Origin of the sequence: Endozoicomonas gorgoniicola (genome assembly GCF_025562715.2) — a bacterium.
In the GTDB taxonomy this organism is placed as follows: domain Bacteria; phylum Pseudomonadota; class Gammaproteobacteria; order Pseudomonadales; family Endozoicomonadaceae; genus Endozoicomonas_A; species Endozoicomonas_A gorgoniicola.
Window position 1 is genome coordinate 576,167 of sequence record NZ_JAPFCC010000001.1, and the last position, 57,671, is coordinate 633,837.

The 57,671-nt window shown below is 46.0% G+C and carries 53 protein-coding genes and 2 pseudogenes (2 of these 55 running past the window's edge); 30 read left to right on the top strand and 25 right to left on the bottom strand.

Annotated features, from left to right (window positions below; translation table 11 throughout):
- Positions 1–60: the end of an ABC transporter permease gene (locus tag NX722_RS02645; protein ID WP_262566605.1), read on the top strand. Its footprint begins 885 nt before the window's first position; 60 of the gene's 945 nt are visible here — the last part of the coding sequence; its start codon lies beyond the left edge, outside the window; it ends in the stop codon at positions 58–60.
- A 21-nt stretch (positions 61–81) separates the two neighbouring features.
- On the opposite strand, the gene NX722_RS02650 is transcribed toward NX722_RS02645, so the two are convergent.
- Positions 82–1,293: a glycosyltransferase family 87 protein gene (locus NX722_RS02650; RefSeq protein WP_262566606.1), complete on the bottom strand. Its 1,212-nt coding sequence runs from the start codon at positions 1,291–1,293 to the stop codon at positions 82–84.
- A gap of 79 nt (positions 1,294–1,372) precedes the next feature.
- Complete coding sequence (locus NX722_RS02655; protein WP_262566607.1) at positions 1,373–2,170, bottom strand: VOC family protein; 798 nt, start codon at positions 2,168–2,170, stop codon at positions 1,373–1,375.
- A 123-nt stretch (positions 2,171–2,293) separates the two neighbouring features.
- Here NX722_RS02655 and hemG point away from each other — a divergent pair, with 123 nt between their 5' ends.
- Positions 2,294–2,872 carry a menaquinone-dependent protoporphyrinogen IX dehydrogenase gene (hemG, locus tag NX722_RS02660; protein ID WP_262566608.1) on the top strand — a complete coding sequence of 193 codons (579 nt, stop codon included), beginning with the start codon at positions 2,294–2,296 and terminating at the stop codon, positions 2,870–2,872.
- A gap of 313 nt (positions 2,873–3,185) precedes the next feature.
- On the opposite strand, the gene NX722_RS02665 is transcribed toward hemG, so the two are convergent.
- Positions 3,186–4,511 carry a TolC family outer membrane protein gene (locus NX722_RS02665; protein ID WP_262566609.1) on the bottom strand — a complete coding sequence of 442 codons (1,326 nt, stop codon included), beginning with the start codon at positions 4,509–4,511 and terminating at the stop codon, positions 3,186–3,188.
- A 295-nt stretch (positions 4,512–4,806) separates the two neighbouring features.
- On the opposite strand from NX722_RS02665, the gene NX722_RS02670 reads away from it, so the two are divergent.
- Positions 4,807–5,613, top strand: coding sequence for a M23 family metallopeptidase (locus NX722_RS02670; RefSeq protein WP_262566610.1), 807 nt, complete (start codon positions 4,807–4,809; stop codon positions 5,611–5,613).
- Between the two features lie 33 nt (positions 5,614–5,646).
- Positions 5,647–6,312, top strand: coding sequence for a peptide-methionine (S)-S-oxide reductase MsrA (gene msrA / locus NX722_RS02675; protein WP_262566611.1), 666 nt, complete (start codon positions 5,647–5,649; stop codon positions 6,310–6,312).
- Here the strand turns inward: msrA and mnmC are convergent.
- Positions 6,280–8,358 carry a bifunctional tRNA (5-methylaminomethyl-2-thiouridine)(34)-methyltransferase MnmD/FAD-dependent 5-carboxymethylaminomethyl-2-thiouridine(34) oxidoreductase MnmC gene (gene mnmC, locus NX722_RS02680; RefSeq protein WP_262566612.1) on the bottom strand — a complete coding sequence of 693 codons (2,079 nt, stop codon included), beginning with the start codon at positions 8,356–8,358 and terminating at the stop codon, positions 6,280–6,282. The two genes, msrA and mnmC, sit on opposite strands and share 33 nt — an antisense overlap.
- 26 nt (positions 8,359–8,384) lie before the next feature.
- Complete coding sequence (locus NX722_RS02685; RefSeq protein ID WP_262566613.1) at positions 8,385–9,389, bottom strand: tRNA-dihydrouridine synthase; 1,005 nt, start codon at positions 9,387–9,389, stop codon at positions 8,385–8,387.
- Between the two features lie 270 nt (positions 9,390–9,659).
- Between NX722_RS02685 and NX722_RS02690 the strand changes: the two genes are divergently transcribed.
- From NX722_RS02690 to NX722_RS02700, 3 genes are all read left to right on the top strand, one after another.
- Entirely contained in the window at positions 9,660–9,911 is a 252-nt protein-coding gene (locus tag NX722_RS02690; RefSeq protein ID WP_262566614.1) for an OadG family protein, read from the top strand.
- 80 nt (positions 9,912–9,991) lie between these two features.
- Positions 9,992–11,800 (top strand): sodium-extruding oxaloacetate decarboxylase subunit alpha, encoded by a 1,809-nt coding sequence (oadA, locus tag NX722_RS02695; protein WP_262566615.1) that lies wholly within the window; start codon positions 9,992–9,994, stop codon positions 11,798–11,800.
- A 20-nt stretch (positions 11,801–11,820) separates the two neighbouring features.
- Positions 11,821–13,131 carry a sodium ion-translocating decarboxylase subunit beta gene (locus NX722_RS02700; protein WP_262566616.1) on the top strand — a complete coding sequence of 437 codons (1,311 nt, stop codon included), beginning with the start codon at positions 11,821–11,823 and terminating at the stop codon, positions 13,129–13,131.
- A 78-nt stretch (positions 13,132–13,209) separates the two neighbouring features.
- Here the strand turns inward: NX722_RS02700 and NX722_RS02705 are convergent, their stop codons facing one another.
- Positions 13,210–13,524, bottom strand: a complete 315-nt coding sequence (locus tag NX722_RS02705) for a hypothetical protein (RefSeq protein ID WP_262566617.1) — start codon at positions 13,522–13,524, stop codon at positions 13,210–13,212.
- A gap of 78 nt (positions 13,525–13,602) precedes the next feature.
- On the opposite strand from NX722_RS02705, the gene NX722_RS02710 reads away from it, so the two are divergent.
- The gene (locus tag NX722_RS02710) at positions 13,603–15,120 is read left to right on the top strand and encodes an IS1182 family transposase (RefSeq protein WP_262563985.1); all 1,518 of its coding nucleotides are present in this window, start codon (positions 13,603–13,605) and stop codon (positions 15,118–15,120) included.
- Positions 15,121–15,237: 117 nt separating this feature from the next.
- Here NX722_RS02710 and NX722_RS02715 read toward each other — a convergent pair whose 3' ends face one another.
- On the bottom strand, positions 15,238–15,789 hold the full coding sequence (locus NX722_RS02715) for a hypothetical protein (protein ID WP_262566618.1): 552 nt from the start codon (positions 15,787–15,789) through the stop codon (positions 15,238–15,240).
- A gap of 409 nt (positions 15,790–16,198) precedes the next feature.
- Between NX722_RS02715 and NX722_RS02720 the strand changes: the two genes are divergently transcribed.
- Positions 16,199–16,657, top strand: coding sequence for a methylglyoxal synthase (locus NX722_RS02720; RefSeq protein WP_262566619.1), 459 nt, complete (start codon positions 16,199–16,201; stop codon positions 16,655–16,657).
- A gap of 165 nt (positions 16,658–16,822) precedes the next feature.
- Here NX722_RS02720 and NX722_RS02725 read toward each other — a convergent pair whose 3' ends face one another.
- The gene (locus tag NX722_RS02725; protein ID WP_262566620.1) at positions 16,823–17,290 is read right to left on the bottom strand and encodes a hypothetical protein; all 468 of its coding nucleotides are present in this window, start codon (positions 17,288–17,290) and stop codon (positions 16,823–16,825) included.
- Positions 17,291–18,034: 744 nt separating this feature from the next.
- On the opposite strand from NX722_RS02725, the gene pflB reads away from it, so the two are divergent.
- Together pflB and pflA are read left to right on the top strand one after the other, a co-directional pair.
- On the top strand, positions 18,035–20,320 hold the full coding sequence (pflB, locus tag NX722_RS02730) for a formate C-acetyltransferase (RefSeq protein WP_262566621.1): 2,286 nt from the start codon (positions 18,035–18,037) through the stop codon (positions 20,318–20,320).
- Between the two features lie 158 nt (positions 20,321–20,478).
- Entirely contained in the window at positions 20,479–21,210 is a 732-nt protein-coding gene (pflA, locus tag NX722_RS02735; RefSeq protein ID WP_262566622.1) for a pyruvate formate-lyase-activating protein, read from the top strand.
- Positions 21,211–21,377: 167 nt separating this feature from the next.
- On the opposite strand, the gene NX722_RS02740 is transcribed toward pflA, so the two are convergent.
- From NX722_RS02740 to yciA, 5 genes are all read right to left on the bottom strand, one after another.
- A complete protein-coding gene (locus NX722_RS02740; protein WP_262566623.1) occupies positions 21,378–24,377 on the bottom strand; it encodes a hypothetical protein in 3,000 nt (999 codons plus the stop codon).
- A 133-nt stretch (positions 24,378–24,510) separates the two neighbouring features.
- Complete coding sequence (locus NX722_RS02745) at positions 24,511–27,417, bottom strand: hypothetical protein (protein WP_262566624.1); 2,907 nt, start codon at positions 27,415–27,417, stop codon at positions 24,511–24,513.
- 416 nt (positions 27,418–27,833) lie between these two features.
- Entirely contained in the window at positions 27,834–28,871 is a 1,038-nt protein-coding gene (locus NX722_RS02750; protein WP_262566625.1) for a GMP reductase, read from the bottom strand.
- A gap of 321 nt (positions 28,872–29,192) precedes the next feature.
- Positions 29,193–29,813, bottom strand: a complete 621-nt coding sequence (udk, locus tag NX722_RS02755; protein WP_262566626.1) for a uridine kinase — start codon at positions 29,811–29,813, stop codon at positions 29,193–29,195.
- A 98-nt stretch (positions 29,814–29,911) separates the two neighbouring features.
- Positions 29,912–30,298 (bottom strand): acyl-CoA thioester hydrolase YciA, encoded by a 387-nt coding sequence (gene yciA / locus NX722_RS02760; protein ID WP_262566627.1) that lies wholly within the window; start codon positions 30,296–30,298, stop codon positions 29,912–29,914.
- A gap of 161 nt (positions 30,299–30,459) precedes the next feature.
- Between yciA and NX722_RS02765 the strand changes: the two genes are divergently transcribed.
- Positions 30,460–31,521, top strand: a complete 1,062-nt coding sequence (locus NX722_RS02765; protein ID WP_262566628.1) for a class I SAM-dependent methyltransferase — start codon at positions 30,460–30,462, stop codon at positions 31,519–31,521.
- A 169-nt stretch (positions 31,522–31,690) separates the two neighbouring features.
- On the top strand, positions 31,691–32,914 hold the full coding sequence (locus NX722_RS02770) for a hypothetical protein (protein ID WP_262566629.1): 1,224 nt from the start codon (positions 31,691–31,693) through the stop codon (positions 32,912–32,914).
- 86 nt (positions 32,915–33,000) lie between these two features.
- On the opposite strand, the gene NX722_RS02775 is transcribed toward NX722_RS02770, so the two are convergent.
- The 3 genes from NX722_RS02775 to NX722_RS28660 all read right to left on the bottom strand — a co-directional run bounded on the left by NX722_RS02775 (position 33,001) and on the right by NX722_RS28660 (position 35,580).
- The gene (locus NX722_RS02775) at positions 33,001–33,738 is read right to left on the bottom strand and encodes a tRNA1(Val) (adenine(37)-N6)-methyltransferase (RefSeq protein ID WP_262566630.1); all 738 of its coding nucleotides are present in this window, start codon (positions 33,736–33,738) and stop codon (positions 33,001–33,003) included.
- Positions 33,739–33,742: 4 nt separating this feature from the next.
- A complete protein-coding gene (locus tag NX722_RS02780; RefSeq protein WP_262566631.1) occupies positions 33,743–34,762 on the bottom strand; it encodes a DMT family transporter in 1,020 nt (339 codons plus the stop codon).
- Between the two features lie 110 nt (positions 34,763–34,872).
- On the bottom strand, positions 34,873–35,580 hold the full coding sequence (locus NX722_RS28660) for an OmpA family protein (protein ID WP_322740907.1): 708 nt from the start codon (positions 35,578–35,580) through the stop codon (positions 34,873–34,875).
- Positions 35,581–35,969: 389 nt separating this feature from the next.
- On the opposite strand from NX722_RS28660, the gene tnpA (NX722_RS02795) reads away from it, so the two are divergent.
- Together tnpA (NX722_RS02795) and tnpA (NX722_RS02800) are read left to right on the top strand one after the other, a co-directional pair.
- Positions 35,970–36,401 (top strand): IS200/IS605 family transposase, encoded by a 432-nt coding sequence (tnpA, locus tag NX722_RS02795; protein WP_262566632.1) that lies wholly within the window; start codon positions 35,970–35,972, stop codon positions 36,399–36,401.
- A gap of 236 nt (positions 36,402–36,637) precedes the next feature.
- Positions 36,638–37,069: an IS200/IS605 family transposase gene (gene tnpA, locus NX722_RS02800; RefSeq protein WP_262566632.1), complete on the top strand. Its 432-nt coding sequence runs from the start codon at positions 36,638–36,640 to the stop codon at positions 37,067–37,069.
- A 328-nt stretch (positions 37,070–37,397) separates the two neighbouring features.
- Here the strand turns inward: tnpA (NX722_RS02800) and NX722_RS02805 are convergent, their stop codons facing one another.
- Entirely contained in the window at positions 37,398–38,354 is a 957-nt protein-coding gene (locus NX722_RS02805) for an integron integrase (protein WP_262566633.1), read from the bottom strand.
- Between the two features lie 305 nt (positions 38,355–38,659).
- Here NX722_RS02805 and NX722_RS02810 point away from each other — a divergent pair, with 305 nt between their 5' ends.
- The 5 genes from NX722_RS02810 to NX722_RS02830 all read left to right on the top strand — a co-directional run bounded on the left by NX722_RS02810 (position 38,660) and on the right by NX722_RS02830 (position 41,451).
- A complete protein-coding gene (locus NX722_RS02810; protein WP_262566634.1) occupies positions 38,660–39,406 on the top strand; it encodes a metallophosphoesterase family protein in 747 nt (248 codons plus the stop codon).
- Between the two features lie 167 nt (positions 39,407–39,573).
- On the top strand, positions 39,574–40,041 hold the full coding sequence (locus tag NX722_RS02815) for a hypothetical protein (RefSeq protein ID WP_262566635.1): 468 nt from the start codon (positions 39,574–39,576) through the stop codon (positions 40,039–40,041).
- 98 nt (positions 40,042–40,139) lie between these two features.
- A complete protein-coding gene (locus NX722_RS02820) occupies positions 40,140–40,694 on the top strand; it encodes a hypothetical protein (protein ID WP_262566636.1) in 555 nt (184 codons plus the stop codon).
- Positions 40,695–40,763: 69 nt separating this feature from the next.
- Positions 40,764–41,138 (top strand): hypothetical protein, encoded by a 375-nt coding sequence (locus tag NX722_RS02825; protein WP_262566637.1) that lies wholly within the window; start codon positions 40,764–40,766, stop codon positions 41,136–41,138.
- Positions 41,139–41,220: 82 nt separating this feature from the next.
- Positions 41,221–41,451 carry a DUF6429 family protein gene (locus tag NX722_RS02830; protein WP_262566638.1) on the top strand — a complete coding sequence of 77 codons (231 nt, stop codon included), beginning with the start codon at positions 41,221–41,223 and terminating at the stop codon, positions 41,449–41,451.
- 80 nt (positions 41,452–41,531) lie between these two features.
- Here NX722_RS02830 and NX722_RS02835 read toward each other — a convergent pair whose 3' ends face one another.
- From NX722_RS02835 to ltrA (NX722_RS02845), 3 genes and pseudogenes are all read right to left on the bottom strand, one after another.
- Entirely contained in the window at positions 41,532–41,708 is a 177-nt protein-coding gene (locus tag NX722_RS02835; protein WP_262568759.1) for a hypothetical protein, read from the bottom strand.
- A gap of 51 nt (positions 41,709–41,759) precedes the next feature.
- A pseudogene (locus NX722_RS02840) lies at positions 41,760–41,876 on the bottom strand (group II intron maturase-specific domain-containing protein); the annotation flags it as partial.
- 61 nt (positions 41,877–41,937) lie between these two features.
- Positions 41,938–42,795: pseudogene (gene ltrA, locus NX722_RS02845) on the bottom strand (group II intron reverse transcriptase/maturase); the annotation flags it as partial.
- Positions 42,796–43,487: 692 nt separating this feature from the next.
- Between ltrA (NX722_RS02845) and NX722_RS02850 the strand changes: the two are divergent.
- Positions 43,488–44,042, top strand: coding sequence for a hypothetical protein (locus NX722_RS02850; protein ID WP_262566639.1), 555 nt, complete (start codon positions 43,488–43,490; stop codon positions 44,040–44,042).
- Between the two features lie 70 nt (positions 44,043–44,112).
- Here the strand turns inward: NX722_RS02850 and ltrA (NX722_RS02855) are convergent, their stop codons facing one another.
- Positions 44,113–45,375, bottom strand: a complete 1,263-nt coding sequence (gene ltrA / locus NX722_RS02855; RefSeq protein ID WP_262565434.1) for a group II intron reverse transcriptase/maturase — start codon at positions 45,373–45,375, stop codon at positions 44,113–44,115.
- Between the two features lie 764 nt (positions 45,376–46,139).
- Here ltrA (NX722_RS02855) and NX722_RS02860 point away from each other — a divergent pair.
- From NX722_RS02860 to NX722_RS02875, 4 genes are all read left to right on the top strand, one after another.
- Entirely contained in the window at positions 46,140–47,522 is a 1,383-nt protein-coding gene (locus tag NX722_RS02860; protein ID WP_262566640.1) for a Fic family protein, read from the top strand.
- Positions 47,523–47,578: 56 nt separating this feature from the next.
- Positions 47,579–48,037 carry a hypothetical protein gene (locus tag NX722_RS02865; protein WP_262566641.1) on the top strand — a complete coding sequence of 153 codons (459 nt, stop codon included), beginning with the start codon at positions 47,579–47,581 and terminating at the stop codon, positions 48,035–48,037.
- 137 nt (positions 48,038–48,174) lie between these two features.
- On the top strand, positions 48,175–48,495 hold the full coding sequence (gene maoP, locus NX722_RS02870; protein WP_262566642.1) for a DUF413 domain-containing protein: 321 nt from the start codon (positions 48,175–48,177) through the stop codon (positions 48,493–48,495).
- Positions 48,496–48,593: 98 nt separating this feature from the next.
- Positions 48,594–48,893, top strand: a complete 300-nt coding sequence (locus tag NX722_RS02875) for a hypothetical protein (protein ID WP_262566643.1) — start codon at positions 48,594–48,596, stop codon at positions 48,891–48,893.
- Positions 48,894–49,022: 129 nt separating this feature from the next.
- Here the strand turns inward: NX722_RS02875 and NX722_RS02880 are convergent, their stop codons facing one another.
- A complete protein-coding gene (locus NX722_RS02880) occupies positions 49,023–50,015 on the bottom strand; it encodes an IS30 family transposase (RefSeq protein WP_262563592.1) in 993 nt (330 codons plus the stop codon).
- Positions 50,016–50,479: 464 nt separating this feature from the next.
- On the opposite strand from NX722_RS02880, the gene NX722_RS02885 reads away from it, so the two are divergent.
- Positions 50,480–51,064, top strand: a complete 585-nt coding sequence (locus NX722_RS02885; RefSeq protein ID WP_262566644.1) for a hypothetical protein — start codon at positions 50,480–50,482, stop codon at positions 51,062–51,064.
- Between the two features lie 266 nt (positions 51,065–51,330).
- Here NX722_RS02885 and NX722_RS02890 read toward each other — a convergent pair whose 3' ends face one another.
- The gene (locus NX722_RS02890) at positions 51,331–51,459 is read right to left on the bottom strand and encodes a hypothetical protein (RefSeq protein WP_262566645.1); all 129 of its coding nucleotides are present in this window, start codon (positions 51,457–51,459) and stop codon (positions 51,331–51,333) included.
- A gap of 384 nt (positions 51,460–51,843) precedes the next feature.
- Here NX722_RS02890 and NX722_RS02895 point away from each other — a divergent pair, with 384 nt between their 5' ends.
- Positions 51,844–52,434, top strand: coding sequence for an ankyrin repeat domain-containing protein (locus NX722_RS02895; RefSeq protein WP_262566646.1), 591 nt, complete (start codon positions 51,844–51,846; stop codon positions 52,432–52,434).
- A 73-nt stretch (positions 52,435–52,507) separates the two neighbouring features.
- Here the strand turns inward: NX722_RS02895 and NX722_RS02900 are convergent, their stop codons facing one another.
- The gene (locus NX722_RS02900) at positions 52,508–52,822 is read right to left on the bottom strand and encodes a hypothetical protein (RefSeq protein ID WP_262566647.1); all 315 of its coding nucleotides are present in this window, start codon (positions 52,820–52,822) and stop codon (positions 52,508–52,510) included.
- 1,812 nt (positions 52,823–54,634) lie between these two features.
- Here NX722_RS02900 and NX722_RS02905 point away from each other — a divergent pair.
- The 3 genes from NX722_RS02905 to NX722_RS02915 are packed head-to-tail and all read left to right on the top strand — an operon-like array spanning position 54,635 to position 56,311.
- A complete protein-coding gene (locus NX722_RS02905; protein WP_262566648.1) occupies positions 54,635–55,252 on the top strand; it encodes a dual OB domain-containing protein in 618 nt (205 codons plus the stop codon).
- An 11-nt stretch (positions 55,253–55,263) separates the two neighbouring features.
- Positions 55,264–55,704: a DUF488 domain-containing protein gene (locus NX722_RS02910; RefSeq protein WP_262566649.1), complete on the top strand. Its 441-nt coding sequence runs from the start codon at positions 55,264–55,266 to the stop codon at positions 55,702–55,704.
- Between the two features lies 1 nt (position 55,705).
- Positions 55,706–56,311: a DUF4326 domain-containing protein gene (locus NX722_RS02915; RefSeq protein ID WP_262566650.1), complete on the top strand. Its 606-nt coding sequence runs from the start codon at positions 55,706–55,708 to the stop codon at positions 56,309–56,311.
- Between the two features lie 521 nt (positions 56,312–56,832).
- Here NX722_RS02915 and NX722_RS02920 read toward each other — a convergent pair.
- Positions 56,833–57,671, bottom strand: partial view of an ISL3 family transposase gene (locus NX722_RS02920; RefSeq protein WP_262564907.1) — the 3' portion only. Its footprint extends 397 nt past the window's final position; the window shows 839 of its 1,236 coding nt (coding positions 398–1,236); its start codon lies off the right edge, out of view — the gene reads right to left on this strand; it ends in the stop codon at positions 56,833–56,835.

A 57,671-nucleotide genomic window follows, 5' to 3' on the forward strand; every position in this document is an offset into this window, starting at 1 on the left:
ATCAATCTGTTGGGTGACTGGTTGAGAGATGTGCTTAATCCCAAGTTGTATAAAGGGTAACTCCACTACAGGAACTCAATTCTATTCACCGTGTTGGGTGTTACCCTGAGGGGCATAAACGCTTTGTTCTGTCCAACCAACTAGCTGCCGTTTATTGAAGAGTTGCCAGACCACCATAATGGTAAAGGTTAAAGCCATTAGCGGATTAACCCAGCTGGTGCTGCCTGGCACCAGCCATCTTGACAGGTCAAAGGCTTCCAGCACGCACAGCGAAATAAGCCCGACCCCTAAAGCCAGATATTTGTTCTGCCAGAGGTGGTTGGCACAGGTAAACCATAGTGCCAGAACGGTTCCGAGAATAATGTAGTCGGTATTGACACTTCTGGGGTTAAACATGAGGTGGTAGCAGGAAGCCAGTGTTAGCAGGTAGATCAGGGCTGTTTTTATATCAAACTGACGAATGGCAAACCAGCATAGCAACCAGGTGATACCTGCCAGTATGACTTTAATCAGGTACTGCCAGTGATCAGAGATAAAGAGACCGAATACCTGAAATACATTGAACAGGCAGGCAAAATTCTTGCTGTGAACACCGTGGTACATGGCAGATTGAGCCATGTCCACAAAGTTGATGTATTGCTGCCAGCCGTATTGCCAGCCGCCAAAGAGCATGGGCAGGGACAGAAATAACAGCATTAGTGGGGGAACCCTGAACCATAGAGGTCGAAACAGTGTTGTTGTCAGCAGAAAAAAGACAATAAAGGTAGGTTTCAGGCTCATGACCAGTGCCAGCAATAGTGCGGCGCTGTTCCAGCGTTTTTCAGCGATCTGGCAAATGACCAGGACCATGACGGACGTCAGGATAACATTCACCTGTCCATTTCGGAAACCAGAGAATGCAATAGGTACGGCAATGATACTCATCATGCCAAGCCACTTGCCCAGGGTGCCGGGGGAACGATTATTAACCATATTAATCAGGCAGGTCAGGGCGTAGAGATAAAGAATGATAATAAATAACCGCCAGATCAGGTCAGTCATTGCTTCAGAAATGTGAAGAAACGGAGTAAAGAGTAAAGCAAAAAGGGGGGTATAAATAAAACCTCCAGGGCCGGAATAGAGAGTGACTCTGTCTGCCCAGCGTTGCCCACCCAGCAGGTAATTGTCGACAACGGAGTGGATTCCTGGCTCTAGAACGACCTTGGCAAAAATCAGTACAAAAGCCAGCAACCAGAGGAAGAGTCCCAGCTTTTCAAATGCGGTGGTGTTTTTCAGTATGTTGTTGAAATGCATGAGTTTTTTATCGTTTACAGAGCGAAGCCATTCTTTAAGCGTCAGTGTTTTATAGTTGCAGTGGAATTAATATAGACGGCTAATCGGCTTTGGCACGGGAAAACGTGTCGGAAAAGAATTTTTTATACAGCTTTCCGGATGGGCTCTTGAAACGCAGGGTGAAATGGTAACAACCGGTTGATACCCTGACTTTTTCCTCAGGACTGAAACTGATCTCTATCTGGTCTGGCAGGCTCACCACCTGCTTGATCATCTGATGCGCTGACTCTCTGATCAGGCCGGAACGATTATCGAGAGCGAAGCCTTCTTCCATCAGCAGTTTGACCAGTTTGAGCATATCGTTCTGTCGATCAAGGTGGTTGACGCTGACAGAAAAATAGTGGGCTGATGTACCAAAAAGACTGAACCATGCGGCCATTTCATTGTCGGACTGCAAGGTCTCAAACTGCTGCAGGGTTGGTTTTTTGGGAGGAATATGATTCAGGCTCCATAGCGGTGGGGTGTCGTTCTCACTGGTTATCTCTTTCAGCAATGACTGGAGCGGTTGACTTAAGCAATGTACATCCAGTTCAGTAATTAAGATGGCTGGCACTTCCGGAGCCGGGTGGTGAAGCCAGTAAAGCTCAAGATTTTCTTCAGGGCGGCTGGCACTGTCCCGCAGGCAATAGCCGAATTGCCCCAGCTTCTCTGTCAGCACAGAGCCAGATGTCCAGGGTAAATTCACGGTCCGGAAACTGATATGATCGTGAACCACCCGCTTGTTGTGTTCTTCCAGTAAGTGATGAATCTTCAGAACCTGGGGGACTCTCTGGCAATAAGTCACCCATAGCGGGTTGATCAAATCGGATAAGATGGTTTTATAGTTTGTCGGGTTCAAAACAGCCGCCTGTTTTCAAAAACGCCGCCTCATTATGAGACAGTTTTACGGATGCTGCCCTGTAATGCGCTGCTTTTTTACTGGTACAATCGTCGCAGGGAAAATGTAACGAGTATATTGCGCATGTTAAAAGTTGCCTTGTTGTATCAAACTCGTGAAGGGCAGACTGGCAGGATCCTGAATGTTATAAAAACACAGATGGAACAGAGCGGTTTTCAAGCGACAGTGTTTGATGTCGGGGAGTCGTCCGGCAGTATTGATCTGGATAGCTTTGATGCCTTTATTTTAGGTTGCTCCGTCCGGTATGGACATCATCATAAGAAATTTTGTCAGTTTGTTGAGAGCAACTATCAAACCCTGAACGCCAGACCCAGCTTTTTCTTTTCTGTTAATCTCACGGCCAGGAAACCGCAACGCAGTCGCCCCGATAATAATCGCTATCTGCAAAAGTATCTCGCCAGAACCCCCTGGAAACCCGATCTGGTTGATGTGTTTGCTGGCGCCCTGTTGTATTCCCGTTATGATCTGTTTAGCAAGCTGGCGATTCAGTTGATTATGAAACTGACCGGGGGTAGTACGGATACGTCAAAGGATATTGAGTATACCGACTGGGAGCGGGTCGATAAGTTTTGCCGTACTGTTGCAGACCGTCTTAATAACAGTGTCAGGCAGAAGTCTGAACCGGTTGGTACCATTGTTTAAGCTTCTGCCTGAGAGTAGATTAATCTTTGCAAAGTGGCAGGAGCAGGGCAAAGCCATAGAGTGCGGGGATAATCAGGGAAGCGGCAAGAATGATCTGGTCCATAACTGAATCCTTTTTTATTGTTGTAATTGGTCAGGGGGCTGAAGCTTGGAATACACCGTTTTTGGCTGTATGAGCAGCTAACAGCTAACAGCTAACAGCTAACAGCCAATAGCCCGGTATGTTTCTGATTGCTGTCGCCCTTACTTAAGATATCAGCAAAAAAACTTGGTTGAAAAGAGGCTGGGACGTCCATGTCAGAGATATGGGAAATCAGCTGTCTACGATTCGCCAGTTGGAAGGCAGACCAATATTCAACTGCTGCATCAGATGTCCAAGACCATTAAGTACCCGGTAGCGGGCGTACAGGCCACGGTGTACAGCTGTCGTGTATGAGCGTTGCGCCTGAAAGTTTTCGTTCTCGCTGTCGAGGAGGTCAAGCAGTGTGCGCTTACCCAGTTCAAACTGTTTCTGATAAGCCTTTACAGTCTGGGCGCTGGCGTCCATGTGCTTTTTAAGATATGGCTCCTCAGCACTCAGGTTTTCCATTGCAGCCCAGGCCATTCTAAGGGTTTCCTTGACCAAACGCTGAGTGTCCTGCTGAATGGCGTGGCTCTCTTCAACGCGATAGGCAGCTTCCTGACGACGGGCGCTGTCGGAACCACCACGGAACAGATTGTACTTCATGGTCAGCATCGCCCTGGTATCTTCATGTCGCCCTTTGAGACCGTCGATGTCTTTGTCCCAGCGCTGGCTCAGCGACAGGTCGAGGGAGGGCAGAAAAGCACTCCGGGTCTGGTCATAACCGTATTGGGAGGCGCTCAGGTCAAAGTTACTGGCGTGAATAGCAGGGTTGTCCTGCAGGGCAATAGCCAGTGCCTGTTCCAGATCAGTTGGCAGAACCTGGTCGTCAATACGAGGCATGGTCAGGTTATCAGCCGCCTGATTGACCAGACGCAGATATTGAGTTTCGGAGTCTTCAAGGTTGTTGCGGGTGCTGATCATGTTGGCACGAGCCCTCGCCAGACGGCCTTCAATCTGGTACAGGTCGGACTGGTTGGCAACGCCCTGATCTGTACGTTGCTGAATCAGCTTGTAGATGCGTTCATGGGCAGCCAGATTGTTCTTAGCCAGTGTCATTTGCCGGCGGTTCTCCAGCAACTTCAGGTAAATGTCAGCGACTTCCAGAGCCAGGCTTTCTGCTTTGGTGCGCAACTGTTCCTTACGGCCGTGCTGAAGCTCCCGGGTTTTACGGTATTCGTTGGTGGTAGACAGGCCGTCGAACAGGTTCTGGTTCAGGATCAGGGCATTTTCCCTGGGCCTGAAATCTTTCTCGCTGGTTCCCGCCTTTTCAGTTCTGGGGTTATCAAGCCGCTCATGCCCAATACCGGCTTTCCAGTCTAATGTAGGCAGGTAGCCACCACGGGCTGCCCTGACGCTTTCCTGACTGGCCTGGTAGCGATTGTAGGATGCCTGCGCCTGTGGGTTGCTTACCAGGGTTTGTGTAATCGCTTCCTCCAGTGATACCGCATGGACAACTGAGCCCTGAAGGGCAGCAGCAACCAACAAGGCAGGGGCTGAAGAACGAAGTATTTTCATGGAGGCATGTTCCTCTGAGTCATCAAAGCTTGATAAAAATTGTTCTGAGTCTCTTTGCCATAAACTGGATCTGTTCTTCGGGTTAGAGGGCAGAAGCCGGATCTCTTTATTTATGACCTTTTATTGCGAAAACCGGGTTTTCGTCAGGGTTGAGGCAACTGTACAACTGCCTCAGCCACCTGTCTGACCGGATTGAAACTAGCATAGTTTTTGAAAATTGCAGGGAATTGATATTCACATCAGTTTTTTTATATTGTCTGAGGGTGAGCTGTTGATTTATAAAAAAAGGAAAATAATGTTGATCATCAGAAAGCTTGCTGTACTGCTCTTGTTTTGCTCATTTCACGTTTTGGCGAGTGGCACTGATACGCTCAGTTCACGATTAAAACCGGGGGGCTTTTATGTTGGAGCTGTCAAACCTGAAACAAAAGTACAATATAAGGATCGGCTAATTCGGGTCTCCGGAAACGGGCAGTTTATTATTGGTTTCGGGCGGGATGCTGATTTACAGCAGACTTTCAGCCTTATCCATAAAGATGGCAGGTCAGAGCAGATCAGTCTGACATTAAAGCCCCGTGAATACGATATCCAGCGTATCAACGGGGTCAAAAACAAATATGTTCAGCCTGCCCCGGAGGTATTGCAGCGTATTCGTACGGAGGCTAGAGCGGTAAGCCAGTCCCGGCAGTTTGATACAGCAGGAAAGGACTTTTTCTCCGGCTTTAGCCAGCCAGCCAGGGGGCGTATTACCGGGGTTTATGGCAGTCAGCGTTTTTTTAATGGTGAGCCCAGAAGGCCGCACTATGGTCTGGACTTTGCCGCACCGACAGGAAAGCCTGTTATTGCTGCGGCAGATGGTATTGTCAGGCTGGCGGATAAGGATCTTTATTTTTCAGGTGGCACCATTGTGATTGATCACGGGTTTGGGATTTCCAGCAGCTACCTGCATTTAAGTGCTATAAGTGTTGAAAAAGGCGATACCGTTGAGCGCGGTCAGCTGATTGGTGAAATAGGGGCAACGGGGCGTGTAACGGGACCGCACCTTGACTGGCGGGTAAACTGGTTTGAGGTTCGTCTTGACCCTGCCCTGATGATGCAGTGAACTTTGTTCGAGATAGCTTTTCCGGAGTGATTTATGGCGATTTACAGTAAACAGACTATCCCTTCAGACGCTGAGGCATTGCCCGGGCGGGAACAGCCAGTCTCTCTGACTGGGCGACACTTTGTGCATGGACGTTCACTTATGGCTCCGTTTCCTGAGTCCTGTGAAGTGATTTATTTTGGGATGGGTTGCTTCTGGGGGGCTGAGCGACTGTTCTGGCAGCAGTCCGGGGTCTGGACGACAGCTGTTGGTTATGCCGGCGGGTACACACCAAACCCTTCTTATCAGGAAGTCTGTTCAGGTGGGACAGGTCATGCCGAGGTGGTGATGGTGGTGTTTGACTCCGGAGTGATTACCATAGAGGCACTAATGAAGCTGTTCTGGGAATCACACGACCCTGCTCAGGGAATGCGTCAAGGCAATGATGTTGGCACTCAGTATCGTTCAGTTATTTTCACAACGACCAGAAGGCAGCAGCGTGTGGCTGAAGCGTCTAAAGAGGCTTACCAAGTGGCGATGACCCGTCATGGTAAAGGCGATGTAACGACAGAGATTCGGCAGGCTCCCTCTTTCTATTATGCAGAGGAGTATCATCAGCAGTATCTGGCAAAGAATGTTAATGGCTACTGTGCTTTGGGGGGAACAGGGATTTGCCTGCCGCCTGTCTCAAATAGTGTTCTTAATCAAGTTTCTGATTAAAAAACGTGTTGGATTGAGAGCTTTCAGCAATGAATGTTCAACAACATTGCTGTCACCTGAAATCATGGATGCAATGATTTCCCCTGACAGAGGGCAGGTGACCAGCCCTCTCGAACCGTGTCCGGTATTTACATACAGCCCTTCAAAGTAGTCAGCCTTACCATCAATCAGGGCTTTCGCGTCTTTCCGCAAAAGGGCAAACTGTTTAATAAATGAATCCTTGTTGACAACTGGCCCAACCAAAGGCAGGTAATCAGGGGTTGTGCAACGAAAACCGGTACGTCCTCCTGTCACGTCAGGGCTATAGTTTGAGCCAGAGTTTGAGCCAGAGTTTGAGCCAGAGTTTGAGCCAGAGTTTGAGCCAGAGTTTGAGCTGTTTTTCCCCAGAGCCGCATAGACTTCAGGCATCTGGCTCAAGAGCATGTCAAGGTTGCGCTGATGGTCTTCTTTTCGTACTGAAAGGCAGTCGTCGTTAAAGTCAAACGTGGCACCCAATGTGTGTTCATGATCACAGGCTGGTGCTATATACCCTTCACTGCACAGGCAGACTGACAACCTGCTACTGCTGGCTGTTTCAGCCAACTGGCTGAGCTGCCCCCGGATGGGTTTTATCGGTAAGTGTTCCAGCTCCGGGAACTGATGGCTGTGAACCCCTCCTGCCACCACAACGACTTCTGACCGTATGATTTCTTCCTGCTGTTTATTGAGCAGAACCCATTCTGACCCTTCTTTTTTAAGGGCTGCAACCCTGTGTCCGGTTTTTGTCTGAATGGCTGGATGATCAGCCAGTGACTGGCAGAAGTGTGCGGGCTTTACCCAGCCAGCTTTGGGGAATACCAGCCCGCTGCGGTTAAGTCTGAATCCGGTTAACGTTGCCAGCTGTTCAGAGTCAGCCATAAACAGCAGATCTTCGGGGAATTGCTCTGCCAAAGCTTTATAGCGTTTGTACTCTTTGTCTGTGACAGGCATTTGAACGACGCTGGTTTGATACCAGTAGGGCGAATGTCTGTCCTGTAACTGGTTCAGCAGGTTGATGCTGTACAGATATCCCTGCAGGATAAACCGGCTTAGTGGCGTGTGGTGGGGAGACAGCTTGGCATAAAGGATGCCTTGCGGATTGCCTGAAGCTTCTTTTGCCAGTTGCCCATGCTGATCCAGCAAAGTAACCTGCCAACCTCGTTCAGCCAGAGAACGGGCGGTGCTGGTACCGGCGAGCCCCCCGCCAATGACAATGGCTTGTTGCTGCTTTGTGACGGGGGCATCAGGCAGTTGCCACTCGGGGCGGACAGAGCTTGCCGGTGTGGAGTGCAGGAACTGTCCCCGCAGCATATCCCGTTTTTTGCCAAAGGCAGGTACTTTCTCCACACTGTAACCCGAGCGGATAAGATGGTCACGCACACTACGGGCAGCCGTAAAGGTGGCATAAGTTGTTTGGCTATGGCTTTTACGAGCCATGATGTCGAAGAGTTCAGAGCGCCACATGTCAGGGTTCTTCGAAGGGGCAAACCCGTCCAGAAACCAGGCATCCACCTTGCCCGGGAAGTCTGACAAGGTGTCAAGAACATCACCAGTCAGCAAAGTGAGGCGCACACGCCCGTTGGCAAAGACAAAGTGTTGTTGTCCCTGACAGGCAGGCAGGTACAGGCCCGCCAGTTCCGAAGCCTGTTGCTTCAGCTGCGGCCAGAGTGCCAGCGCCCGTTGAAAGTCTTCCTGCTTCAATGGGTGTTTTTCGGTGCTAATAAAATGCAGTCGGGCCCCGTCAACCGCCAGCTCATCAAATCGCTGCCAGACACACAGAAAATTCAGTCCGGTACCAAAGCCGGTTTCAGCAATGCTGATACATTCACCGGCATTCAGACTGATGAAACGCTCAGGCAGCCGGTTTGGCTTAATAAAGGTATGGAACGTTTCTTCCGGTCCGGATTCGGTGGAAAAATAAATATCATTGTACTGACTGGAAACAGGCTGGCCATCGTCCCGCCACTCGAGCTTTGCATGGCTCAGGGCGGGTACATCGCTCAGGGCTGTGTTTTCTGGATCGCTCATTTTATTGCTGACTGCTTTATTGTTGACTATGTCGCTTCGTAAACTTTTTCAGACATTCCCCGGATGCAGGTTTCCCTTTTGATCTGTTCAAACAACTGGTGTGCCTGTTCAGAGGTTTTGCTCATCATGCTTAACCATTGTTTAAGACGCCCGTCCAGATAGCGCTTAGGGTTGTTGATGCCATAAGGGTGATCCGCTTCCGGGCGTTCGGCTACCTGCATCACTTTCCGGGTAAAGCGCTGTAGTATATCCAGTGATTGAGGCCAGTGCTGCTCGTCACTGTAACTTTTTTTGTGTGGACTTTTGCAGTGCTGACTGGCAATGGCTATTGGCAAACCGGGATTCCGTAGCACACCTCGTCCAACCATAATGCGGTTGCAGCCGGTAATTTCCCGACATCGGTGGGCGTCTTCAACACTGAAGATATCGCCATTGGCAACCACCGGGATGTCCACAGCTTCGCGAATCGCCACAATATCTTCCCAGTAGGCAGGAGGCTTGTAGCCTTGCAGCTTGGTACGGGCGTGTACAGCCAGACCGTTTGCACCAGCGTCTTCTATGGCTCTGGCGTTATCAATGGCAAGGTCTCCATCCAGATAGCCCAAGCGTATTTTTGCCGTTACCGGGACCTCGTCTGGTACTGCCAGGCGAACGGCTTTTACGATGTCATGAATCAGCTCTGGTTCCTGTAGCAGGATGGCGCCGCCTTTGTGGCGACAGACAGTTTTTGCCGGACAGCCAAAGTTCAAATCGATTCCCCGGGCACCAAGCTTTGCGGCTTTGGCGGCATTCAGTGCCAGTAACTGCGGATTGTTGCCAAGAAACTGGATATGAACCGGTGTTCCGGCTCTGGTCTGGCAACCGTGTTTAAGTTCCGGGCAGATGCGATGGAAAACGGATGTCGGCAAACGAGTATCGGTCACACGAATAAACTCGGTGACACACAGGTCGATGCCCCCGATCTCACTGAGCAGTTCCCGTAATAAATAGTCAACAACGCCCTCCATTGGGGCGAGAGTGATGTGGTTCATGAGTGTGGCATGCTTATTTGATGGTATGAATGGTTTGTATGAATAGTCAGCAGTTGGTGGAATTTATCAGAATTATCCAGTGCAACAAACCGTGTCTGTCACTCAGAATTTTTTAAAAGTATGTAGTTCTATTGACTTGGGTTCGTGCAAATACGGTGCTGTTGTTGCAGATTGTTACCTGCAAAGCTGCGACGTATGTCGTTAGTGCCATCACAACAATAATGGCAGAGACTATCTCTGCTCACTTATCAGGCAAAGGATTAGAGCCGTATGGTTTCATCGGATTTGTTACTGGAAGGTGTGAATCTCATGTTGTTTGGAATGGGGTTTGTATTCCTGTTCCTGACGGTGCTGGTGGGGATGACATCAACCTTGTCGAAAGTGGTTACCCGCTTTTTTCCAGACCCTTTACCGGCAGCACCAGCACCAAAGGCTGCCGCACCGGCTGCGACGGCCTCTGATGATACTGAGCTGGTTGCTGTGATCACCGCTGCTATCAAAATGCATCGGGATAAACGGTGAGCTGAAAGCGCCCGGCGCGAGAGTCATAAAAATAAATTCTGTGTAATTAAAACTTGTCATTCAGGGGGAATCCTTCACCAATGGCCAACGTAAAAAAACCACTGGGTATCACCGACGTTGTATTGCGTGACGCACATCAGTCACTGTTTGCGACCCGGCTGCGTCTTGAAGATATGCTGCCAATTGCTGAAAAACTGGACGACATTGGCTTCTGGTCTCTGGAAACCTGGGGCGGTGCGACCTTTGATTCATGCATCCGTTTTCTGGGGGAAGACCCGTGGGAACGTCTGCGTGCGCTGAAGAAGGCGATGCCAAAAACCAAACAGCAGATGCTGCTGCGTGGTCAGAACCTGTTGGGTTACCGTCACTACGCTGATGACGTGGTTGATAAGTTCGTAGAGCGTGCCTGTGTGAATGGCATGGATGTATTCCGTGTCTTCGACGCCATGAACGATCCACGTAACCTGAAGCAGGCGATGCAGGCGGTGAAGCGTCATGGCGGTCATGCCCAGGGTACTCTGTCTTATACGACCAGCGAAGTACACACGACGGATATGTGGCTGAGCCTGGCGAAGCAGATTGAGGATATGGGGGCTGACTCCCTGTGCATCAAGGATATGTCTGGCATCATTACGCCTGCCGACGTTTTCGATCTGGTGACGCGCCTGAAGAAAGAAACTGATCTGGAGTTGCAGCTGCACTGCCACGCGACTTCCGGTCTGTCGTCTATGTCCATCCTGAAGGCGGTGGAAGCAGGTATCGACCGTGTTGATACGGCGATCTCCTCCATGTCCATGACTTACGGCCACTCTCCAACCGAGTCTATTGTTGCGGCCTTGCAGGGCACTGAACGTGATGCGGGTCTGGATCTGGGTAAGCTGGAAGAAATTGCTTCCTACTTCCGGGAAGTGCGTAAGAAATACGCTAAATTCGAAGGCGCCCTGCGCGGTGTTGACTCCCGCATTCTGGTTGCTCAGGTGCCGGGTGGCATGCTGACTAATATGGAAAATCAGCTGCGCGAGCAGGGCGCTTCTGACAAGTTTGACGAAGTGCTGAAAGAGATTCCTCGTGTTCGTAAAGATCTGGGGATGATCGCACTGGTCACTCCAACCTCTCAGATTGTTGGTACTCAGGCAGTGCTGAACATTCTGACCGGCGAGCGTTACAAGTCTATCTCCAAGGAAACTCAGGGTATTCTGAAAGGCGAGTACGGTGCTGCACCCGCTCCATTTAATAAAGAGCTGCAAGAGCGTGTGCTGGATGGTGCAAAAGCCATCACCTGTCGTCCAGCGGATTTGCTGGAAGCAGAGATGGACAAGCTGACCGCTGAACTGAAAGAGGTGGCTGGTGAAAAAGGTATCAAGCTGGCTTCTGATGCAGTAGACGATGTTCTGACTTATGCCCTGTTCCCACAGGTTGGCCTGAAGTTCCTGCAGAATCGTGGTAATGCGGACGCCTTTGAACCTGCTCCGGGTACTGAGAAGGTTGAAGAAAAAGCACCTGCTGCAACAGTAGCGAAGAAAGCGGCTGCTTCCGATACCGGTGTCTACAGCGTGAAGGTAAACGGCAATAGCTATGTAGTCGAAGTGAGTGAAGGTGGCGATGTTTCCAGTGTTGAGCCGGTTGCGGCAACGCCTGCTGCTGAACCTGCCGGATCGGCTGGCTCTGCTGGAGGAGGCGAGCCAATGCCTGCCCCTCTTGCGGGTAATATCTGGAAAGTTAATGTGGCTGCCGGTGATGCGGTGAATGAAGGTGACGTACTGTTGATTCTGGAAGCCATGAAGATGGAAACCGAAGTGCGGGCTCCGCGCAGTGGTAAGGTCACTTCCGTGGGTGTTCGTGAAGGCGACAGTGTTGTCGTCGGCGACACTTTGCTGGCCATTGCCTGACTCAGGGGGCGAGAGCAATAATGGATAAGATGCTTAACCTCTGGTACGGCTCCGGTCTGTACAATATGAGCCCTGGTCAGTTCGTTATGATTGTTGTAGGTTTTGTCCTGCTGTATCTGGCGATTCGCAAGCAGTTCGAGCCTCTGTTGCTGGTGCCGATTGGCTTTGGTGGCATTATGGCCAATATTCCTGCGGCTGGTCTGGCACTTCCTGCCATAGAACAGGCTCTGTCTATCGCTCATCCTCAGGTGGTTGCTGCTGTTGCAGCCGTCCTTGGGGTTGAAGTGACAGGCGTGAGCCCTTATGAGTTGGTGAGTCTTTATAACGATGCGGGTGTGGCTGTGCAGCAGGCTGTCAATGCTGTGGTGGCTGACTTTGGTTACTCTAACGGTGTCTTGTATACCTTCTATGAAGTAGCGATTGCATCAGGTGTTGCGCCGCTGGTGATTTTTATGGGTGTCGGTGCCATGACCGACTTTGGTCCACTGCTGGCTAACCCGAAAACGCTGTTTCTGGGTGCTGCTGCGCAGTTTGGTATTTTTGCCACTGTGCTGGGCGCTGTGGGTTTGAGTGCTATGGGGCTGATGGACTTCAGTCTGGCGGATGCAGCGGCGATTGGTATTATCGGTGGTGCCGATGGCCCGACGGCGATCTATGTGTCCAGTGTGCTGGCTCCGGAGCTGTTGGGTGCGATTGCTGTAGCCGCGTACTCTTACATGGCCCTGGTGCCTCTGATTCAGCCGCCGATTATGAAGGCGCTGACCACTGAGGAAGAACGCAGGATTGTTATGGTGCAGCTGCGTTCTGTCAGTAAGACCGAGCGTATTGTGTTCCCGCTGTTGTTGCTGGTGCTGGTGGCTTTGATGCTGCCCGATGCGGCACCGCTTCTGGGTATGTTCTGCTTCGGTAATCTGATGAAAGAGTGTGGTGTGGTGGAGCGTCTGTCTGACACCGTTCAGAATGCGCTGATCAACATTGTCACTATTTTCCTGGGGCTTGCGGTGGGTTCCAAGCTGGTGGCCGATAAGTTCCTGCAACCTGAAACCCTGGGTATTCTGTCTCTGGGTATTGTTGCCTTCTGTATCGGTACAGCGTCTGGCCTGCTGATGGCGAAACTGATGAACAAGCTCAGCAAACACAAAGTGAACCCTCTGATTGGCTCTGCCGGTGTGTCTGCTGTGCCTATGGCGGCGCGGGTTTCCAACAAGCTGGGCCTGGAAGCGAATCCGCAGAATTTCCTGCTGATGCACGCTATGGGGCCCAACGTTGCAGGGGTTATCGGCTCTGCGGTAGCGGCTGGTGTGATGATTAAGTACCTGTCCGGTATGTGATAGTTCACCGCTGACGATTGACAGTAAAAAAATCCGGCATTCATTGTGATGCCGGATTTTTTTTACGCCTGACAGACATTATGAGAAATGAAAACTGACGGATGATATAAACTGATCGTGAATTTTAACCGGGTTACTCATTCCCGGAAGATGATCTATTTTCGACACTTGTCCAACATGCTGAAGTTTAGGTACGACCTTGCCTACAGAAGAAACCGGATCGCCGGCGATAAGTATATGGTTAATTTCGGAAATCGCATTAGCAACGCTCAGTTCGTCACGGTTATCATTAATCGCATTTACCGCAGCTTTGCCAAGTTCGGCCGAACAATACCCGGTTGCCGCAATTTTGCAATCGCTGGTACTCAGGCTGGCCGCAGCATAAGTTGCCATACCGCCACCTAGGAGCCTGACCGAGAATAGGATTTATCTGATATAATAGCGTTCAAAACGCAGCCCTGATGAAGCCTGATGTCGCCACCACCAAAATTCAAGGATAGCCCTGTTGAGTTCGACCAGCACCTGCTGTTTCCAACCAACATCTTTGATCTTCTTCCCAAAGATCATGACTGCTACATCTATGAGACCATCTTCCAGAACATTGATACCTCGGAAGTTGAAAAGCAGTACCATCACCTTGGACAGCATGCCTACCCACCCAAGCTGATCGTAGGTATCCTGATCTACGCCTACAGTCATGGTGTATTCAGCTCCCGTGAAATAGAAAAACGGTGTCGGCAGGACTTGGCATTCATGTACATCTCTCAGATGAATTGCCCAAACTTTCGGGTCCTGGGGGACTTCCGCAAAAACAACCTGTCGTTTTTTCATGACTGTTTCAAACAGTCCGTCAAGCTGGCGATGGAGCTGAAACTGGCATCGCTTGGGCATATCAGCCTGGATGGTTCGAAATTCAAAGCCAACAGTTCAAAGCATAAGGCCATGAGCTACGGCCGGCTTAAAGCCAAAGAGGCAGAACTCAGCGCTGAGGTTGATGAACTGATCAAAAAAGCCAGCCAGTGCGATCAGGAAGAAGACGACGCCTACAAAGAAACCAATGGCTACAGTATTCCTGAAGACCTCCTGTTTAAAGAAGAACGGCTGAAGAAAATTAAGGCTGCTAAAAAAGCACTGGAAGAGCGTGAGAAAGCCCTCAATCCGGACGAGCCAATAGACGACAAGAAACAGATTAGCTTTGCAGACCATGATGCCCGGATGATGAGCAAGAAGGGGTACTGCGAATACAGCTACAATGCTCAAATTAATGTAGATGCGGATCACCAGATCATTGTCGGCCAACACATCAGTCAACGCGCCAACGACGTACAGGAAGTAGAGCCTGCTCTTCAGGCTTTGTCAGAATCTACCGATGGCGCGGCTGTGGATAAATGGAGTATGGACAACGGCTATTTTTCAGGGCCAAATCTGCACACCTTGGATAAACATGGAATAGACGGTTATATCGCTACTGACAAGGAAGAAAAACCGGCTGTTACGGACCTTGAAAATACTGATCGAAAATTTGTCAAAGCGGATTTTACATACAATATTGAAGCTGACGTCTTCATCTGTCCGGCTGGGGAAAAATTGGTTACCAATCCAGCCAGTAAAGCTAAGAGGAAAGGCTACCGGGCAAACAAGGAAGTATGCCGAGAGTGCGCTTACCGCTCCAGATGCAGTGGCTCCAAGAAAAGTGCAGGCAAGGTAATTCGCACAGACAAGTTTGAAACTGCACGACAAGCCATGAATAAAAAAATGGAAACAAGCGAAGCGAAAGCGGTATACGAACGTCGCAAAGTAATAGCGGAACCGCCGTTTGGTCAGATAAAAAACTCTGGATTCAGGAGTTTCAGTCTGCGCGGGAAAGAGAAAGTGGAAGCAGAGTTTTCACTGGTATGCACAGTGCATAATTTCAAAAAAATTGTGAAGAAAGCTTTAACGGGGTCACTCCGTCTTGAGGATTTAAAAAAGGTTGAAAAAGCGGCATAAAGGTAAAGAAAAGCTGTAAATTGGCAAAAATGAGCAAATCAACCTCAAAAAGTGGTTGTTTTTTGCTCATTTTGAATTTTGCGAAACCTTTAGGAGGACTGCCTAAGCTATTCTCGGTCAGGCTCCTAGTGAGTGACCATAAACAGCAACGTTAAAGCCGGCGTGTTTGATCAATGCTGCGAGCAGAAGCTGTGCTTCAACGTAACATTGTGGCAATCCTCCTAAGCCATTTTTTAAGTTTGCTGCCCACTGAGACAAGGTTTGGCTAAGGTTAGCCTTACTCCTTTGGGTCAGGTTGCCAGCCGTTGCCCCCGATGTTGTGCCACCAAAAACGAGATTGTAAGTACCTTTCCCCAGTATGACATAGGCCACCAATCCGGATTTAGAGGTTATGATATTGAGGGGCTTGCTCGTACTGGTGCTCGCGCCTGCACTGGAGCTGGCATCTGCGTAGGCACTGGTATTCACAAGTGTTAAGTCTTGACCGCCAGGCAGTTGTTGTGCAGATTTCGTGATTTTGAATGCTATAGCTGGCTCTACCAGGTACCCCGGTGGTAATTTGCTTTCATCCTGATGGTAGGGAAAGCTTGCCATTTGTGCATTGGCCAGCGCAGGGTCAATGGTTGCACGACGCCTGACGGCAGCTCTTGAAAAACCAGATCTACGCATACCCTCTCTCTTCTACAGGGGTGTCTGGCAAATGCTTTTTCGTCTTATTAATCGTCCAGACATGAATACTTTCGAGACAGTGGAAAATCAACTGTCCGTTAGCGTCTGTGCCGGTTTCTTCTTTACCCGGGAATGTTCGGCTTTACCTTTTCAGTTCAAAGTTGGGTTGATGTTAGCAGCATAGACCATCAGGCAGAGTGTCATCACTCTTCATCGGCAGGATTTACGTATGTTCTGGTTTATAGTCTTGCTTCAGCTTTCAGACGAAGTTGTGTAACGGCTGTGCAGTAACCCGCCACAGGATAATAGAAAATTCAATTTATATTGATTTGATGCAGTTCTGTTGATTGACAGTACGAGTTCTTAACCGTACAACATAACTTTTTTCAACGAGTATTCAGGTTGGTTGATGGAATATAAAAGTCATACGGTCCCCGTGAAAAAAAGCATTGCGCTGGTGGCACACGATAATAAAAAAGATGAGCTGGTGGGCTGGGCAATGCGTCACAGAGACGAGCTGGTTAATCATGAGCTATATGCGACAGGCACAACAGGGGGGTTGCTTGAGCGCCATCTTGAGCTTCCGATTCATAAGTTTATCAGTGGTCCGCTGGGTGGGGATCAGCAGATCGGTGCGCTGATTTCTGATAGTAAGCTGGACTTGCTGGTGTTTTTCTGGGACCCGTTTGAGTCGCAGCCACACGATCCGGATGTCAAGGCTCTGCTGAGGATTGCAGCGGTATGGAATATTCCGGTGGCCTGTAACGAGAGTTCGGCAGACTTTGTCTTCTCATCCCCTATGATGAAGACGGGTCACGAGAGGAGAATACCTGACTATGACAACTACCTTCGTTCCAGGTCGTTCTGACTGAACACTTACATGCCCACTTGTTTTTAAGTGGGCATGTATAAGCCATAGCAAGCTATTCAGGCGACAACCTGAGAAACGAGCTGATAGATTATCCAACCAGTGTTGAATGATCTGGAAAGAATTCTGATTCAGCTTTAGAGCTGAAATGCGAGATGTCAGTCTTCAGACGTCTGTTATGCTATCGTTCTGTCCAACAAAGTGACGGCGCTTTTTATAGGTCACTTTGGGTGTTCGGGCTGGTTTGTCTTCTGATGGATTCTGGAGCGTTGCGTTATTCGTAAAAATCGATTTGCCTGACCGGTTATAGTTTCTGTTTCTCACCCTGTCGGATCGGGGTTTCATGCTGGTTTCGGAATGAATTCCGGTGTTAGCTGAAGTGATGTCAAACGAGTCATTAAATCTGGGGTTATCGAATTTGTGATCAATCGTATGAATTGAATCACCGGCTTCCAGAGAGCCACCTTCTTCATCGTTGTTTATTTCCTGCGTATCCTGTTCCTCCTGCATATTCAGCCGCATTCGGTATGGGTGACCGTATCCGCGTCTGCGTCTTGGTTTGTGTGATTTCGGTTCTGGCGGTTTAAGGCCAGTAAATTGCTCGTAGACAGTGGCATAAATGTATTTGCTCATTATTGCCTCCAGTTAAGATTCATCCCAGATTATTAAGTTAATGTCTTTATTTGTTGTACGATGGTATTAAATACCCAAAAGAGCATGTATAGGTAGCAATACCTAAATAAAATCAACATTACCTAGGCAGAAAATTTCATGGTTGAATTTTGATTCAATCGAATCATAGCAGGTCGATTATTTCTGACGTTATTTGTTTCATAATATTTTTGAATGTAAGAGGGTTGTTAATAACCAATCCGTTAATTTATTTTTTTGTATGTGCAAAATAAAAACAGTGCAAGTAGCTGCTGAGTGTATTTGATTATATTGATTACGCTTTTAGAAAAATTCAGCAATTAACTGCATGAGTGGTGAGAGTAGGGTGAATGTGTTAGCCGAAGACTGGCACGTGCGTAGGTATTAGCCCCGATAGTGGAAAAGCCCTACATAAGGTATGTTTGCAGGAGCAATTTTAAGCGGCTGCAGAGAGCGGGATTAACCAGAAGAAACTGTTCATGCAGGACTTCTATTATCAGCTATAACTATTGTCAGCAAGTTTGGTAGAGAGTGTTTTGAAAACCTTCTGTATGGCACTTTATGTTGAGTAATTTACTATACAGGCAGATGTCGAGTTTTGATCTAGCTCAACTCTCGCTCTAATGATGGTTCAACCTTATTCGACCATAGTCTTCGCAACAGACGATTTTTATCAGATATCTCCGCAGCACTTTGACTGACTCCAAAACACGAGGAGCTTGCTAAATGAGCACTCAAGTCAATGAAATTCCCACAGCATGGGAAGGTTTTGTTCAGGGCGACTGGGCAAACAGCGTAAACGTTCGCGACTTTATCCAGAAGAACTACACCCCTTATGAGGGTGGTGACGACTTCCTGGTTGGCTCCACCAAGGCTACAGATACCCTGTGGGCTGACGTAATGGAAGGCATTAAGCAGGAAAACCGCACTCACGCGCCGGTTGATTTCGATACTGACCTGCCTTCTACTATCACTTCCCACGACGCTGGTTACATCCGTAAGGATCTGGAAACCATCGTTGGTCTGCAGACTGACAAGCCTCTGAAGCGTGCCATTATTGCTAATGGCGGCATTCGTATGGTTGAGACTTCCTGTCAGGTGTACGGTAAAGAACTGGACCCAATGGTCAAGAAGATCTTTACCGAGTATCGCAAGACTCACAACGCCGGTGTATTTGATGCTTACACTCCGGATGTCCGCGCTTGCCGTAAGTCTGGTGTTATCACTGGTCTGCCGGATGCTTACGGCCGTGGTCGTATTATCGGCGACTACCGTCGTGTTGCTCTGTACGGTATTGATTTCCTGATCAATGACAAGAAAGCCCAGCACAAGAGCCTGGACGCTGTTCTGGAAAGCGGTGAGAAGCTGGAGCGTACCATCCAGCTGCGTGAAGAGATCATGGAGCAAATCCGTGCTCTGATGCAGATTAAGGAAATGGCTGCCAAGTACGAGTGCGACATTTCTGTACCTGCTAAGAATGCTCAGGAAGCGGTTCAGTGGACTTACTTCGGCTATCTGGCTGCGGTTAAGTCTCAGAATGGTGCTGCTATGTCTCTGGGTCGTGTAGCTTCCTTCCTGGACGTTTACATTGAACGTGACATGAAAGCCGGCCTGATTACTGAAGAGCAGGCTCAGGAAATGATCGACCACTTCGTTATGAAGCTGCGTATGGTTCGCTTCCTGCGTACTCCTGAGTACGACGATCTGTTCTCTGGCGATCCGATCTGGGCGACTGAGTCTATCGGTGGTATGAGTCTGGATGGCCGTACACTGGTTACCAAGAACAGCTTCCGTTTCCTGAATACTCTGTACACCATGGGTCCATCTCCGGAGCCAAACATCACTGTACTGTGGTCTGAACAACTGCCTGAGGGCTTCAAAGAGTACTGCGCTAAAGTGTCCATCGACACCAGCTCTATCCAGTACGAAAACGATGACCTGATGCGTCCGGACATGGAAAGTGATGACTACGCCATTGCCTGCTGTGTATCCCCAATGGTTCTGGGTAAGCAGATGCAGTTCTTCGGCGCTCGTGCCAATCTGGCCAAGACCCTGCTGCTGGCTATCAACGGTGGTGTTGATGAGAAGACCGGCCTGCAGGTAGGTCCTAAAGAAGCTCCGGTAACCAGTGAAATTCTGGATTACGAAGAGGTTGACGCCCGTCTGGATCACTTCATGGACTGGCTGGCGACTCAGTACGTGGTTGCTCTGAACAGCATTCACTACATGCACGACAAGTACTCCTACGAAGCTTCCCTGATGGCTCTGCACGACCGTGACGTGGTACGCACCATGGCTTGTGGTATTGCGGGTCTGTCCGTTGCGGCTGATTCTCTGGCGGCGATTAAGTTCGCCAGGGTCAAGGCGGTTCGTGACGAAAACGGTATTGCGACTGATTTCGAAATCGAAGGTGATTATCCGAAGTTTGGTAACAACGATGAGCGTGTAGACACCATTGCCTGCGATCTGGTTGAGCGCTTCATGAAGAAGGTGGCTTCTCACACCATGTACCGTGAAGCCATTCCTACTCAGTCTATCCTGACCATCACTTCCAACGTTGTGTACGGTAAGAAGACGGGTAACACGCCAGACGGTCGTCGTGCAGGTCAGCCATTTGGTCCGGGTGCTAACCCAATGCACGGTCGTGACACCAGTGGTGCGATCGCATCCCTGAGTTCTGTTGCCAAACTGCCGTTTGCTTACGCGAAAGACGGTATTTCCTACACCTTCTCCATCGTGCCAAAAGCACTGGGTAAGGATGAGGGCAGTCGTCGTCGTAATCTGGTAGGCCTGATGGATGGTTACTTCCACAACGAAGGTCAGGAAGTTGAAGGTGGTCAGCACCTGAATGTTAACGTACTGAACCGTGAAATGCTGGAAGACGCTGTCGAGAATCCGGAGAAGTATCCTTCTCTGACTATTCGTGTATCCGGCTACGCAGTGCGCTTTAACTCTCTGACCCCAGAGCAGCAGCGCGATGTTATCACTCGTACCTTTACTGCTACCATGTAAAGAAAAGCGTTTGACGCTTAACGATGTGATTTGAAAAAAAGGCCGGCTTTTAAGTCGGCCTTTTTCGTTTTAAGGGAAGAGGCTGACAAGAATATACCGTTCTTCCGGTCATTTCTGTTATGCCGTTCCCCTAAGTGCAAACAAGTGAATAAAGTATTATGTCTTTAGGTCGTGTTCATTCTCAGGATTCGTTTGGTACCGTCGACGGGCCGGGCATTCGATATGTGGTGTTTATGCAGGGATGCCATATGCGCTGTCGTTACTGTCATAACCGGGATACCTGGGACCTGCGCGAAGGTGGTGAAATCAAAAGCCACGAAGCCGTGTTTCAGGATATCTATAAGGTCAGGAACTTTCTTTCAGGCGGGGTAACGGTGACCGGGGGAGAGCCGCTGATCCAGGCTGAGTTTGTGGCTGATTTGTTTGCCGAGTGTCGTAAAGCGGGAATACACACCTGCCTGGATACCAATGGTTTTACCAAAACCATTACCGAACCGGTTGAGCGACTGCTGGCGAGTACTGATCTGGTGTTGCTGGATCTGAAGCAGATTGATGAAGATATGCATCAGAAGCTGACTTATGTGACCAATCGGCATCCGCTGAATTTTGCCCGTTATCTGCATGAAATTAACAAGCCCGTCTGGATTCGTTATGTAGTGGTAGAAGGGTATACGGTTGATCCTCAGTATGCGGCAAGGATGGCTGAATTTATTGCGCCAATGAAGAACGTTGAGAAGGTTGAAATTCTGCCTTACCACTCGCTGGGCGTGCATAAGTGGGATTTGCTCAAGGATACTTATGAGCTGGAGTCTGTGGCGCCGCCGACGACTGAGCAGCTTGAGGCTATTAAGGCGGAGTTTGCTAAATGTGGAGTGGTTGCGGCTTATTGAAGGTGGCTCTATCCGGAATCCAGACTGCTCTACAATAAAATCTCGCTCTTGACCATGACAAACAAGACTTTAGCGAAGATGTTGAAGAGTAGCTGTAAAGCCTTGTGATATAAGGCTTGTCGCTTGATTCATTCACACAGCAGTCTGGAGAACCATAAGAGCCTTTATTATTTCACATCCAGCTTGACCTGCTCGGCCTCCCCGAGTCCTGTCTGACCAGGTTTCGTTCTGTATTTTAAATAGGCACCAACACCGGAGATAATAGCGACGGCAGGTACAACTACAGCAACTGCAATGCCCCAGGCTGGAAACCCACTTGAGCTATGCGGTGGGTTATTAAGGGCTATTTTCATAATGTTAACAATATGATTTGATCCCATTTCATCCAACTGCTTATAGGGCAGGTATATTGTACGGTCAGTCACTGTGACCCCGTTGTAAAGCACATCAGGGTGCTCAAGGCTTTTGCTTGTGCGATATACTTCCTCCAGATCATCATAGGTAACCGTGAAAAAATTCCCTTTTTTATCGTATTTAACGGCGTGGAGATATTGTCCGTCAGGGCAAAGCTTTATCCCTGCAGGTGCATCAGAGTCACTTAAATATTTGGGCAAGCTTTCATCAATAATAAAAGTGCCATCTACTTGACCATTATCTGGATTAAACCTGCGAATTGCCAGCTGGTCTCCCTTGCGGGTAATGGTAGCAATGTAAACCCACCCTCTGTGTACTGCTGACACTGCCTCATAACTGGGAAAAGTGTCAGGGCTCATGGCTGTCACCTCCCCATCAACACCAAAAGACTTATTACGGGAAAGAGCCAGACTCTCGTACTGTTGCAAAAATGCTGTTTTTGTCGTGTTTACAACGTTTGTAATATAAAGCAGCTTGCCATCTGGTGATAAGGACATGCTGCTTATATTATCCTGTTTCTGCAATGGGTCAGACAGTGTTCTGTAATGTTCTTTTTCAGAAAAGCGACTGATGAAAAAATCCAAAGGGGACTTACCCGCAAAGTATATTATCCCGTTCCTGCCAGTCATGACGCTTACTTCAGAACCCCTTTCTGGCAGGTAGTCAATTATATAGCCTGATTTATCATTATTTTTTTGGGGCAATGGCAGGCGCAGCAGCAAAGGTTTTTTATCCGGTTTATTTGCAACTAAATGGAGGTAGCGATTGTTGTTGCTGCTCATCAGAAAGCTGTCGCCGGCAAAAGACCAATCCGTCATGTCGGGCAGGTAGTGCGTTATTTTGCCGCAAGTCCCGAATTGCTTATCAAGCTCTGTGCCTGTGTATCGTGCCAGAACCAGAGCGCTGGAATCCAAAGAAGGGCGGATAACCACATATAATTGTTTGTTTATCACATCATAGGCCTGAGCCACGGGGGTTCCTTCCGGTGCAGGGCAGTCCTGACCCAAAGTGGGTTCTGTGGGCAAAGCTATTACTTCCGGAGTGCAGGCAAAGCCACCCTGCTCGCAATTAATTCCGGAACGGGAAATATGTTGTTGCAAGAATCCTTTTAAAAACGGAAGGAATTCACTACGAACACTCCATACCGACAAGTCCAGTAAAGAGTCTTCAGCCGGACCTCCCGGAGTTGCAAACTGACTCAGGATGGCAGGAAAAATAATGGTACCATTTAGAGTGTTATTGAGACGCAGGAGATCCTGGTAATTGTCATTAATGCTTTTAAGCATTGGAAATGCTTTTTCCGGCTCAACGTTCCAGATTTTTTGGTCAAGCCCTTGCGGCACGACCTGTGTTTTATTTTGTGTCACCTCTGCCAAGTCAAGAGGAAGGCTACTGTTGGCATTCCTATTAAGGAACACCCGGCCTGCTTGTATGTTGTGGCGCTGTCTGATACCAACGCCTTGTACTAGTACATTCTTTGTATCATTATAATTACCTGTAATGACATTGCCCGTGTTCAGGTTATTCTCTACCGCCAGTCTTGTTGCCCGGGCACCTATAACGCCCAAGCCATGGCCGCCTATATGTTCGTGTGAGTAAAGGTGGTGGGTAATGTCTCCGGTATTCATATTTTCCCTGACGGAGGATTGCCACGCTTCCCCAAAAATTCCTCCAATAAGAGCGCCTCCATCTATGTCGCGGAGTTTTGCCGTGTTTATATTTCTTTCAACAGAAGGAGTGTATTCAACCAGGCTGACTATTCCGCCTATAGAAGAATACAATATCTTTGGCTCCTTTATTGCTCCACTATTTAGATTGGAGTTAATAGTCGATGCGTCAGTAGCCCTTGCCACTATCCCGCCATAAAGCGTTCCATTAGCTTGAAGTGTTGATTCCATCAAGCCAATATGAAGATTGTTATTCGAGGAAGAACCACTGGTTATCCTCCCTGCAATGCCTCCGACCTCGCAATATGTACATCCGGTCACTATTTTTCCCGTATATTGGTTACTCCTGATCATTGAATGCTCATCAGCATAACCGACTATTCCTCCGCTTTTGCCATGCTTACCACTTACTGTTTCTGTTCCGGTAGCAAGGTTATTAGACAGGGTAGAGTTGCTGGCTTTTCCCACAATGCCGCCAACGTTGAAGAAGCTTCCGGAACTCCTTATCTTTCCAGAATGATTGATAACCTCTGTGATTGTTGTACTTTCAACCTTGCCTGCAACAGCTCCCGTCGAAACGCGTGAACCTGTCGCTTCGATAGCAGGTTTGTCAATAAACAACCGTTCAACCCAACTATTAACCAGGTAACCGAACAGCCCTAAGTAGGCATTATCCGATTTGCTCGTAATGTTTAGCCCATTGACTGCTTTATAATTGCCATATAATTTTACTGAAAATGGAGCTGATTCATTTCCTACGGGTTTCCATTGGTTAAATTTGCTCAGGTCGATGGGTTCTGTCAGCCAGTAAGAGCCATTGACTGGATGATCCGCATCCATGTATTGAACGAAATTGGTATTGTTCAGCAGGGTTATATCTTCGGCTTGTAACAACGGACTTATCATGCTTACAGACATCAGCCCAAAAGAGAAAACAAGCCTTAACCAGATGAAATGGAATTTCGTGATGGTTCTTAAAAAATTTATTTTTATCAGCTTTATTTTTTTCTTGACGCTTTTCAAACGAAAAAAATGTTCATAAAAATGCTGATAACGAATATAAACAAAGTGGATCGTCGAAATCATTGTGGCTTACTCTGTAAAGCTGCGTTTGATCTGGCAATCAAATATTCATAAAAGCTTATGCCACACTGTATAATTCATTCTATTTTTTTGTTATGAGATTTTGGGAATCAATAATCTAAAGGTTGTTTTAGCCTTATAACTCCATATTCAGCCTGGTCTGCCTGAGCTGCCTGAGCCTTACCGGATAAGATGCTGTTCTGCGTTTGTAATAGATGCTAGTGACGATAAGAGCAATTGTAGCGACTGTAGTGACTGTAGCGACTGCAGCAGCTACATAGCCCCAGACTGGAAACCCACTTGAGCTACGCAGTTGTTGTGGGTCATCAAGGGCTATTTTCATGACTTCAACAATATGGTTTGATCCCGGCTCGTCTAAATGCTTATAAGGCAGGTACATTTTACTGTCGGTCACTGTCAGCCCGTTGAAAAGCGCATCAGGGTGTTCAAGACTTTTGCTCGTGCGATAAACTTCTTCCAGATCATCATAGGTAACCGTAAAAATATTTCCCTTTTTATCGTATTTAACGGCATGGAGATATTGTCCGTCAGGGCAAAGCTTTATCCCTGCGGGTGAATCAGAGTCACTTAAATAATTGGGCAAGCTTTCATCAACAATAAAAGTGCCATCTACTTGCCCATTACCCGGATCAAACCTGCGAATTGACAGCAGGGCTCCATTGCGGGTAATGCTGGCAATATAGACCCACCCTCTGTGCACCGCTGAAACAGCCTCATAACTTGGAAAATAGTCAGGGGTGATCGCCATTACCTCTCCATCAACACCAAAAGACTTTTTACGGGAAAGGGTCAGACTGTCGTACTGTTGCAAAAATGCTGTCTTTGTCGTGTTTACAACGCTCGCAATATAAAGCAGCTTGCCATCTGGTGATAAGGACAGGCTGCTTATACGCTCCTGGTTGTTTATATCAGCCTGCTTGTGCAATGGGTCAGAAAGTGTCCTGTAATGTTCTTTTTCAGAAAAACGGCTGATGAAAAAATCCGAAGAGGATTTACCCGCAAAGTATATTGTCCCATTACTGCCAGCCATGACGCTAACCTCAGAGTCTCTTTCTGGCAGGTAGTCAATTGTATAGCCGGATTTGTCATTATTTTTTTCAGGTGTATTTTCTTCGGGCAATGGCAGACGAAGCAACAAAGGGCTTTTATCCGGTTTGTTTGCAACTAAATGGAGGTAACTATTGTTGCTGTTGCTGTTGCTGTTGCTCGTCAGCAAGCTATCGCCGATAAAAGACCAATCCGTCATGTCGGGCAGGTGGTGCGTTATTTTGCCGCAAGCCCCAAATTGCTTATCAAGCTCAGTCCCTGTGTATCGTGCCAGAACCAGAGCATTGGAATCCAGAGCATTGGAATCCAGGGGAGGGCGGATAGCCACATATAATTGATCGCTTATCACATCATAAGCCTGAGCCACGGGAGTTCCTTCCGGTGCAGGGCAGTCCTCACTCAAAGAGGGTTCTGTTGGCAAAGTCCTCATTTTCGGAGAGCAGGCAAAACCGCCCTGCCCACAATTAATGTCAAAACGGGCAATTTCCTGCTGCAAGAACCCCTTTAAAAACGGAAGGAACCCACTACGAACAGTCCATACCGCTAAATCCAGCAGAGTGGTTTCAGCCGATCCTCCCGGAGTTGCAAACTGACTCAGGATGGCAGGAAAAATATTTGTACCATTTTGGGTGTTATTGAGACGCAGGAGCTCCTGGTAATTGCCATTAATGTTTTTAAGCATCGGAAATGCTTTTTCCGGCTCACTGCTCCAGATTGTTTTGTTAAGCCCCTGCGGTACGGGCTGTGTTTTATTTTGTGTTATCTCTACCAGGTCAAGTGGAATGCTATGGTTGGTATTCATATTGACGAACACACCGCCTGTTTGTAAGTTGTGACGCTGCTCAATATTATTGCCTTTTATTATTCCATGGTGTGAATCAACAAGATGACCTGTAATGATTCTGGCTGTGTTCAGGTTATTATCTATGGCAAGATCTGTCCCCCAGGCACCTATCCCCCCCACACCTCCGACGCCTATAGGTTTTTGTGAGAAAAGGTTGTAGGTAATTTCTCCGTTATTCATATTTTGCCTGATGGGGGTTTCTCTCGCTTGCCCAGCAATGCCTCCAATAAAAGAGCCTCCATCTTTTTGGTGGAGTGCTCCCGCATTGACGTTTCTGTCAACGGAAGTGCTGCTTTCTACAAGTCCGACTATTCCGCCTAAAGTGCTTAACCATGCCGTTGAGAGACTTAGTGACCCGCTATTAAGATTGGAGGTGATAGTCGATGCACCGGCAGCCTTTCCCACTATCCCGCCATAATCCGATTCACTGGTTTGAAATGTTGATGCTATCAATCCGGTATGAAGATTGTTATTCGAGGAAGAATGTTCGGATAGCTCCCCTACAATGCCTCCGGTGCTGGACAATGAACTTGCGGTCACTATTTTTCCTGCATATTGGTTACTCCTGATAATTGAGCGCCCCCGAACAGAACCGGCTATTCCACCACTTTTACCATTGTACCCACTTGTTATTTCAATTATTCCGGTAGCAAGGTTATTGGACAGAATTGAGCCATGGCTGGCTATTCCCACAATGCCACCGGCATTGAAACTTTTTCCGGAAGTCTTTATCTTACCTGCATGGTTAATAACCTCTGTGATTGTTGTACTTTCAACCCCGCCTGCAACAGTTCCCACCGAAGTGGGTGAGCCTGCCCCTTCGATAACAGGTTTGTTAATAAACAATCGTTCGACCCGGCTATCAACCAGGTAACCGAACAGCCCTAAATAGGAATCATCCAATTTGTTCGCAATGTTTAGTCCATTGATTACTTGATAATTGCCGTATAATTTTACTGAAAATGGAACTGATTCATTTCCTACGGGTTTCCAGTGGTTGAATTTGTTCAGGTCGATGGGTTCTGTCAGTAAGTAAGAGCCATTAACTGGATGATCCGCATTAATGTATTTAACGAAGCTGCTATTGTTCAGCAGGATTACTTCTTTGGCCTGTAACAACGGACTTATCATGCTTACAGATGTCAGTACAAAAGAGGAGGTAAACCTAAACCAGATGAAATAAAGTTTCGTGATGGCTCTTAATAGTATTTCTTTTATCAGCTTTATTTTGACGATGTTTAATCTGAAACAATGGTCATTAAAAGACTGATAACGAATAAATACAAATGGGATCATCAATATCATTGTGGCTGCTCTGTAAAACTGCATTTGATCAGGCAATCGAACATCCATCAAAGTTTATGCCAAATTACATAATTCATTCTATTTTTTTGTTATGAGATTTTGGGAATCAATAATCTAAAGGTTGTTTTAGCCTTATCTCTCGCTGAATGGTTTAAATTCAGCTTGGAGCGCAAGAGCGCAACATTCGTTATCATACATAATAATGTTGCGCTCTTGCCACTGAACAGCAGGTGTCGTGTGTATCAGTTGAAGATACGGTTTTCCTGCTCCTGAACCCGAATAAACGTAGTACGCTTAGTCAGTTCTTTCAGCTTTGCAGCACCAACGTAGGTGCAGGTGGAGCGAACGCCGCCCAGGATGTCCTGTACGGTTTCAACCACTGGACCGCGGTAAGGTACTTTAACGGTTTTGCCTTCGGAAGCACGATACTTGGCAACACCGCCAGAGTGCTTGTCCATCGCCGTGTCGGAACTCATGCCGTAGAACAGGCGGAATTTTTTGCCGTCTTCTTCTACCAGCTCGCCGCCGGACTCGTCGTGGCCGGCAAACATTCCGCCGATCATTACGAAGTCAGCACCGCCACCAAAGGCTTTGGATACGTCGCCAGCGCAAGTGCAGCCGCCGTCAGAGATGATCTGGCCACTAACACCGTGAGCTGCATCAGCACACTCAACAGTGGCAGACAGTTGAGGGTAGCCAACGCCGGTTTTAACGCGAGTAGTACATACGGAGCCCGGGCCGATGCCAACTTTTACAATGTCAGCGCCTTTCAGGATCAGTTCTTCAACCATCTCACCGGTCACTACGTTACCAGCGATGATGACCTTGTCAGGGTGAGCCTTACGTACGCGGGTTACGTAAGATACAAAGTGTTCAGAGTAGCCGTTGGCTACGTCGATGCAGATGAAACGCAGCTTGCTGTCCAGAGCCAGGATTTCGTTCACTTTTTCGAAATCACTGTCAGAGGTGCCAGAGCTGACCATGATGTGTTCCTGAATGCCTTCAGGAGCATCAGCCAGGAACGCTTTCCATTCTTCAACGGTGTAGTGCTTATGCACTGCAGTCAGCATTTTGTGCTCGGCCAGAGCCAGAGCCATATTGAAGGTACCAACGGTGTCCATGTTGGCAGCGATGACAGGAACACCAGTCCATTCTGTATCGGTGTGTACAAAGCGGAAGGTTCGCTCCAGGCTTACCTGGGAACGGCTCTTCAGAGTGGAACGCTTAGGCTTGAACAGTACATCTTTAAAGCCCAGCTTGATATCAGCTTCAACGCGCATAATCTTCCCGTTAAGGCATTAGCCTGTCTAAAATAATTTTGCCACTGTCATTGAGTGATAAAATTACGCGACTCATGCCTGTTTTTACAGGTTAATACAGAGGGTGATGTACAAGCGGCGGGTGCCTGATAGGTAGTTTCCGTTTTTACTGAACACAGTATCGGAAAGGGATGCAGAGTTTTGACGCTTATACCAGCCGAGTATACAAAATCATTGTCAAAGATCAAAGGGTTGATTGTTAATTCAATTTCTTCGAATGATGGGTCAAGTTCAGGCAATGCAGCTTCAGTTTTTTTAACAGTAAGCTGCATTGGCTGTACGTTAGTCGATCAAATCCCGGATTTTGGTTTTGATCAGATCAATGGCAATACGGTTTTTGCCGCCGTGTGGAATGATCAGGTGAGCGTGCTGCCGGGCGGGTTCAATAAACTGCAGGAACATTGGGCGTACGGTTTCCAGGTACTGTTTGATCACGGAATCAACATCGCGCCCACGTTCGACAATATCGCGTTTCATGCGACGAATCAGGCAGATGTCCAGGGGGGTGTCCATATAAAAGCGCAAATCGAATGCTTCACGAATGTCTGGACGGGTAAACAACAGAATACCTTCAATAATCACCACGCGGGCTGGCAATACACGACGGCACTCGTCTTTACGATTGTGGACTGAATAGTCGTAAATGGGAACGTCGACTGCCTTGCCTGTTTTAAGCTGGTTCATGTGATCCAGCATCAGTTCATGATCCATGGAGTCCGGGTGGTCATAATTGGTACGAACACGTTCTTCCATGGTCAGGTGAGTCTGATCTTTGTAGTAGGAATCTTCAGAGATAATACACAGATGCTCAGACTGCAACTCTTCGATCAGGGTGTTCGCCAGCAGACTTTTACCTGATGCAGAAGCACCAGCAACACCGACAAGGATGGTTTTCTGTTTCATAAATAATCCACCATTGGGAATTGTGGATGAATAAAGGCTTCAGATGACTGGCAGTGGTTGCGGTAAGGGTTACCGAAACCAACTACAGCAAGCGTTACTCAGGTCTTGTGACGATCGACAGGGTGTGGTTTTCCATCGTCGTCTATAGCAACATAGGTGAAAATGCCTTCTGTGACTTTGACCCGTTGCTGGTTGAATGGCATCTTCATGCTCCATACTTCCAGTTTGATACGCATTGACGTTGTGCCAATATGCATGAACTCGGCGTAACAGCAGATAACATCACCCACTTTGACCGCCTGGTGAAACGACATGGATTCTATGGCTACGGTTGATATACGACTGTGAGCGCGCTGCTTGGCAGCCATGCCGCCAGCCAGGTCCATCTGCGACAGTATCCAACCACCGAAAATGTCACCATTGGCGTTAGTGTCGGCAGGCATTGCCAGAGTACGAAGAACCAGTTCACCTCGGGGCTCGTGCATCAGAGCATCTCCAAATCTATCCGGTTTGATCGGCGAATCCTAAGGGGCTGGGAGGCTGTTGTAAATTGGTAGATGTCAGTTTGTGATTTTTCCGCAGTTTCGGTATAAGAGCGCGTTTCAAAAGCCACATTCTTTATCCGGTAGAAAGGTTAGACAGATTTATGGGATCCGATTCTCTCGCCAATACCAGCCAGCTGGTCATGCGCAACGCTCAGTGGCTGGAAAGCAACAATATGCTGCTGGTAGGCATGCCAGCCGATAATCTGGCCCGTTTGTTGCTGGAAGAAAAGGTGGCAACCAGGGTGTCGGGTTTGACCAGAGACTATGCCGTTTATCGGCGGCTGAAGCCTTCATGGGAACGAAATGATCGCCTGAGACTGGAGTTCGCACCGGTAGTCTCTGAGACAAAACAGCGTTTTGATGGTGTCATTATTTTTCTTCAGAAAAGTAAGCCCCTGATGGATTACTGGCTGGAGATGCTGTTGCCACTTCTGACGGAGGATGGCTGTGTCTGGCTGGTGGGTGAAAATGGCGAAGGCATCAAGTCCTGGCGCAAACGTCTGAAAAACACCTTCGAGTCGGTTAAAAACCTTGATAATGCGCGACACTGTGGACTGCTGGAAGGCGCTTCGCCGCAACAGACAAAAGAATTTGACTGGCAAAAAGCGTTTACTGAGTTTGAAGTTCCTGTGGCAGGCAGGCATCTGACCATTCAGTCGCTGCCTGGTGTGTTCAGTCACGGTCGACTGGATGTGGGTACCGAAGTTTTACTGGATACCTTTGATAAAGTGCCTGCTGGTGAAGTGCTGGATTTTGGTTGCGGAGCGGGTGTTATTTCTGCAGCTCTGGCAGGTCTGGGTGCTGATAATGATTTGACGCTGATAGATTGCGACGCTCTGGCTCTGGCAAGTTCGGAACGCACTCTGAAGCAGCTGGGCGTTAAGCGATTCAAAACCGTTGCCAGTGATGGGCTGTCTGAGGTTCAGGGCTCGTTTGACTTGATTGTGTCGAACCCGCCTTTTCATCAGGGAGTAAAAACTCACTATGCCGTGACCGAGCAGTTTCTGGCAGAAGCCGCCCGGCGGTTGAATAAAGGAGGGGAGTTGAGAATTGTTGCAAACAGTTTCCTGCGTTATGAACCCATTATTGTTAAAGCCTTTGGTCATTGTAAAACGTTGGTGACTCGAAATGGCTTCAGTGTTTATCAGGCCATCAGGCATTAATATCATCCTAAATGTTCAGGTGTCGTGTTTTCGTCACCTGAACGATGCGTTGTCTGCTTTATTAAAAATTGCATATTTATTCTGACTCTCTATCAAACGCCATTTTTTAAGAATTATTTTTTCCTATACTAACCAGAAGTTGTGATTCCTAAGATCAGGGAGTGGTCGGATGTCCAGTATTTTTCAGAAAATAAATGCCTTTGTCCCCAGGCTTCAAAGGCCACTTAAAGCCGTAAAAACCAAACTAGCTGGTTTTGCACCGGTTGTTGCCACCAAGAAATTTCTATTTAAAAAAGCAGCAGCTATCGCTAAGCCTTTTGTACGGCTCTATGTCGGTGCAAGTAAAAGGTACCGAAATTTGCGCCTGCCAACATTCAGCCGTCGAAATGCGCTGGAAAGAGAGGTTGGTAAGCAGATTTTCAAAAGGGATGTTAAGGCCGCTGACGTTGAAAAGGCAATGACTGACCTCGGCAAGGCAAGAGGTACAAAAGAGCAGGCTGAAGAAGCTCGTCGATTGATGGACTCAATGCTGGTTGTTCAGAAAGAACTCGAAAAATATGCCGTAGCTGCTGAAGCCAGCGAGGAAGCTCTGGACAAACATCTTGGTATTGTTGATGAGATGCTGGCTGATAAGTTGGTTAATCTCAAAAACACGCGCTGGAAGGATTACCAGTCTCGTATCCGTGGCAAGTCCAATAGCCGGATTATTCATTTTCAGAGTCTGCACCAGCTGGTATTTGGAACCGATCATTTACCTGTTCGTGACAGAACCACAGCCCGCTTAGAAGGGTTGAGGCATTATGTAAGAGAAGCGCAGGTTGAGCGGCATCATGGCAATCGTCAGGATACGGATACTGATCTCGAATACGCAATGAAAAAAATGCGTGAAGACTGGAAGCTTCACAGAGCGCCGATTGATGGAGAAATACAGAACATTATTGGAAGCAAAGACAGAAGCAAAACCCGCCGGTTGCAGCATTTGATGGCTTACAGGGCGACCATAAAGATGCTGGATGAAGTTCTGGACGCTCCAGATACGAATATTGCCCGTCAGGCACGAGAAAATCTGGTCAGTGAAATGGGTGATATGCTGGGACTGAAAGAAACACTGTCTTCTGTCGATACGTTGCTGCGTGAAGAGTTTCCCGATACAGAGCTGCCTTCCGGATACTCTGAGAGGGTAGAGTCAGCCGCAGAGGAGACTGAGACAAAGCCTCCCGTTTCGCCTGAAAAGAAGAGAAAAAGGCCTGCGCAGAAACGAAGGTCAAGGCAGCGCCTGGGAGTAAGGCTTGATCCTGGCTTGCAAAAGTCAACCAATGACTGGTTTGCCGACGAAGCCTGGAAACGCTGGGATGACGAAACTTATGATCCTGGTAAGCCCCGGAAAAAATAGCCGTAATCAACACAGGGCTGCGTGTGAATCACTTGAGGCGTTGCCCTGTATTTTTTGTTGTGTTCCACATCCTTGTGAACAGTACTTTATATCAGAAGATTAAGGTAATACCCGGAAAGAAGCTCTTTCACCCTGTCTGAATATCCGCCTGTTTCTGTGTGAATCAAGATATTAGCCGGAGTCCTGTCCCCCGGTACTCCAACTCTGTTTTTTGTGATGGTCAAAACATGTCGGTGATCCTGGCGCTCTGGTTTGGAACGGATAGAAATTATCTGGTCAGACTTCAGTTCAGAGTAGGATTCAATGGCTTTTAAAAATGATGAGGTTGATAGCACTGGCAGCAAAACCCACGCTTTTCCCGAATGCGTTAAATGATGATTAATCGCTTCTGCCAGCTCATCGAAGCCAAGGTTGCAGGTATGGCGAGCCATATTGCGTTGCTTATCGGGTGCCTTCAGCGAGTTCTCAAAAAAAGGCGGATTGCAGATGATGGTGTCATAGCCATCAGGTGTGCCGGAGAAGCGTTGAATAGCCGACTGAATAACGGTTATTTGGTCAGACCATGGGCTTTGCGCAACATTCAGTCTTGCCTGACGGGCAGCATTGTCATCCAGCTCAATGGCATCAATGTGAGCCAGACTGCGCTGTGCCGCCATCAGGCTTAACAGTCCTGTTCCCGTGCCAATATCCAGAATACGCCGGCTCTCTTCGACATTCACTAATGCGCCAAACAGACAGGCATCCATGGTCACCTTCATGGCACACTGGCCCTGATCTACCCGAAACTGTTTGAACTGGAAATAGGTGTTCGATTTTCTTGCCATTTAATTAACCCTGCCCAACTGGCAGCTCTTTCTGAGTTGAAGGTTCTTTCTGAGCTGAAGGTTCTTTCTGAGCTGAAGGTTCTTTCTGAGCTGAAGGCTCTTTCTGAGCTGAAGGCTCTGGGCGTTTCGGTATTGAGAGCTTTTTGGCAGAGGGTTTGTGCTGTTGCAGAACAACGGCAAAAACAATCATCACCAGTCCGACGTAAGTGGTTGGATGAATGCTCTCCTGCACAATATTTGCGATGAAGAATAGAGAAAGGAAAGGACTCAGATAACTGATGTTACTTACGGCCGCCGTGTTCTCAGCCAGTTTAAGCGCTTTAAGCCAGAGGATATAGGCAAACCCCATTTCAACCAGACCAATGTAAGCAGCTCCCAGTAATCCTTCAATACCTGCGGGACGGAAATCAGAAGCAATAGCTGTTGCGACGATAATCCATGGCATGCCAAACAGGAAGCAGATCAGCAGGCCAACCAGTGGATCACCTTTCAGACGGGTATTGAAAATCCAGTACACTGCCCAGGCCAGTGTACTGGCAAGGGCGAGAACAACACCGACGGGGCTGCCAAAGTCAAGGTTCTGCAGCTGACCACGGGTGCTGATAATCAGTACGCCCAGATAGGCAACCAGACAACAAAAGACGTCTTTACGGCTAAGGGTTTTTCCCAGAAATGGAACAGCAAGGAGACTTAGCGCAACAGGCCAGCTGTAGTTAAGCGCCTGCGCCTGTTGGGCAGGCAGGAGTTCGTAAGCTCCGAACAGAAATATATGATAAAGAAAGGGGTTGAGTATACCGAGAAAGGCGTAGAGCCAGAATGATTCCCGGGCTTGACGGATTAACAGTTTACCTTTGTTTTGCAACAGGACAATGCTTCCAAGCAGCAGGGTAGATGTCAGAACTGACCAGAAAACCAGTTGCCAGGGGTCAAGATAATCAAGAGTCAGTTTGAACGCTGTTGCGATGGTCGACCATAACAGCGCAGTGACCAGAGCGTAACCGCATGCCTTGGATTGAGATGTCATTGCTTGCCTGTTTATTTATACACGTTTTCAAGATAGGGGCGCTTGTATAGCATATTCATAAACAGGCTGTCAGCTAATAGTTGGCAGCCTTCCATGGCTACAGCTGCGGGTTATTCTTCTTCACCGGTGACAAGACTTGCCTTGCGATTGGAAGCCCTGCCTGCGGGGGTATTGTTGTGTTCAAGTATGACTCCGCCTGCCATTGGCTTAATCCGGTCGCCGGAAATGCCCTGTTTGACAAGGTAATCCCTGACTGTATCGGCCCGGCGCTGAGACAAGTCAACGTTGTAAGCGGGTTCACCACTGTTGTCAGTGTAACCATATACCCGTAGTTTCAAATCCGGATTGTCTTTCATCTTCTGGCTAACGTTATCGAGTAATTGCCGGGAAGCATCATCAAGGTTTTCTTTGTCAAAGATAAAATAGATCTCACCCAGGTTTTCAGACACTTCCAGATAACACCCCTGTGCATCAACCGGCGCACCCTTCATGGTATTCGGGCATTTGTCCAGACCATCAGGCACACCATCGCCGTCTGAATCTATTGGGCAGCCGTGTTCGTTAACGGTCATGCCAGCAGGTGTGTCTGGACACAGATCCTGATGGTCAGGTACGCCGTCATTGTCTGAATCCACCGGGCAGCCGGACTCTCCAACTTCTACTCCCGGAGGCGTATCTTTACAAAGGTCGTAGCGATCGGAGACACCGTCGGCATCACTGTCTTTGTCAGTAAGTGCGCAAAGCAGGCCGCCAAGCAATGCCCCTACGGCGGTGCCTCCGGCAAAAGCGGCAGCACTGCCTTCTACTGCGGCACCCATAATACCACCCGAGCCACCCCCAATGAGCGCGCATTGCCCCCACCGCTTAAGACTGCCGTCAGTCGCACATCCCGATATCATGACGCTGAACAGGACTGGAATCAGAACTCCTGAATATGAGCGGGGGCTGGACATAAATAGAACTCCGGACGGATAGAAGGGACATTGCCAGATAGAGGCTGTACTCACGGAAACTGAAAAACTGTTTCTGGCACAAAATGCAACGACGACTATCTGTTTGCGTCACGGCAGAAGCAGGTTTTTAGTGCATCGTGAAAACCCACGTCCTATGGACGTGGTCATGAATGGTTGGCTCCGCCTGCCATGAACTACCCATGCTACTCCTTATCTCTGAGTTGTCCCCACAACTACTAGAGATAGGAAGTAACATGAGTAGATTTGAGAAGTTAACGCATGTCATTTGGCATTGCCAATATCATATAGTTTGGGTGCCAAAATACAGGTTTCGAGTCCTCACCGGAGCTGTAAAAGCTGAGGTTTATAACTGCATCCAGGTATTTTGTAGTCAACTTGGATGTACGGTTGTGGAACTTAATGTCCAGAATGACCATGTGCATTTGCTGGTAAAAGTTCCTCCGAAGGTTTCGATATCGAAGCTTCTGGGAACGGTGAAAGGGCGAACTGCTTTGAGGTTGTTCTCGAAGTTTCCGTACCTTAAAAAGAGGCCTTACTGGGGAAATCATTTTTGGGCAAAAGGCTATTGTGTCGATACGGTCGGAGTTGATGCAGAAATGATTCGTAAATATGTGAAGTACCAAGAGAAGAAGGAACGTCTCCAACAGGAGATAAACTTCAGGTAATAACCTGCAATCTTGGGACAGCTCTCACCAGCCTTCTTTGAAGGCTGGCGGTATCAGCCCCCTTTTAGGGGGCTTAAAGCAAAACCACGTTCTAAGAACGTGGATCATTTACTTGCATCGTGAAAACCCACGTCCTATGGACGTGGTCATGAATGGTTGGCTCCGCCTGCCATGAACTACCCATGCTACTCCTTATCTCTGAGTTGTCCCCACAACTACTAGAGATAGGAAGTAACATGAGTAGATTTGAGAAGTTAACGCATGTCATTTGGCATTGCCAATATCATATAGTTTGGGTGCCAAAATACAGGTTTCGAGTCCTCACCGGAGCTGTAAAAGCTGAGGTTTATAACTGCATCCAGGTATTTTGTAGTCAACTTGGATGTACGGTTGTGGAACTTAATGTCCAGAATGACCATGTGCATTTGCTGGTAAAAGTTCCTCCGAAGGTTTCGATATCGAAGCTTCTGGGAACGGTGAAAGGGCGAACTGCTTTGAGGTTGTTCTCGAAGTTTCCGTACCTTAAAAAGAGGCCTTACTGGGGAAATCATTTTTGGGCAAAAGGCTATTGTGTCGATACGGTCGGAGTTGATGCAGAAATGATTCGTAAATATGTGAAGTACCAAGAGAAGAAGGAACGTCTCCAACAGGAGATAAACTTCAGGTAATAACCTGCAATCTTGGGACAGCTCTCACCAGCCTTCTTTGAAGGCTGGCGGTATCAGCCCCCTTTTAGGGGGCTTAAAGCAAAACCACGTTCTAAGAACGTGGATCATTTACTTGGAACCGGGAAAGTATAGGTCAGGATGGGTTGTAGTGGTTTAATGATTCCGGACACTGAAATTGTGACCATACACTGAATTTGTTTGCGATAGCTCAGTTTACGGTAAACAAAACATGATAGTATGGTCAGGTTTTAAAATTTAACTGTCGCTGTGAGACCGATGTCTGAATAATATCCGACCATTATTTCTGTCTCGCGCGGTAGCGTGCCTGCTATAAACGGGAAAGAGGGCTTTGTACTGCATTGCCTCCTTTATTGAGGACATGAGTATAGATTTGAGTGGTTCGCAGGTCTTTATGACCCAGAAGCTCCTGTACCGTGCGGATATCATAACCATCTTCCAGAAGGTGTGTTGCAAAACTATGTCTGAAAGTATGGCAGGAGGCATGCTTTAAAATACCAGCCTGCTTTATTGCCTGTTTAACGAGCTTTTGTAAGTGGCTGTCGCTGAAGTGGTGGCGTCGCTTCCTTCCTGATCGTGGATCAAGGGACACCTTACAAGATTGAAAAACATACTGCCAGTGCAGGCTTTTGGCCTCGGCAGGGTATTTTCTGGCTAAGGCGTTAGGCATCCATACTTCATGAACGTTTTCCAACTTGTCGAGATTGTAATAATGTTCCGCTTTCTTGATCTGCTTTTTCAGGTCGGCGAACACAGGTTTGGGTAGCACTGTCACCCGGTCTTTACGACCTTTGCCGTCACGAACAACAAGGCACTGACGATCAAAATCCACGTCCTTGATCCGAAGCCTCAGAACCTCCATGAGTCTGAGACCAGAGCCGTATAATAACTGAACCATCAGCAGGGTTGATCCGGACAGAAATGACATGACACTGCGAATTTCCTCACGAGAGAGTACTACGGGTAGCTTTTGTTGTGGTTTAGCCCGGACTGCATTGATATCTTTCAGTGGTCGGCCAAGAACTTCACGATACAAAAACAGAACAGAAGAAAAAGCGAGGTTTTGTGTATTTGGAGCCACCTGCTTCTCTACAGCAAGCCAGGTTAGAAACTGAATCACTTCTTTATTTCCCATATCATCGGGATGTTTGTACCTATGATAACGAATAAATGTTTTGATCCAGTGGCAGTAGGATTCTTCCGTTCTGTAGCTGTAATGTTTAAGTCTTATCTTTTTGCGAACCCGCACCATAAGTCGCTCAGACATACTGATACCTTGTATATGTATATTTATACAGTATTTATAGCAGCCAGTTACTTTTGGTCAAATATGGACTTGTCGGCTTAATTGGAAATGATCACAGGGGCTGGCTGAATCCTTTGCAATACAAAGGTTTCAGCAGCTTCATGTATTGCGTATTATGCGGACAAGGAGGTAATCTATGCAAAATTCGGGGGTTATATAGACTTGTCCGCATATGTGGCAAAAATATGGACTCGTATGGAATTTTGGCAGGATTACGGACGAGTAAACCTACTAAGCGTTATGCAGCCATACAAAACAAAAATATTATGAGTAAAATTGCAGTTTTATCGGATATTCATAGCAATGTCTGGGCATTAGAATCAGTAATCAAAAATGCAAAAAAGAAAGGGGCAAAAAAGTTCGTAAATCTTGGCGATATCTTATACGGACCACTCGCTCCAAAAGAAACTTATGAACTTTTGCGATCCGAAGAAATGATTACTATCAAGGGGAATCAGGATCGCCAAATTTATGAGGCTAATCCAGAGGGAATCTCGGAAAATCCTACAATGCAGTTCATATTTGCAGAATTACCAAATGAAGCTCTGGAATGGATGAAGTCTTTACCTGCGTCATTATCTCTCCCAGAAGATATTTTTCTGTGTCATGGAGTCCCTGATAATGACCTGGTTTATATGGTCGAAGATGTATCATCCGGTATACCGAAGGTCAGGAATGAACATGAAATAAGACGGTTTCTTAGCAACGTATCAGAAAAGCTTGTCCTGTGTGGTCATTCACATATTCCAAGAATTATTGAGCTTACAAATAAGCAGCTTATCGTGAATCCGGGCAGTGTTGGTCTACCTGCATACAAAGATGAAGATCCGACATTGCATATTATGCAAAATTATTCCTCTCATGCTTCATACGCAATGATTGAACGCTGCACTACAGGCTGGAATGTTGAGTTTCTTAAAGTACCATATGAACTAAATAGTGCTGTGAATGCAGCGAAAGCAAGAAATCGCAATGACTGGGCTTTTGCACTCAAATCTGGTAGAGCTGCATAACAAATGGTTGCAGTTCGTTCGCTTCGCTCACCCGACGTGCCTTCGGCACGCGGCTGAACCAGGCGTTATGTGGCTTACATCCTGCGAAACCAAGAATCCTGAATCGTTAGAATTATTACTCCCCCGATAAGAATCCCGATAAAACCACCCAAAAAGGAGTACAAAAAATGAATTACACAGGAATTTTCATCGCTGGCGGGTTTACCATTCTCGGTGCTTTGATTGCCGGGGTCGTCGGTCAGCGTTTCATTGTTATCCAGATGCTCTATAACACCCGTTGGGCTGCTAACACCAAACTTCGGGAAGCGTTCAATGAAGAACTTGCCATCCTTCAGAGAAAGGCCGTCGATGAAGCAGAAACCTGCGCTATTCTTGAGCGATCCGTTATTAAGCATCAAATTGCTGTTAATGACTTCCTCATTCACCTCAAAGAGAAAGAAGTTATTGACTTTACCGATGCCTGGCTCCGGTACTATGGCTATCACGAAGAAGATGCCAAAGTTGAAGATGTGTTTTTTGAAAAATATTTTCATCATAACGATAAAGAGGGTAGAGACAACGCCATCAAAAATATTCAGGCCATTCTCTCGTTTGCCAATCCTCCAGTAGTTAAGCCGTGGTATCAATTCTGGTAATAGCAATCTAGTCGCCACATAACAATTGGTTCCAAGGGACTGCGCCTTCGGCGCACCCCCTGAACCAAAGCGTTATGCGTTCAACATTGAGGAAAAGAATGAAAGTAAAAATCAACTCAAAGAAAAAAATCCTTAAGTCATTCTTGGGATGGTTACCATTAACTCTTGTTACAATACCATTCTATTTCATATTTTTTACAGGCGGTATGATGTGGTTATTACAGACGCTAACTGCCATTGGAGAAGAAGAAATAAAGAAAATTGCTTTGCTGTTTGGAGTGTCATTTATATTCATAGGTGGATTTGGATACATAAACTGGTTAACAAAATCTCTTTCTTCATATAAATTGAGCTTAAAAAATGACGTTCTTGCAGTTTGTGGAAAAAGTGGTTGGGGAAAGCTAAACATTAAAATTCCAGCTAATACTGTTAAAGAAATAAACTTAGGTCAAAAAGCTAATACTCTTGAGAAATTATCATCAGGGAATGGGCTTATTCAGGATCAAGTTTCTTCTCGCTTAACATTTCTTAAAACTGATGGGAGTTCATTCAAACTGGACTTTGCTTCTAAAGCATTTGATATAGAATCACTTTGTGAATTTCTAATCTTTATCAAAAGCAAAGATATTGATAGCAACATAGAACGCGCATAACAAATGGTTGCAGTTCGTTCGCTTCGCTCACCCGACGTGCCTTCGGCACGCGGCTGAACCAGGCGTTATGTGCTCAAGCGTTCATCGAGAGTAATGATGATAAAAACAAAGAACTTTTTACTTGCTTTACCTGGGACAGTTATTGGGCTGTTCGTAGCGGCAATATTTTTTAATGAATACTTGATCATTGAAATAATGGCAAAGCCTGAACAAGTTAATTCCTATTATTTTGGCAGTGAAGTAATGATTGAACATGGAGGAAGAAAATACTCAAGTTCTTCAGCTTACTCCTTTTCATGTTTAGTTCTTGGCGTAATAGGCTTTATTGGTTCAGTTATTGCTCAAATTATTTCATTCTTAAGTAATAAATCGCCTGTATTTATTGCATATGTAATCAACTTAACTTCCATTGCAATAGTTTTTATGCTTTCAGTGCTTATTTGAAACTAAAAGATTAATAAAAGTACAATCATTATATTCATATCAGCTATAATTCAACTCTCAAAATTAGCTATGACTAAACATTATGAAAGTAGATGAAGAAAAAATAGATGATGCCGGATTAGCTCTATTACATCTTACACTCCATGATGATTTCAGAGCATGGAAACAACTGGATTTTGATCTCATGAATAGACTCCATGAGAAAGGCTTTATTGAAGATCCCATAAATAAAACGAAATCAGTTGTATTCACCGAAGCTGGGTTGAAAAAGTCCGAAGAATTGTTCAGAAAGCTTTTTGCAAACAATGAGTAAGCGCACATAAATCGGGTAGCCGGAGGTCTCTAACCTCCAGCCCCCACATCACACCGGCGTGCGGGTCCGCACCGGGCGATTCACCGAGGGTGGTGAAACCTGATCCACAAGTCTTTCAGGGAAACAAGCCCGAGTTTACTGAGAAAACTGTCGTTTAATGCTAACTGTGCCGCATAGGTTTTGCTTAGCCGGTAATACCCTTTGCTACTGGCTGCAATCGAGGCGGCCTTGATGTGATCAACACCTAACCTGATCAAATTTCTGTAACGGGTTTTCGGCTTTCGCCATTGTTTGATAAAACAACAGCGAATCCGCCGACGTATCCATTGATCCAGTCGCGGTATAGGACTGTAATATTCGGTTATCCTGAAATAACCCATCCAGCCCCGGATATATTCGGCCAGCTTCTTCAAGCGATATTCCATCGATACTCCCCAGCTTCGGCTGGTGAGTTTCAGGATTTTTTCGCCTGAAGCGGTTCAGACTCTTCTCCGACCAGCGGATTCGCTTCCCTGTGAAGGTAAAACTCAGGAACTCAGCTTCGGTAGCTTTCACCACCTTGCTCTTTGTCGGGTTTATCCTCAGTTTCAGCTTGCGCTCAAGGTAACGTGTGATGCTTTCCATCACTCGCTCCCCGGCTCGCTGGCTGCCAACGAGGATCACAAAGTCATCGCAGTAGCGTGCGAAGCAATGCCCCCGGTACTCCAGTTCCTTGTCCAGGTCATCGAGAAGGACATTCGACAGCAGCGGTGAAAGTGGACCGCCTTGTGGCATACCTACCCGGGTTGGGTAGCATTGCCCATCAACCATGACGCCAGCACGAAGGTAGCGGCCAATCAGCTTCAACAGACGCTTGTCGTGAATCTTTCGAGAGACTCTCGACATAAGAACATCATGGCTGACCGTATCAAAGAATTTACTCAGATCAACATCAACCGCCTGATGCAGCCCCTGCTTAATGTATCGATTAACCTGTTGTACAGCGTCTTGTGCAGACCTTCCCGGTCTGTAACCGAAGCTGCTGGGAGAGAAGTCAGGATCAAAGATGGGTGATAATACCTGCACAATGGCCTGTTGTATCACTCGATCCATGACTGTCGGGATGCCCAGCAACCGTTCTCCACCATCGGGCTTTTCTATAACAGCCCGAAGGACGGGAGATGGTCTGTAAGTCCCATTGAGTAAGGCTTGGCGCGCTGAAGGCCAGTGCTGACGGGCAAAGTCAGGATAGGCTTTAATGGTGATCCCATCTATTCCGGGAGCCCCTTTGTTACTTCTGACTTGTTTCCATGCTTTCAGCAAATTGGCAGGTTCCAGTGCGCAACTCAGTAGATCGTGGTTCAAAGCTGGTTAAAGATTCTTTCGCCAACTCCAGTGAGTCGCCGGACGGCTGCACTGTGTTGAGGGAATCAGTCTCCTCTTTTCGTCGGTGTTCAGTCCTTCGTTGACGACTTCCAATCGGATTAACGACTTCTGTCGAACAACTACTATGACGTCTGCTGACTTCTGTTCAATCACCACACAGAATTACTTCTGCAGGCGCTATTGGTGGTCATCGGGTTTGCTCGAACAGGGTGATGAACCCTGTCCGCCGAGCCTGTTGTAACCAGTGGCTGAGAACTGGGATTGACCAATCGCATGTTGAACAGACCTCCCCGGATAAGAGCATGAACTTTCAGTACACAACCGCCGCATTTACCGTATCTCTCAAACCAGAGGGCTTTGTGATCCTTGGCTCACTCGCCCACGAGACTCGGCCTTGTATACGATTTCTGTCCGTCGGCTCGCACTTTTGCAGTCAGACTGCCTCCGCACAACCCCTCGTGAGATTGCACTTGCCTTAAGCTAGTGGTTATCATCGGTGGGCTTATTCGGCTCCAGATCCGATGCTGGTTTACCCACAGGGGACTTTCACCCCATAAGTTCATGCCCATGCCGGGCGTACCAAATGGTTGCAGTTCGTTCGCTTCGCTCACCCGACGTGCCTTCGGCACGCGGCTGAACCAGGCGTTATGCGCTCAACATTGAGGAAAAGAATGGAAGTAAAAATCAACACAAAGAAAAAAATCCTTAAGTCATTCTTGGGATGGTTACCATTAACTCTTGTTGCAATACCATTCTATTTCATATTTTTTACAGGCGGTATGATGTGGTTATTACAGACGCTAACTGCCATTGGAGAAGAAGAAATAAAGAAAATTGCTTTGCTGTTTGGAGTGTCATTTATATTCATAGGTGGATTTGGATACATAAACTGGTTAACAAAATCTCTTTCTTCATATAAATTGAGCTTAAAGAATGACGTTCTTGCAGTTTGTGGAAAAAGTGGTTGGGGAAAGCTAAACATTAAAATTCCAGTTAATACTGTTAAAGAAATAAACTTAGGTCAAAAAGCTAATACTCTTGAGAAATTATCATCAGGGAATGGGCTTATTCAGGATCAAGTTTCTTCTCGCTTAACATTTCTTAAAACTGATGGGAGTTCATTCAAACTGGACTTTGCTTCTAAAGCATTTGATATAGAATCACTTTGTGAATTTCTAATCTTTATCAAAAGCAAAGATATTGATAGCAACATAGAACGCGCATAAATCGGGTAGCCGGAGGTCTCTAACCTCCAGCCCCCACATCACACCGGCGTGCGGGTCCGCACCGGGCGATTCACCGAGGGTGGTGAAACCTGATCCACAAGTCTTTCAGGGAAACAAGCCCGAGTTTACTGAGAAAACTGTCGTTTAATGCTAACTGTGCCGCATAGGTTTTGCTTAGCCGGTAATACCCTTTGCTACTGGCTGCAATCGAGGCGGCCTTGATGTGATCAACACCTAACCTGATCAAATTTCTGTAACGGGTTTTCGGCTTTCGCCATTGTTTGATAAAACAACAGCGAATCCGCCGACGTATCCATTGATCCAGTCGCGGTATAGGACTGTAATATTCGGTTATCCTGAAATAACCCATCCAGCCCCGGATATATTCGGCCAGCTTCTTCAAGCGATATTCCATCGATACTCCCCAGCTTCGGCTGGTGAGTTTCAGGATTTTTCGCCTGAAGCGGTTCAGACTCTTCTCCGACCAGCGGATTCGCTTCCCTGTGAAGGTAAAACTCAGGAACTCAGCTTCGGTAGCTTTCACCACCTTGCTCTTTGTCGGGTTTATCCTCAGTTTCAGCTTGCGCTCAAGGTAACGTGTGATGCTTTCCATCACTCGCTCCCCGGCTCGCTGGCTGCCAACGAGGATCACAAAGTCATCGCAGTAGCGTGCGAAGCAATGCCCCCGGTACTCCAGTTCCTTGTCCAGGTCATCGAGAAGGACATTCGACAGCAGCGGTGAAAGTGGACCGCCTTGTGGCATACCTACCCGGGTTGGGTAGCATTGCCCATCAACCATGACGCCAGCACGAAGGTAGCGGCCAATCAGCTTCAACAGACGCTTGTCGTGAATCTTTCGAGAGACTCTCGACATAAGAACATCATGGCTGACCGTATCAAAGAATTTACTCAGATCAACATCAACCGCCTGATGCAGCCCCTGCTTAATGTATCGATTAACCTGTTGTACAGCGTCTTGTGCAGACCTTCCCGGTCTGTAACCGAAGCTGCTGGGAGAGAAGTCAGGATCAAAGATGGGTGATAATACCTGCACAATGGCCTGTTGTATCACTCGATCCATGACTGTCGGGATGCCCAGCAACCGTTCTCCACCATCGGGCTTTTCTATAACAGCCCGAAGGACGGGAGATGGTCTGTAAGTCCCATTGAGTAAGGCTTGGCGCGCTGAAGGCCAGTGCTGACGGGCAAAGTCAGGATAGGCTTTAATGGTGATCCCATCTATTCCGGGAGCCCCTTTGTTACTTCTGACTTGTTTCCATGCTTTCAGCAAATTGGCAGGTTCCAGTGCGCAACTCAGTAGATCGTGGTTCAAAGCTGGTTAAAGATTCTTTCGCCAACTCCAGTGAGTCGCCGGACGGCTGCACTGTGTTGAGGGAATCAGTCTCCTCTTTTCGTCGGTGTTCAGTCCTTCGTTGACGACTTCCAATCGGATTAACGACTTCTGTCGAACAACTACTATGACGTCTGCTGACTTCTGTTCAATCACCACACAGAATTACTTCTGCAGGCGCTATTGGTGGTCATCGGGTTTGCTCGAACAGGGTGATGAACCCTGTCCGCCGAGCCTGTTGTAACCAGTGGCTGAGAACTGGGATTGACCAATCGCATGTTGAACAGACCTCCCCGGATAAGAGCATGAACTTTCAGTACACAACCGCCGCATTTACCGTATCTCTCAAACCAGAGGGCTTTGTGATCCTTGGCTCACTCGCCCACGAGACTCGGCCTTGTATACGATTTCTGTCCGTCGGCTCGCACTTTTGCAGTCAGACTGCCTCCGCACAACCCCTCGTGAGATTGCACTTGCCTTAAGCTAGTGGTTATCATCGGTGGGCTTATTCGGCTCCAGATCCGATGCTGGTTTACCCACAGGGGACTTTCACCCCATAAGTTCATGCCCATGCCGGGCGTACCAAATGGTTGCAGTTCGTTCGCTTCGCTCACCCGACGTGCCTTCGGCACGCGGCTGAACCAGGCGTTAGCTGCTACCAGCATATCTCAAAACCAAAGAAAATTGAGACATGATAGAAATATTGAGCTAATATATCTCAATATTATACTTTTTTGAGATAAATAATGTTCAAGGCACCACCAACTAATGCGCTAAACCCAAGTGTATTCGAGGAAATATCTGAAAATAGTCCAGAAAAATTCGGAGACTATCTTAGCTATTACAAACCACTGGATGGTAAAGGTCGCTATTTGCCATTCGATGAGTTCAGATACAGGGTCGAAAAAGATTTAGATGTCAGGATTGCTTGGTCTTTAACAAAGCTGTCTAGAAATAGTCAGTATGTGAACTTGTTGCCAATAGGTGAGCCAACAGGGCTATGCAACCTCATGCTGACTCCTTCAATTCAAAAAACTATCTCACATACTGATCGCAATGCAACTACAGCGGCATTGGAGTGGATGAGTAGCAAAATCGGAGAAGAGCAACATTTTGAATATCTTCTTAATGACCTTATTGAAGATGAAGCTATTAGTAGTAGTCAGTTAGAAGGAGCCGCTACAACCACTCTTGTAGCAAAAGACATGCTCAAGAGAAAGAGAAAACCAAGAACTTCCGATGAGAAAATGATTCTTGGGAATTATATAATGATGAAATTTGCATGGGAAAATAGGGATAAGCCTCTGACTATAGATTTGATATGTGACATGCACAGGTTTGGTGTTAGTGACATTGATGACGATAAATATACGCCAGGTGTATTTAGAAAAACTGATGATGTCGTAGTTGTAGATAGTGATGGCGAAACTGTTCATACCCCGCCATCTCATGAAGGTTTGCGGAAGCGCTTTAAATTATTATGCCATTGGATAAATCAATGCCATGATGATGCAGATAGTTCTGATTATCTTCACCCGCTAGTTAAGGCTGTTGCATTACACTTTGCAATAGGTTTTGAACATCCATTTCGGGATGGAAATGGAAGAGTTGCAAGATCATTGTTTTACTGGTTTATGTTTAAAAATGATTATGCGGCATTTCGGTATATTGCTATAAGCGTTCTGTTAAAAGCTGCTCCTGTAAAATATGGAAAGTCATATTTATATACTGAAACTGACGGTATGGATTTAACATATTTTATTGAATATCAATGTGGGATTATTCATAGAGCAATCAACAAATTCAAGGATGCATATAAAAAATCCTTGGATGATATTGAAAGTTTCAATCAATGGATTTGGTCTTCAGGTTTCTATAAAAAGCTATCAGAAAAACAAAAAGTGGTTTTTCAGGTGGCAAAAAGTGGTATGGCTAGTGCTTTTACTGCATCAAGTGTTAAAGAAAATCTTGGTTGCTCATATAATACTGCCGCAACTGTACTAAATGGGTTGGTTGACCTAAATATCTTTGAAAAAAAGAAACATGGAAGAGAATGGCTTTTCCACATGATGGATAAAGATTCTATCCAAAAAAATTGGAGAACGCAGCTAACAAAAAAATCCAGGTGACGCCTACGGCGCACCTGATTTTGGCGTTATGTGCCTAAGAGAGTAATGTGCATCAATTGGAAAAGATAAATTATAAGCATCTGCAAGAATTTCTAGTTCGATTTGATCAGACAAAATCAGAACACAAGAAAGTAGAGAGCAATTGGGGTTGTTACTTCTTCAGCCTTAACCCTGCATCTGCTGTTCTGTCAATTGTAATATTCTGCCCTATGATTTTGTTTGCAGCAGTGATAGAACAATACAGCTCCTCGTTGGCTCTTGGATTATTGGTTCTGTTCCATTATATTTTTGGTTATTTTCCATCTTACAAAGAAGTACCGACAATAAAAAAGGTAACGCAGCACATCAGTCATTATCGAAAAATCGATAAAAAATATAAAGAAAACCTCCAAGCAGGTAATGAAATCGCAGAGAGAATGGGTCTTTCATTCTCAGATGAAGGGTTCTTTCACACAAAAGATAAAAAGCATAGAGTTGCAGCTTTCAAAGAATCCTTAATCAAGTATCACATTTAGCACATAACAAATGGTTGCAGTTCGTTCGCTTCGCTCACCCGACGTGCCTTCGGCACGCGGCTGAACCAGGCGTTAGGCTCTATTCAAAAGTCAAACTATAACCAAACAAAGCAGTTCTTACAGGCTTGCATTTTTTGATGGATAAATCTAAAAGAGAACAGCATATAAAGTTTATAGGGAAATCTTTATCCGATATTGCTTCAATTGGATGGCTTCTAACAGTCAGAGAACGAAATGTTTTACAAAAATATGGCGCATGGATGGAAGCTTTAATGAACGGATCGTTGCAACCAGTTACTGAAGAGCAGGAACATTTTATAAGTGCAGCAAGTGGAAAAATAAAAGCTACTACAGAATATGAACTAATCTGGAAACGTGTTTTGAGCATTAGAAAAGAATATTCTGAAAAGCCAAACAAGCCACCAAAAGATGTACGTATTTTATTCCGTAACCGATGACTAATTTGAAAATCACCCCTCAATGTAGAGTATAAGAATATAAAATCTAACGGATGGTTCGAAATAATTGTTATTATTAGCTGCACAAGCAAACTTAGATGGTTCTGTGTTTCAGCCTAACAAATGGTTGCAGTTCGTTCGCTTCGCTCACCCGACGTGCCTTCGGCACGCGGCTGAACCAGGCGTTAGCTGTAGCCAGAGTTCAGTTAATGGTTTTCATCCGTTACTGTGTTCTTGTCGTCAAGTTTTTTGGTTCTGAGCTGCTTTCAGCAAAGCAGAAAAACTCAGCAAGTCAGGTTCAGTACAAGCTGGCGAGAGAGGGCGGTGCACTTTCCAGCGTGCAATGCCGACCATCGAATCAAGAGTTTTTGGCTCATTCCATTCGCATCACCTCCTGAGCTTGTGGTCGGCAAGCGGTTTCAGTGTTTTTTTCCCTCGTGCAACGCCAGCGCAAACACCAGCGTCTGTCTCTGGGGCATAAAATCTCTGGTTTATTCTGCTTCTCAAGCTTTTGATTCTGCCTGAATTCAAGTCATAAGTGCATAACCCATGACTTTTCTTGCATCTATTCCAGTTGACTCTTTAAATGCCTCATAAGGAGTCTTGTAGCCCAGGCACTTTCTTGGCCTGTTGTTCAGCTTATCCACTGCAATGATGACATCTTTTTCTGTCACGCCATTAAGCTCCATCGACTTGGGGAAATACTGCCTTAGCAAACCATTAGCATTCTCATTCTGGCCTCTTTCCCAAGAATGGTAGGGGGCAGCAAAGTAGCTGTCACATTTTAAAGCTTTGGCAATTGATTCATGCTGAACAAACTCCTTTCCATTGTCGTATGTTATTGTCTTTACAAACCTTTTCAGAGGCTTGAGTACGTCAATTATTCCCTGTTTAACCGCTTTTGCCTTCTTGCCTGGTAGAGGGACAGCAAGGCGAAGCTTGGTTTTTCGTTCATCTAATGTAGCGATGGCTCCTTTATGATTTTTACCTATTACAGTATCAGCTTCCCAGTCACCAACTCGCTCTCTGTTGTTGACCACTTCGGGGCGTTCTTCAATGCCAACCCGATTTGGTATACCGGTTCGGTTATGAGCTGAACCGTATCGCTTTCGATAAGTTTTTTTCTGGTGCCTCAAGTGCTTATAGAGCGAGCCTCCGCGCCGTTTATCATCCGCTACAAATTGATAAATCGTCTCATGATGCAGCTTGATTACACCGTCCTTTTCAAGCCTTCCAGCCACTTGTTCAGGACTCCAATCTGAACGGATATCGTTTGAAATACGTTGTTTAATGTCGTCTGTCAGCTTAATAGCTTTTGGCTTATCTTTGTGCCGCTGCCGAGCTGTGCGATTAGCCTGTTGGTGCCTGTACCCTCTTTGCCCTTTATTGCGGTTTACTTCTCGCGACACGGTAGGCTGTGAACGGCCAAGCTTTTTAGCAATTTTGTTTTGTGAAGTCCCATTTTTGAGTTCAGTTTCGATATAATATCTCTCTTCAGAGCTCAGGTGTGTATAGGCCATCCTTGGCTTCCTCTGTATGGTTTGGTTGCTTTACAGAATACCCCTGAGTTCTGATTCACTTCAAAGGTTCTGAAACAATCCTCTGGTTACAGAGGTTATGCACTTATGATACGAATTCAGGTCTTTACATAGAAGGTATTGACAAGATTTATCTTGGTGAAGAATATCAGTTGTTTGATGATGATTGGACCTGTATCGAGTACGAAGTGAATGATGAAATCTACGAATATGGTTTAAGAAACAAACTAAAAATAATGTGGTCGTTCTACTCAAATATTGAGCCTGTACAAAAAGGTGAATTGAGCTGGGAAGAGATTCAGGAGTATTGATCACCTAACAAATGGTTGCAGTTCGTTCGCTTCGCTCACCCGACGTGCCTTCGGCACGCGGCTGAACCAGGCGTTAGAGTTCTACGAGTATATTGCTATAATTTCGTATCTAATATACGTTTATCAGGATTAATAATGAGAGAGTGGAATAGAATTTATAAGATTTGGAAGAGTTGCAACGTAGCTGAAATCGATATTATTGATTTTGATTTGAAGAATCATGATAACGGTGCTGTATGGTTTGATATTTCAAGAAAAAAGCAATCTTGGTATCAATCCAGTCCAATAGACCAAACTGGTTCCATGCTTTTAAGATATGTCATTGGTAAAAATCCTGAGCTTGTTGCAGCTTTCAAAATTCACGCATTCACTTTAGATAAGGGGATGCATAGAAAGTTCATAAAACCTCTTTGTGATGCTTATAGCAAGTTTGGCGATTGTTACAGTAGTTGGTGGCATCCAAATGCGAAAAATGTATTACCTTATGTTGATACAGAAAAGTACTATTCAGATCAAGATCTGACTGAAAAGAAAATTGTTTTAGAGGCAGCTGAATTTTGGAGAAAAATATCTGAGCAATGGATGCTGGTAAAAACTCCTGACTTCATGGATTTTGATGATCCTCTACGCTCTCAATATGATGAGTTTCAGAGAAAATCAAATGAAAAGAAAGAGTATGAAATGTACTTGAGATTAAAAGCCAAATTTGAAGACAATTAACCGAGGGCGAACTCTAACAAATGGTTGCAGTTCGTTCGCTTCGCTCACCCGACGTGCCTTGGGCACGCGGCTGAACCAGGCGTTAGCTGTTCCTAAACTTCAGTACCTTTTCTTCCTCAACTGCAAGAGGCTGTTTTCATTTCATATAACCCTCAAAATCAACACCTGAAACCAGTATTCTCTGCGTACAAAGTTTGCGATTGGGAACTGTCGTATATTTTTCATCCATGTCAGCCCTAAATGCGTAAAGGAATGTACTTTAAGTTTTATCTTTGCTGGTAGGCGGTAGCGTTCATCAGCAAAAGACTTCTTTGGTTCTGTGCAATCTGGCGATCAGGTTTATTACTTTTTCCAGCGTGCAATGCCGACCATCGAATCAAGAGTTTTTGGCTCATTCCATTCGCATCACCTCCTGAGTTAGTGGTCGGCAAGCAGGTTCAGAGTTTCTTTCCTTCGTGCAACGCCAGAATAGGCAACAGGGTTTGTATCTGGGGCAAATAAACTCAAGGTCTGTGAAACTTGTGGCATTTTTAGTTCAGAGTATGTGGCTGGGGTCAGAGTCGATAATATTGGGCAAAAATGCGAGAGTTCACAGTTTGGAAGGAACAGCTAACAAATGGTTGCAGTTCGTTCGCTTCGCTCACCCGACGTGCCTTCGGCACGCGGCTGAACCAGGCGTTATACGCTCGTACAATATCTTTAGAAATGAAAAAAACTAGATATTTGCTATTATTTTTCACAAAAATTTATTCTTTCATCTAATAAGATAAGATGGCTCAATGAAAAAAATAATTGGCAAATATAAATTAACTAAAGCCCTTGGTAGAAAAGTGGAGGAAAAAATATATTCTCAAATTTTCTCTGAGATGGCATCTGGATACATTAGAAATGGACTCTGGGCTAAAGCGATACAAAGTGCTGATGGCGATATTGAAAAGCAAATTGCCAGATACATAAAATTTAGATTTCAGTCACTCACTGACGACATCGAAATCACAAAACAATTAAATCAATATCCTTCATTTCGTAGCATTTTTTCTGGAAACAATAACAATTTGATAAGTTACGATAATGGAAATATTCATGACTTTATATCTAAAGCATCAAAATATAATGATATAGAGCAAATAATATATCTAACAAAAAAAATGGCAGCTCATGAAATTGTAGAAAAAATAAATACACCAGATGATCTTGATGACTATCCGATACATATAGCTGCAAGAAATGGTAGTGAAGAGGTACTACTCTGGCTTATTGAAAATGGTGCAAATCTCAATATGACCAATTGCTGGAACTTGACCGCATTACAAGTTGCAGAAAAAGCAAATCAATTAAGCATTGTAGAAATATTGGAAGCACGCGTATAACAAAAACTTCCAGTTCGTTCCGGGGCTTCGCCCCTCCACCCGACGTGCCTACGGCACGCGGCTGAAGTTGGCGTTAGGTGCTACCAAACCATTTAGTATTCAGTTCTTTCAACTCGTTTTTATCAGTCACTTTGATGATTACTGAGTCAACTCCACATAACGGACAGATAGCAGTTTTACTACCGTCAACAAATTCAGTGATTGTATTACCGTTGAAAATTTCACAGCAGTAATAGCAACCGCATTGCTGGTCTTTAACATCGAGCCTATGTGCTTTATCAATCACGGCCTGTTGTGCTTTGCTCACATCGTCCATCACTTTCATAAACACTCGCTTCTTTTCCTCTGGGCTTGCGTTCCGTATGAACTCAGAAAATTTAGTATTCATAGTCAAGCTCCTGCACCTAACAATTTCATCCAGCCGACCTCCTTCGTCGGCGGCTGATAAAGGCGTTATGTTGCTTTCCTGACTTTCATGATTGATGACTATACTCAGGTGTGTTTTCTGCTGGGTCACATTACTTGAGCTATATCATGAAATTTCGATTCCTATCTTTCTTGTATCTTGTTGTGTTTTTTGGGAGCCCTGTTCAGTCTGACAACAGAAATGCATCCTTTATCTTGGGCTCCAATGCCTGTGACGGCGTGAAGTATCAATTTCATGATTGTGTAGACAGAGTTATTACAGAATGCAATTGCTATGAATCAGGTGTGTGCATCGGTAAAGGAAGGTGCATTAATATTAACACAAAAGAACATTGTAATTTTTCTGCAACATCCAGTTTATTCAAGCCATCAGATAGTATCGAGTGTCCGTCTTGTAACGCAACTATGATTAAGTTTCAGCTTCAATACGCAGAGTGCTCACCTGATAACATTCGATGTTTTAGTATATGTGGTTATGATACTTGTATAAATAAAATAACTGCATTAGAGCCTAATGACCAGTTGTATGGATGTAATATAACAAATTTTATCTCATGCGAATTAAGTGAAGCAGATAGTTATGCATCTGCCAGCGGCTTATGTTTTAACCCAGTTACATCGGAAACTTGTAACTACTCTATAAAGATGAATGATCGCCAAAATTACTGCTCAGTTAGTTGTGACACATGCAGTGTAAACAGCACAGTTTATTCTGAATTTCCTGCTTTAGATACTAACACTGGATGTCAACCGATTAATTGCTTGCCTGATTGTCGGAATAGTGACCAAGACCATAATAGTCAATTTGGCATAATTTTTGGCCAAATTGGTGGTGGTGTTCTTTTAGTGACAACTGCTGCAATAATCATATACAAATGTACTCGTAAGTCGGGTTATCAGCGCATTAACTGAAGTTAAAGAAAATTCCTATTCACTGTCGTGTGTCGGAAAAAGCTAGCAACTAAAATCAAGCAAAAGAGTTACCGCCACATAACAAATGGTTGCAGTTCGTTCGCTTCGCTCACCCGACGTGCCTTCGGCACGCGGCTGAACCAGGCGTTATGTTGACTTACCCAACTCCTTAGTAAGAAAGTGGGTAGTGTTTGTGACCAAGCTGTTACAGTACAGCTTTCCTTTGTCAGTCAGTGAGATTTTATAATCCTTCCGCTGGATTATATCTTGTCCATTTTTAGCCAGCATGAACTTTGCATTCTTGCAGGTCATACTTCTTGTGATCCGTAGCTCGCTGGCAATTTCCATATAATCCATTGGTCTGTCTTCGTGCATCAATACCAACAAAATTCCAATCTGTATCGGTGTCAGCGATGGCGCTAATTTTTCGCACTGGACAAGGTATCTCAGTACCGGCTTCAATATCTCGCTTTGCAACTTTCTACTCCTGTGCAAATCGTCAACATAACAATTCGTTCAAACCGATCCGCCTACGGCGGTCGGCTTAACTCAAGCGTTAGGCGCTAAAGTTAGTTTCTCCTCTGACCAGTTCTGAGGGATACATCCAATGTTCATAGAACTTTGTCCCACCAACTCCGCCAGCTATATAGCCGACTCGCAGATAGGGCATAAAAAAGAATCTGCGAATCTGACTGTGAAACTTCACTACAGTAGGCAACAGCTTTCCGGTTGCAGGTGATCTGACGTACATTCTCTTCTCCTTAGTCTGTGCCATGCGCCTAACAATTTCATCCACCCGACCGCCTTCGGCGGCGGCTGATAAAGGCGTTAAGCGCTTCAAAAATTCACCATCGGAGTAAAAATGGTAAATAAAACTATCGTTGTGTTAGCAAACTCTTATAAGCATTCGCAACATTGTGTAGCTGGAAAATGCATAAGAACAGGTAATTGGGTTCGTCCAGTATCTAATCCAAGTGGAGCAGAGCTATCGCATGCACAAGTAAGATACCAAAACCCTCACGGAACTTATAACAATGTCAGACCTCTTCAAAAAGTTGAAATATATTTAAGCCAACATGTTCCGCTTGAAAATCAACCGGAAAACTATTTAGTTGGGGATGGGGTTTGGCAACAAAGATACAGAATAACGGAAGATGAGCTTCAGAATTTTCTAGATCATCCATATGATTTATGGGGTGAAGGTAGTAGCGTACCATTTCAGTTTATACAAAATGGCGAGGTAGAAATAGAGCAGTCGCTTTATCTGGTCGAAGTGGACAACCTGAATCTCTTCAAGAATCAATATGAAAAGCGTCGTGCTTCATTTGAGTACAATGGTATTGGTTATGAATTAGCTGTAACTGACCCAAACTTTGACTCTATCCTAGCCAGTGGTCAAGAAACAAATGGGATATTATGCATTAGTCTTGGGGAGAATTTTGAAGGAAGTTGTTATAAAATAGTAGCAACTATTTTTTAAATGGAGTGCTCATGGATATTTATACTATTGGTTTTACAAAGAAAAATGCAGAATTATTTTTCAATTTTCTAAAGGCATCAAAAGTTGAAACATTGATTGATGTAAGATTAAACAATGTTTCACAGCTTGCTGGATTTGCTAAAAGAGATGACTTAAAGTTTTTCCTTAGAGAGCTTTGTAATGCTGAATATCACCATGCACCTGAGCTTGCTCCAACTAAGGAAATACTCAACGCCTATAAAAAGCAAGAAATTACATGGCAGTCCTATGAAGATAGCTTTTTGAATTTAATGTCACAAAGAAATATAGAAAAAAACATTAACAAGAATATTTTAAAAAATGGTTGTTTGCTCTGTAGCGAACACGAGCCACATTTTTGTCATCGACGCTTAGTTGTTGAATACCTAAATGAGCATTCTGACATTGACCTCAAAGTAAAGCATTTGTTTTAATATGAATCATGTTTTAATTCTATATCCAGAGCTTTTCAAGTGCTTTCCTAAGTTTGAGAGAAAGGTGTTGCGCATACTCTCAAACTTGCAGTCATACTCTATAGTAACTATTTGTGATCATCACGGTTTTATTAAAAAAACAAATGAAGAACATCTTAACAATGTTGACCTCATAGAAACCCATGACTGGCAAAGCCATTCAATCACTCATGCAATAGTATTTGATGACGGTGAGGAATTTACAGAAGAAGTGAAGGTTCTCAACGAGGAAAAAATCCCACTTAGAAAAGTTAAAATCGCCATCACACGCGTTGTCAATATAAAACAAGATAAAAAGTACAACGGAACTAATAGCACTGTTGATTACGAGTACATTGGAAGAGGTTCAAAATGGGGAAACCCTCATTCTATGTATGAAGACGGTGACGATAGAGATGAGGTTATACGAAAGTTCAAATACGACTTTGACTTTGATAAATTTCCTCATTTAAAAAAAGAAGAAGTCTACTCCTTAACAGGAAAAAGGCTTGGCTGTTTTTGTAAGCCTGCTAGCTGCCATGGTGATGTTTTGGCAGATTATCTCAACAGCTGGGATGACGGAAAGTAAGGGCGCTTAACAAAAAAATCCAGCCGACCGCCTTCGGCGGCGGCTGATTTGGGCGTTATACGAATAGAGTCTAAACAACTAGCACAATTGAAATACAAACATCCATTTCAGTAACCAGAAAACATAGGATCTCCCTATCCTATAAAGTCTATTGAAACTTAAAAACTTGTATTTGCGAGGGTGACGTATCAGCTACTCATCCTCCTCTTCATCGATTACCGGCATATCAAAATAAGGTCCACTACTTTCTCTGAAATCTTCAATTTCTTCACATGTTAATAATACTGGTAGTGGGGCGTCAGCAAAAATTCCAGCATTATAATTAACACTGATAAACCCCCGGCTATGCCGGGGAGACTCTCATAGGTTTAACCGTAGCGACAGTAGCTAACCTTCAGTTTCCGACCAAGAAAATTGAAGGTAAAACCAATGAGAGACTACAAGAGTTTGGCTCATACGCGTTGGGATTGTAAGTACCATATTGTCTTTATCGGTTCTTCCCTGTTTTAAGTGGGTAGTTTTCAACGACGTACGCCAGTGGGGTACAAGTCCAAGCCTCCAAGATGAAAGTAGATCGCTGTCTTATATCTTTCACGGTTTCGAAAGCCACAAGCCCGATTCTTCAAACTCTGAATCTTGCTGTTCACTCCCTCTGCTCGACCGTTATTAGCCTCAAGGACAATAGCGTTGATGATACCCCACAAGTGCTCTTTGACCGTTCTGGCAACTTCTTTTATGGGCTCAAGCCGACATCTCTGCGCCCAGCATAGCCACCTCTTCCAGGCCTTGATTGCCCAAGCTCTGGACTTGTAATTCCATAAGCTCATTGCCATTTGCCGGATGGCCCAGGCGCGAGCTGTTTTAAGTGTCGAGTTTCTCAGTGGTTCGAAGTTATCCCACTGCTCTTCAGACATGTTTTCAGGGTTAGTCAGCCAGTCGTAGCGAGTCCCCTTAAGCAGCTCTACACCTTGGTTTACAAGGGCTTTGTTCTCTTCTATCCGAACCTTGTTGACAGCTTTACCCAGAGACTGAGCAACGTGAAACTTATCAAATGCAATCTTCTGATCTGCGTCTGGAACATTCTCACTGACTGACTTGATGTAAGCCTTGGACATGTCCATCGTCACGCATTCGATCCCCTCTTTATGGTCATAGGGCAGTGTGTCAAAGTACTCGTTGAGACTGTCACTTTTACGGTCATCAGAAACGTGAATAACAACGCCTTGGTCGTGGTCAGTGACCACTGTGACGTATTCATGATGCTTTTGAAATGAGGTTTCATCAACAGCGATTCGTTTTGGTGGCTTAGCATCACGACGAGCCAGTCCTCTCTTCACTGCACGCTGCTGAATACCGTCTA

Bases quoted from the DNA above. Each gene is read 5' to 3' on its own strand.
- NX722_RS02650 (WP_262566606.1), bottom strand. From the start codon at position 1,293: ATGCATTTCAACAACATACTGAAAAACACCACCGCATTTGAAAAGCTG.
- hemG (WP_262566608.1), top strand. From the start codon at position 2,294: ATGTTAAAAGTTGCCTTGTTGTATCAAACTCGTGAAGGGCAGACTGGC.
- NX722_RS02665 (WP_262566609.1), bottom strand. From the start codon at position 4,511: ATGAAAATACTTCGTTCTTCAGCCCCTGCCTTGTTGGTTGCTGCTGCC.
- NX722_RS02670 (WP_262566610.1), top strand. From the start codon at position 4,807: ATGTTGATCATCAGAAAGCTTGCTGTACTGCTCTTGTTTTGCTCATTT.
- msrA (WP_262566611.1), top strand. From the start codon at position 5,647: ATGGCGATTTACAGTAAACAGACTATCCCTTCAGACGCTGAGGCATTG.
- mnmC (WP_262566612.1), bottom strand. From the start codon at position 8,358: ATGAGCGATCCAGAAAACACAGCCCTGAGCGATGTACCCGCCCTGAGC.
- NX722_RS02685 (WP_262566613.1), bottom strand. From the start codon at position 9,389: ATGAACCACATCACTCTCGCCCCAATGGAGGGCGTTGTTGACTATTTA.
- NX722_RS02690 (WP_262566614.1), top strand. From the start codon at position 9,660: ATGGTTTCATCGGATTTGTTACTGGAAGGTGTGAATCTCATGTTGTTT.
- oadA (WP_262566615.1), top strand. From the start codon at position 9,992: ATGGCCAACGTAAAAAAACCACTGGGTATCACCGACGTTGTATTGCGT.
- NX722_RS02700 (WP_262566616.1), top strand. From the start codon at position 11,821: ATGGATAAGATGCTTAACCTCTGGTACGGCTCCGGTCTGTACAATATG.
- NX722_RS02705 (WP_262566617.1), bottom strand. From the start codon at position 13,524: ATGGCAACTTATGCTGCGGCCAGCCTGAGTACCAGCGATTGCAAAATT.
- NX722_RS02710 (WP_262563985.1), top strand. From the start codon at position 13,603: ATGTCGCCACCACCAAAATTCAAGGATAGCCCTGTTGAGTTCGACCAG.
- NX722_RS02715 (WP_262566618.1), bottom strand. From the start codon at position 15,789: ATGCGTAGATCTGGTTTTTCAAGAGCTGCCGTCAGGCGTCGTGCAACC.
- NX722_RS02720 (WP_262566619.1), top strand. From the start codon at position 16,199: ATGGAATATAAAAGTCATACGGTCCCCGTGAAAAAAAGCATTGCGCTG.
- NX722_RS02725 (WP_262566620.1), bottom strand. From the start codon at position 17,290: ATGAGCAAATACATTTATGCCACTGTCTACGAGCAATTTACTGGCCTT.
- pflB (WP_262566621.1), top strand. From the start codon at position 18,035: ATGAGCACTCAAGTCAATGAAATTCCCACAGCATGGGAAGGTTTTGTT.
- pflA (WP_262566622.1), top strand. From the start codon at position 20,479: ATGTCTTTAGGTCGTGTTCATTCTCAGGATTCGTTTGGTACCGTCGAC.
- NX722_RS02740 (WP_262566623.1), bottom strand. From the start codon at position 24,377: ATGATTTCGACGATCCACTTTGTTTATATTCGTTATCAGCATTTTTAT.
- NX722_RS02745 (WP_262566624.1), bottom strand. From the start codon at position 27,417: ATGATAAGTCCGTTGTTACAGGCCAAAGAAGTAATCCTGCTGAACAAT.
- NX722_RS02750 (WP_262566625.1), bottom strand. From the start codon at position 28,871: ATGCGCGTTGAAGCTGATATCAAGCTGGGCTTTAAAGATGTACTGTTC.
- udk (WP_262566626.1), bottom strand. From the start codon at position 29,813: ATGAAACAGAAAACCATCCTTGTCGGTGTTGCTGGTGCTTCTGCATCA.
- yciA (WP_262566627.1), bottom strand. From the start codon at position 30,298: ATGCACGAGCCCCGAGGTGAACTGGTTCTTCGTACTCTGGCAATGCCT.
- NX722_RS02765 (WP_262566628.1), top strand. From the start codon at position 30,460: ATGGGATCCGATTCTCTCGCCAATACCAGCCAGCTGGTCATGCGCAAC.
- NX722_RS02770 (WP_262566629.1), top strand. From the start codon at position 31,691: ATGTCCAGTATTTTTCAGAAAATAAATGCCTTTGTCCCCAGGCTTCAA.
- NX722_RS02775 (WP_262566630.1), bottom strand. From the start codon at position 33,738: ATGGCAAGAAAATCGAACACCTATTTCCAGTTCAAACAGTTTCGGGTA.
- NX722_RS02780 (WP_262566631.1), bottom strand. From the start codon at position 34,762: ATGACATCTCAATCCAAGGCATGCGGTTACGCTCTGGTCACTGCGCTG.
- NX722_RS28660 (WP_322740907.1), bottom strand. From the start codon at position 35,580: ATGGGTGCCGCAGTAGAAGGCAGTGCTGCCGCTTTTGCCGGAGGCACC.
- tnpA (WP_262566632.1), top strand. From the start codon at position 35,970: ATGAGTAGATTTGAGAAGTTAACGCATGTCATTTGGCATTGCCAATAT.
- tnpA (WP_262566632.1), top strand. From the start codon at position 36,638: ATGAGTAGATTTGAGAAGTTAACGCATGTCATTTGGCATTGCCAATAT.
- NX722_RS02805 (WP_262566633.1), bottom strand. From the start codon at position 38,354: ATGTCTGAGCGACTTATGGTGCGGGTTCGCAAAAAGATAAGACTTAAA.
- NX722_RS02810 (WP_262566634.1), top strand. From the start codon at position 38,660: ATGAGTAAAATTGCAGTTTTATCGGATATTCATAGCAATGTCTGGGCA.
- NX722_RS02815 (WP_262566635.1), top strand. From the start codon at position 39,574: ATGAATTACACAGGAATTTTCATCGCTGGCGGGTTTACCATTCTCGGT.
- NX722_RS02820 (WP_262566636.1), top strand. From the start codon at position 40,140: ATGAAAGTAAAAATCAACTCAAAGAAAAAAATCCTTAAGTCATTCTTG.
- NX722_RS02830 (WP_262566638.1), top strand. From the start codon at position 41,221: ATGAAAGTAGATGAAGAAAAAATAGATGATGCCGGATTAGCTCTATTA.
- NX722_RS02850 (WP_262566639.1), top strand. From the start codon at position 43,488: ATGGAAGTAAAAATCAACACAAAGAAAAAAATCCTTAAGTCATTCTTG.
- NX722_RS02860 (WP_262566640.1), top strand. From the start codon at position 46,140: ATGTTCAAGGCACCACCAACTAATGCGCTAAACCCAAGTGTATTCGAG.
- maoP (WP_262566642.1), top strand. From the start codon at position 48,175: ATGGATAAATCTAAAAGAGAACAGCATATAAAGTTTATAGGGAAATCT.
- NX722_RS02875 (WP_262566643.1), top strand. From the start codon at position 48,594: ATGGTTCTGTGTTTCAGCCTAACAAATGGTTGCAGTTCGTTCGCTTCG.
- NX722_RS02880 (WP_262563592.1), bottom strand. From the start codon at position 50,015: ATGGCCTATACACACCTGAGCTCTGAAGAGAGATATTATATCGAAACT.
- NX722_RS02885 (WP_262566644.1), top strand. From the start codon at position 50,480: ATGAGAGAGTGGAATAGAATTTATAAGATTTGGAAGAGTTGCAACGTA.
- NX722_RS02890 (WP_262566645.1), bottom strand. From the start codon at position 51,459: ATGAGCCAAAAACTCTTGATTCGATGGTCGGCATTGCACGCTGGAAAA.
- NX722_RS02895 (WP_262566646.1), top strand. From the start codon at position 51,844: ATGAAAAAAATAATTGGCAAATATAAATTAACTAAAGCCCTTGGTAGA.
- NX722_RS02900 (WP_262566647.1), bottom strand. From the start codon at position 52,822: ATGAATACTAAATTTTCTGAGTTCATACGGAACGCAAGCCCAGAGGAA.
- NX722_RS02905 (WP_262566648.1), top strand. From the start codon at position 54,635: ATGGTAAATAAAACTATCGTTGTGTTAGCAAACTCTTATAAGCATTCG.
- NX722_RS02910 (WP_262566649.1), top strand. From the start codon at position 55,264: ATGGATATTTATACTATTGGTTTTACAAAGAAAAATGCAGAATTATTT.
- NX722_RS02915 (WP_262566650.1), top strand. From the start codon at position 55,706: ATGAATCATGTTTTAATTCTATATCCAGAGCTTTTCAAGTGCTTTCCT.